General features: G+C 47.2%; 43 protein-coding genes, 2 tRNA genes, 2 pseudogenes and 1 other annotated feature (1 of these 48 running past the window's edge). Of the genes and pseudogenes, 4 read left to right on the top strand and 43 right to left on the bottom strand.

The window, feature by feature from the left end; genetic code table 11:
* Positions 1–105 precede the first annotated feature (105 nt).
* From DWZ76_RS10060 to DWZ76_RS10005, 12 genes are all read right to left on the bottom strand, one after another.
* Positions 106–194 (bottom strand) — tRNA-Ser (locus DWZ76_RS10060).
* Between the two features lie 44 nt (positions 195–238).
* Positions 239–324 (bottom strand) — tRNA-Ser (locus DWZ76_RS10055).
* 268 nt (positions 325–592) lie between these two features.
* A complete protein-coding gene (gene rplA, locus DWZ76_RS10050; RefSeq protein ID WP_022359097.1) occupies positions 593–1,288 on the bottom strand; it encodes a 50S ribosomal protein L1 in 696 nt (231 codons plus the stop codon).
* Positions 1,289–1,355: 67 nt separating this feature from the next.
* Positions 1,356–1,781, bottom strand: coding sequence for a 50S ribosomal protein L11 (rplK, locus tag DWZ76_RS10045; protein ID WP_022359098.1), 426 nt, complete (start codon positions 1,779–1,781; stop codon positions 1,356–1,358).
* A 69-nt stretch (positions 1,782–1,850) separates the two neighbouring features.
* Complete coding sequence (nusG, locus tag DWZ76_RS10040; RefSeq protein ID WP_022359099.1) at positions 1,851–2,369, bottom strand: transcription termination/antitermination protein NusG; 519 nt, start codon at positions 2,367–2,369, stop codon at positions 1,851–1,853.
* A 17-nt stretch (positions 2,370–2,386) separates the two neighbouring features.
* Entirely contained in the window at positions 2,387–2,590 is a 204-nt protein-coding gene (secE, locus tag DWZ76_RS10035; RefSeq protein WP_022359100.1) for a preprotein translocase subunit SecE, read from the bottom strand.
* Positions 2,591–2,648: 58 nt separating this feature from the next.
* Positions 2,649–2,813, bottom strand: coding sequence for a 50S ribosomal protein L33 (gene rpmG / locus DWZ76_RS10030; protein ID WP_207722866.1), 165 nt, complete (start codon positions 2,811–2,813; stop codon positions 2,649–2,651).
* A 261-nt stretch (positions 2,814–3,074) separates the two neighbouring features.
* Positions 3,075–3,830: a YcxB family protein gene (locus tag DWZ76_RS10025; RefSeq protein WP_118472563.1), complete on the bottom strand. Its 756-nt coding sequence runs from the start codon at positions 3,828–3,830 to the stop codon at positions 3,075–3,077.
* A gap of 187 nt (positions 3,831–4,017) precedes the next feature.
* Positions 4,018–4,767 (bottom strand): ComF family protein, encoded by a 750-nt coding sequence (locus DWZ76_RS10020; protein WP_243017807.1) that lies wholly within the window; start codon positions 4,765–4,767, stop codon positions 4,018–4,020.
* Complete coding sequence (locus DWZ76_RS10015) at positions 4,764–7,130, bottom strand: ATP-dependent RecD-like DNA helicase (RefSeq protein WP_118472562.1); 2,367 nt, start codon at positions 7,128–7,130, stop codon at positions 4,764–4,766. Before DWZ76_RS10015 ends, DWZ76_RS10020 begins: the two co-directional genes overlap by 4 nt.
* A gap of 33 nt (positions 7,131–7,163) precedes the next feature.
* Positions 7,164–8,165: a rod shape-determining protein gene (locus DWZ76_RS10010; protein ID WP_022359104.1), complete on the bottom strand. Its 1,002-nt coding sequence runs from the start codon at positions 8,163–8,165 to the stop codon at positions 7,164–7,166.
* A gap of 515 nt (positions 8,166–8,680) precedes the next feature.
* A complete protein-coding gene (locus DWZ76_RS10005; RefSeq protein ID WP_118472561.1) occupies positions 8,681–10,234 on the bottom strand; it encodes an ABC-F family ATP-binding cassette domain-containing protein in 1,554 nt (517 codons plus the stop codon).
* Between the two features lie 329 nt (positions 10,235–10,563).
* Here DWZ76_RS10005 and DWZ76_RS10000 point away from each other — a divergent pair, with 329 nt between their 5' ends.
* Positions 10,564–11,709: a putative ABC transporter permease gene (locus DWZ76_RS10000; protein ID WP_118472560.1), complete on the top strand. Its 1,146-nt coding sequence runs from the start codon at positions 10,564–10,566 to the stop codon at positions 11,707–11,709.
* 53 nt (positions 11,710–11,762) lie between these two features.
* On the opposite strand, the gene DWZ76_RS09995 is transcribed toward DWZ76_RS10000, so the two are convergent.
* Together DWZ76_RS09995 and DWZ76_RS09990 are read right to left on the bottom strand one after the other, a co-directional pair.
* Positions 11,763–13,499, bottom strand: coding sequence for a phospho-sugar mutase (locus tag DWZ76_RS09995; protein WP_118472559.1), 1,737 nt, complete (start codon positions 13,497–13,499; stop codon positions 11,763–11,765).
* Between the two features lie 189 nt (positions 13,500–13,688).
* Positions 13,689–14,669: a phosphotransferase gene (locus tag DWZ76_RS09990; RefSeq protein ID WP_118472558.1), complete on the bottom strand. Its 981-nt coding sequence runs from the start codon at positions 14,667–14,669 to the stop codon at positions 13,689–13,691.
* A gap of 504 nt (positions 14,670–15,173) precedes the next feature.
* On the opposite strand from DWZ76_RS09990, the gene DWZ76_RS09980 reads away from it, so the two are divergent.
* Positions 15,174–16,484 (top strand): MATE family efflux transporter, encoded by a 1,311-nt coding sequence (locus DWZ76_RS09980; RefSeq protein WP_333549126.1) that lies wholly within the window; start codon positions 15,174–15,176, stop codon positions 16,482–16,484.
* 135 nt (positions 16,485–16,619) lie between these two features.
* Here the strand turns inward: DWZ76_RS09980 and DWZ76_RS09975 are convergent, their stop codons facing one another.
* The 5 genes from DWZ76_RS09975 to DWZ76_RS09950 form a co-directional block, all read right to left on the bottom strand.
* Positions 16,620–18,014, bottom strand: coding sequence for a polynucleotide adenylyltransferase (locus DWZ76_RS09975; RefSeq protein WP_118472557.1), 1,395 nt, complete (start codon positions 18,012–18,014; stop codon positions 16,620–16,622).
* A 1-nt stretch (position 18,015) separates the two neighbouring features.
* The gene (gene proS / locus DWZ76_RS09970; RefSeq protein ID WP_118469492.1) at positions 18,016–19,449 is read right to left on the bottom strand and encodes a proline--tRNA ligase; all 1,434 of its coding nucleotides are present in this window, start codon (positions 19,447–19,449) and stop codon (positions 18,016–18,018) included.
* A gap of 88 nt (positions 19,450–19,537) precedes the next feature.
* Positions 19,538–19,757, bottom strand: a binding site (T-box leader).
* Positions 19,758–19,992: 235 nt separating this feature from the next.
* Positions 19,993–21,474 carry an alpha/beta fold hydrolase gene (locus DWZ76_RS09965; RefSeq protein ID WP_118469493.1) on the bottom strand — a complete coding sequence of 494 codons (1,482 nt, stop codon included), beginning with the start codon at positions 21,472–21,474 and terminating at the stop codon, positions 19,993–19,995.
* A gap of 258 nt (positions 21,475–21,732) precedes the next feature.
* Positions 21,733–22,815 (bottom strand): AI-2E family transporter, encoded by a 1,083-nt coding sequence (locus tag DWZ76_RS09960; protein WP_118472556.1) that lies wholly within the window; start codon positions 22,813–22,815, stop codon positions 21,733–21,735.
* Between the two features lie 357 nt (positions 22,816–23,172).
* The gene (locus tag DWZ76_RS09950) at positions 23,173–23,898 is read right to left on the bottom strand and encodes an RluA family pseudouridine synthase (RefSeq protein ID WP_118469495.1); all 726 of its coding nucleotides are present in this window, start codon (positions 23,896–23,898) and stop codon (positions 23,173–23,175) included.
* A 318-nt stretch (positions 23,899–24,216) separates the two neighbouring features.
* Between DWZ76_RS09950 and DWZ76_RS09945 the strand changes: the two genes are divergently transcribed.
* Positions 24,217–24,924 carry a hemolysin III family protein gene (locus DWZ76_RS09945; RefSeq protein ID WP_118469496.1) on the top strand — a complete coding sequence of 236 codons (708 nt, stop codon included), beginning with the start codon at positions 24,217–24,219 and terminating at the stop codon, positions 24,922–24,924.
* A 211-nt stretch (positions 24,925–25,135) separates the two neighbouring features.
* On the opposite strand, the gene DWZ76_RS09940 is transcribed toward DWZ76_RS09945, so the two are convergent.
* The 15 genes and pseudogenes from DWZ76_RS09940 to DWZ76_RS09870 all read right to left on the bottom strand — a co-directional run bounded on the left by DWZ76_RS09940 (position 25,136) and on the right by DWZ76_RS09870 (position 34,328).
* A complete protein-coding gene (locus DWZ76_RS09940; RefSeq protein ID WP_118472554.1) occupies positions 25,136–26,479 on the bottom strand; it encodes an MATE family efflux transporter in 1,344 nt (447 codons plus the stop codon).
* Positions 26,469–26,921, bottom strand: a complete 453-nt coding sequence (locus tag DWZ76_RS09935) for a MarR family winged helix-turn-helix transcriptional regulator (protein ID WP_107001883.1) — start codon at positions 26,919–26,921, stop codon at positions 26,469–26,471. The genes DWZ76_RS09940 and DWZ76_RS09935 overlap by 11 nt, the downstream gene beginning before the upstream one ends.
* Positions 26,922–27,264: 343 nt before the next feature.
* On the bottom strand, positions 27,265–27,717 hold the full coding sequence (locus tag DWZ76_RS09930) for a VOC family protein (protein ID WP_118469498.1): 453 nt from the start codon (positions 27,715–27,717) through the stop codon (positions 27,265–27,267).
* Positions 27,718–27,765: 48 nt separating this feature from the next.
* Positions 27,766–28,323, bottom strand: coding sequence for a cyclase family protein (locus tag DWZ76_RS09925; protein ID WP_118472553.1), 558 nt, complete (start codon positions 28,321–28,323; stop codon positions 27,766–27,768).
* Positions 28,317–28,781 (bottom strand): MarR family transcriptional regulator, encoded by a 465-nt coding sequence (locus tag DWZ76_RS09920; RefSeq protein WP_118469500.1) that lies wholly within the window; start codon positions 28,779–28,781, stop codon positions 28,317–28,319. The genes DWZ76_RS09925 and DWZ76_RS09920 overlap by 7 nt, the downstream gene beginning before the upstream one ends.
* Before the next feature lie 153 nt (positions 28,782–28,934).
* On the bottom strand, positions 28,935–29,480 hold the full coding sequence (locus DWZ76_RS09915) for a methylated-DNA--[protein]-cysteine S-methyltransferase (protein ID WP_118469501.1): 546 nt from the start codon (positions 29,478–29,480) through the stop codon (positions 28,935–28,937).
* A 33-nt stretch (positions 29,481–29,513) separates the two neighbouring features.
* Positions 29,514–29,732, bottom strand: coding sequence for a nucleotidyltransferase substrate binding protein (locus tag DWZ76_RS09910; protein ID WP_227589764.1), 219 nt, complete (start codon positions 29,730–29,732; stop codon positions 29,514–29,516).
* Positions 29,733–29,792: 60 nt separating this feature from the next.
* On the bottom strand, positions 29,793–30,701 hold the full coding sequence (locus tag DWZ76_RS09905; RefSeq protein WP_118472552.1) for a radical SAM mobile pair protein B: 909 nt from the start codon (positions 30,699–30,701) through the stop codon (positions 29,793–29,795).
* Positions 30,689–31,378, bottom strand: a complete 690-nt coding sequence (locus DWZ76_RS09900) for a radical SAM mobile pair protein A (protein WP_118469502.1) — start codon at positions 31,376–31,378, stop codon at positions 30,689–30,691. Before DWZ76_RS09900 ends, DWZ76_RS09905 begins: the two co-directional genes overlap by 13 nt.
* Positions 31,375–31,812: a radical SAM mobile pair system MarR family transcriptional regulator gene (locus DWZ76_RS09895; protein ID WP_117796695.1), complete on the bottom strand. Its 438-nt coding sequence runs from the start codon at positions 31,810–31,812 to the stop codon at positions 31,375–31,377. Before DWZ76_RS09895 ends, DWZ76_RS09900 begins: the two co-directional genes overlap by 4 nt.
* Before the next feature lie 94 nt (positions 31,813–31,906).
* Positions 31,907–32,149, bottom strand: a pseudogene (locus DWZ76_RS09890) (GNAT family N-acetyltransferase); the annotation flags it as partial.
* 62 nt (positions 32,150–32,211) lie between these two features.
* Positions 32,212–32,706, bottom strand: a complete 495-nt coding sequence (locus tag DWZ76_RS09885; RefSeq protein WP_118472551.1) for an HD domain-containing protein — start codon at positions 32,704–32,706, stop codon at positions 32,212–32,214.
* A gap of 37 nt (positions 32,707–32,743) precedes the next feature.
* Positions 32,744–33,433, bottom strand: a complete 690-nt coding sequence (locus DWZ76_RS09880; protein WP_118472569.1) for a class I SAM-dependent methyltransferase — start codon at positions 33,431–33,433, stop codon at positions 32,744–32,746.
* Positions 33,434–33,575: 142 nt separating this feature from the next.
* The gene (locus DWZ76_RS09875) at positions 33,576–33,899 is read right to left on the bottom strand and encodes a hypothetical protein (protein WP_004613237.1); all 324 of its coding nucleotides are present in this window, start codon (positions 33,897–33,899) and stop codon (positions 33,576–33,578) included.
* A 96-nt stretch (positions 33,900–33,995) separates the two neighbouring features.
* The gene (locus DWZ76_RS09870; RefSeq protein ID WP_008373705.1) at positions 33,996–34,328 is read right to left on the bottom strand and encodes a helix-turn-helix domain-containing protein; all 333 of its coding nucleotides are present in this window, start codon (positions 34,326–34,328) and stop codon (positions 33,996–33,998) included.
* A gap of 142 nt (positions 34,329–34,470) precedes the next feature.
* Between DWZ76_RS09870 and DWZ76_RS09865 the strand changes: the two genes are divergently transcribed.
* A complete protein-coding gene (locus tag DWZ76_RS09865) occupies positions 34,471–34,824 on the top strand; it encodes a cupin domain-containing protein (protein ID WP_004614173.1) in 354 nt (117 codons plus the stop codon).
* A 112-nt stretch (positions 34,825–34,936) separates the two neighbouring features.
* Here DWZ76_RS09865 and DWZ76_RS15320 read toward each other — a convergent pair.
* The 9 genes and pseudogenes from DWZ76_RS15320 to DWZ76_RS09815 all read right to left on the bottom strand — a co-directional run.
* Positions 34,937–35,143 (bottom strand): annotated as a pseudogene (locus DWZ76_RS15320) (VOC family protein); the annotation flags it as partial.
* A 362-nt stretch (positions 35,144–35,505) separates the two neighbouring features.
* Positions 35,506–35,949: a GNAT family N-acetyltransferase gene (locus DWZ76_RS09850; RefSeq protein ID WP_118469267.1), complete on the bottom strand. Its 444-nt coding sequence runs from the start codon at positions 35,947–35,949 to the stop codon at positions 35,506–35,508.
* Between the two features lie 166 nt (positions 35,950–36,115).
* The gene (locus DWZ76_RS09845) at positions 36,116–36,952 is read right to left on the bottom strand and encodes a sialate O-acetylesterase (RefSeq protein ID WP_087155189.1); all 837 of its coding nucleotides are present in this window, start codon (positions 36,950–36,952) and stop codon (positions 36,116–36,118) included.
* Positions 36,953–37,147: 195 nt separating this feature from the next.
* Positions 37,148–37,846, bottom strand: a complete 699-nt coding sequence (locus DWZ76_RS09840; protein WP_118472549.1) for a DUF5714 domain-containing protein — start codon at positions 37,844–37,846, stop codon at positions 37,148–37,150.
* 22 nt (positions 37,847–37,868) lie between these two features.
* Positions 37,869–38,723, bottom strand: coding sequence for an ATP-dependent sacrificial sulfur transferase LarE (gene larE, locus DWZ76_RS09835; RefSeq protein WP_207663648.1), 855 nt, complete (start codon positions 38,721–38,723; stop codon positions 37,869–37,871).
* 67 nt (positions 38,724–38,790) lie between these two features.
* Complete coding sequence (larC, locus tag DWZ76_RS09830; protein WP_118472548.1) at positions 38,791–40,209, bottom strand: nickel pincer cofactor biosynthesis protein LarC; 1,419 nt, start codon at positions 40,207–40,209, stop codon at positions 38,791–38,793.
* 103 nt (positions 40,210–40,312) lie between these two features.
* A complete protein-coding gene (gene larB / locus DWZ76_RS09825) occupies positions 40,313–41,086 on the bottom strand; it encodes a nickel pincer cofactor biosynthesis protein LarB (RefSeq protein ID WP_118469270.1) in 774 nt (257 codons plus the stop codon).
* Positions 41,087–41,220: 134 nt separating this feature from the next.
* Positions 41,221–41,850, bottom strand: coding sequence for an ATP-binding cassette domain-containing protein (locus DWZ76_RS09820; protein ID WP_118469272.1), 630 nt, complete (start codon positions 41,848–41,850; stop codon positions 41,221–41,223).
* Position 41,851: 1 nt separating this feature from the next.
* Positions 41,852–42,433, bottom strand: the 3' portion of a protein-coding gene (locus tag DWZ76_RS09815) for an ABC transporter ATP-binding protein (protein WP_243015259.1). The gene runs 189 nt beyond the window's last position; 582 of the gene's 771 nt are visible here — the last part of the coding sequence; its start codon lies beyond the right edge, outside the window; it ends in the stop codon at positions 41,852–41,854.

Raw genomic sequence — 42,433 nt, 5'->3', positions numbered from 1 at the left:
ATGTTCTCTTGAACTTCAAGGCTTAACCAAAAGCCTTTGTTCTTAGAATTTTCAGGGTTTTACATACTGTTCAGTTTTCAAGGTTCCTGATGCTTTCGCACCGAACGCAGAAGGAGGGATTTGAACCCTCGCGCCGCTACTAACGACCTACTCCCTTTCCAGGGGAGCCCCTTCAACCTCTTGGGTACTTCTGCAGGTTGATTTTCATATCTTATGAAATTAATAACCGTTTTTGAAACGGAGAGAGTGGGATTCGAACCCACGCGCCCTTTCGGACAAACGGTTTTCAAGACCGCCTCGTTATGACCGCTTCGATATCTCTCCAAAAATGTGCTTAGCCATTATATAATGGGTATTCATTTTTGTCAAGGACTTTTTCACTCTCTTTTTGAAAGTTTTCACAATCATCTGTGCGTCTTGACTCTTTAATTTTCGTTTCCGCTTTCTCAGCGGCAACAGAACATATTTTATCACTACTAAAGTATAAAGTCAACTGTTTTTTTGACTTTATTTATATTTTTTCGACAATCGAAAAAACGAGGACGAAAGACCCAAAAGTCCCTCATCCTCTTGATTCTATAACGTCTTCTGATTAGCCAATCAGCTTACCTACGTTCAGCTTAACGCCCGGGCCCATGGTAGAAGTCATGGTTACGCTCTTTAAGTAAGCGCCCTTTAAGGTAGCTGGTTTTGCCTTCAGGATAGCGTCAATAAGCGTCTGGAAGTTGTCCGCTAACTGCTCCTCTGTGAAGGAAGCTTTACCTACTGGCACGTGGATAATGTTAGTCTTATCAAGTCTGTACTCGATCTTACCGGCTTTGATATCATTGATAGCTTTGGTTACATCCATAGTAACAGTACCAGCCTTCGGGTTCGGCATTAAGCCCTTCGGTCCAAGTACACGACCAAGACGTCCTACAACGCCCATCATGTCCGGAGTAGCTACTACTACGTCGAAGTCTAACCATCCCTCGTTCTGGATCTTCGGGATCAGCTCCTCAGCGCCTACGAAATCTGCGCCTGCAGCCTGAGCCTCTTCTGCCTTCGGTCCCTTAGCAAATACAAGGATACGAACGGTCTTACCAGTTCCGTGCGGCAGTACAACTGCACCACGGATCTGCTGATCAGCATGACGGCCGTCACAACCAGTTCTGATATGAAGTTCTACGGTTTCATCGAATTTAGCACCTGCAGCCTTCTTCACGATGGAGATGGCATCTGCAGCTTCATAAAGGCTTGCGCGATCTACTAATTTAGCAGCCTCTACGTATCTTTTTCCTCTTTTCATTATAAAAAACCTCCTAGTGGTATTGTCGGGGAATTCCCTCCCACGTTACTGATAAACATCCCGAAAATTACTCGGCAACTGTGATACCCATACTTCTTGCTGTACCAGCGATCATGCTCATAGCAGCTTCAAGGCTTGCTGCATTTAAGTCAGGCATCTTTAATTCTGCGATCTTCTGCAGATCCTCTTTCGAGATGCTAGCTACCTTAGTCTTGTTCGGTGTAGCGGAACCGGATTTAATCTTGCAAGCTTTCTTTAACAAAACGGCAGCCGGCGGAGTCTTTGTGATGAAGCTGAAGCTTCTGTCAGCATATACAGTAATAACAACCGGGATGATCATATCGCCCTGGTCTGCTGTCTTAGCGTTGAACTCTTTCGTGAACTGTACGATGTTTACACCGTGCTGTCCAAGAGCCGGACCTACTGGCGGAGCTGGTGTAGCCTTTCCAGCAGGAATCTGTAATTTAATATATCCTGTAACTTTCTTTGCCATTGTTGGCACCTCCTATAAATTGTGGTAATTGCGGGGATTTCCCTCCCACAGGCTCATAAATGAACCTCTTTACATCATCTTCTTGATCTCTGTGAAGTTCAGTTCAACCGGTGTCTCACGGCCAAACAGTTCTACACGAATCGTCAGGGTCTGTCTTTCCTCGTTGATGGACTCGATAACACCAACGGTATCTTTCCATGCCCCTGTCGTTACAACAACCGTGTCGCCGACCTCAAAGTCAACAACAACGCCGGTTTCCTTAAATCCGAGACCGGCCATCTCCTCTTCCGTCAAAGGAACCGGTTTGGAGCCCGGACCAACAAACCCGGTCACTCCGCGGGTGTTGCGTACTACGTACCAGGTATCATCATTCATAACCATGTTGATCAGTACGTATCCGGGAAACATCTTCTTGGCAACCTGTTTATTGGCTCCATTCTTGACTTCGATAACTTCCTGCATCGGCACGGAAACCTCTAAGATCTGATCCTGAAGGTTCCGGTTCTCGATCGTCTTTTCGATGTCAACCTTTACTTTGTTTTCATAGCCGGAATAAGTATGCACTACATACCAATTTGCTTCTGCCATATTTCTCACCTTTGCCTTTACATAACGAAGTGCAGTCCAAACACGATTGCCGTGTCAAGAGCCGCAATGATAAGTCCCAGCGCAACGGAAACGGCGATGACCGCTCCAGTCTGCTTCGTAACTGTCTCTTTGTCAGGCCAGATGATCCTTTTGTACTCAGCTTTTAGACCTTTCCAGAAACTCTTTTTAGGAGCTTTTTTGGTATTTTCTGTATCACCCATTTTTGTCCTCCAAAGCGCTCAGGCAGATGCCCGATCGCGCAGAACCAACCAGTTACTCTTACTTCGTCTCTTTGTGTAACGTGTGTGTCTTACAGAATCTGCAGTACTTTTTGGTTTCCATTCTGTCCGGATGAGTTTTCTTATCCTTGGTCATGTTGTAATTGCGCTGCTTGCATTCTGTGCATGCCAGTGTAATTCTTGTACGCACAACTTCCACCTCCATTTTTCTTAGTATGCGATCTTTCCACTCTCCAACCGGAAATCTGGTTTTTGAGCATAAAAAAAAGACCTATGTTCTTCCATTCGCCCGTCTACTATATCATAAAAGAAGCGGCGCGTCAAGCAATAACTTGCCGACATTCGCCGCCTCTTTTATATTATAGATATCGTTTTCACTTAGTGCAGGCTGGAACCAGATTCTGCCCGCGCCTCGTATTTCACATTATCAGGACTTACAATGATGCTATAAAACAATCAGAAACGTTTACTCATCGGTTTCTTCCTCATCTGCCGCCTGGCTTCCGATAAAATGCGCCATTTTTCCAATCTTACCCATATGGCTTGTATCCACGCGGGTGATCTCCGGCTCATCAGCTTCCACAACATCATCCTCAAGCGCGGCGTTCTGATGCAGGGCGCCGCCCTCCTGGTTCTCCGCATTTTCCGGATTTTTTGTCACGGATGGATATTCTTCCGGGTTTTCCTTGGCATCCGCAAGCTTTTCATTCATGAATGTCTCAAACTGCTTTTGCTCTTCCTCGCTGGAAAATGCCGACTTGGCGATAAACTGCCAGGTTTTCTCGTTCGTCTCAAGCAGATACATCCGCTCAATCTCAACCATCTGCTCAATGTCGCTGTAGCTGTAAGTCTTGGTCATCTCCTGTGCCGCAACCGTCATGGTCAGTGTCTTCTCATCCAGCGTCAGATGTACGACTGGGAAATTGCCCGTCTTTTCCAAATTTTTAAGTCCGCTCCGTTTCCAGATCATACGCTCCTGGTTCTGGTTTGAAATCATGTAAAACATGCCGATGCCGACCAGCACCGCTATCACGATGGACGGTACAAGAAGAACCAGATTGCCCTTTGCCTGCATCACATTTTTTCCCAGAAAGAGAGCTAAAAATGCGACATATAAGAGTGCCGACACCATCTTCATTTTCTTGGACTCATGCTTAAGCACGTTCCAGTGAATCCAGTTTTTATAATCTTCCTTTTCCAGGCGATATTCAAATTCCTGCATTCTTTTTACTCCTTTTCTTTCTTACTTGAAATCTCCCCCCGCATTCCTTCCGTCTCCTGAACCTCCTTTTGCCTCTCCCGCAAACTTTTAGATTCAAATGCTTTCTACTATTCTTTTCATCCAGAAATGCCGGAGTATTTCCACTTATAAGGCTTCCCTCTGCCTATCTTCTCTATCATATCCCACTTTAGCGTCCTTGTCCAATACAAACAGCAAAAAAACAGACTTTTTCGATCCCCGCAGACAGAAGCGCCCGGGTACACGCTTCCGCCGTGCTGCCGGTCGTATAAATATCATCCACGAGAAGCACGTTTTGCACACCACTTGCCCGGATTGCCTCCGCATCTGCCTGAAACGCCTGCTGTAAATTCCGGAGCCGTTCATCTGGATTCAGCTCTTTCAGGGGTTCTGTATTTCGTATCCGATATAAAAATTCCGGGCACACCGGCATTTCCAGCCGCTCGCCCATCCGCTTTGCCAGAACCTCCGCCTGATTGAAACCACGTTTCCGTTTCCGCGCCGGGTGGACCGGAACGGGAACCAGACCGTCAAACTGCCACTCCTCCCGATTTTCATGCTGCCTCAGCTTTTCCGCTGCAGCTTCGGCATAAAAATCGAGATATTCCCTCTTATTTTTATATTTAACCGCTGCCATCGAGCGCGCAGCTTCCTCCGTATAGTTAAAGAGTGCCATCCCACGCGCAAATGACCGGCGGTGTTTCACACAGTCTGGACAATATTCGATTTCTTCACTCCAAACTTCTTTTCCACATTTCTGACAAACCGGCGATTTGACAGGCGAAAGCCTCAAAAGACACGAAGGACAGATAAGCCCGCCCTTCGGCGTCACGATCTCCCCGCAGACCGGGCAGCGCCTTGGATATAGCGCATCCAGAGCGGCGCGGGGGAATTGATTCCATTTTATATTTTTTATCACAATGTCTCCATAATTTCTTCAATGCGGTCGCGCAGTCCCGAATAGCGCTTCTGTTCCATCGCATTGTCCACCATCTGCTGAAACACATACGGGACACCGACCAGGCAGACACAGGCTCTTGCCCTTGTAACCGCCGTGTAAATCAGATTCCGCGTCATCAGCATCTGCGGTCCGCTCCAGACCGGAATCACGACCGCCGGATACTCGCTTCCCTGCGACTTGTGGATCGTGATCGCATATGCCAATTCCAGCTCCTCCAGCTGCTTGAAGCTGTACTCGACACGTTTTCCCTCATCATACTCCACGGTTACCAGCTCCGCAAAGGTATTGATCTCGCGGATGCGCCCAGGATCCCCGTTGAACACGCCGGCTCCCTTGTCCACCGGGATGCCGCTGCGGTTGTAGGAGGTCCACTCAATCTGGTAATTGTTCTTGATCTGCATGACCTTGTCGCCCACACGAAACGTCGTCTCGCCATACTCTTTTTCCGCCTTTTCTGCCGATGGCGGATTTAAAAATTCCTGCAAAATGGAATTTAACCGTATCGATCCCAGCACTCCCTTCCGCATCGGCGTCATGACCTGTACCTCAAACAAATCGGCATGGACGTAATTCGGCAGTTTTTCACGTACCAGCGTGATCATTGCATTGATGATCGCATTCGGATCATCACGCTTTATAAAGAGGAAATCCCTGCTTGACTTTCCAATCGGAATGCGCTCTCCGGCATTGATGCGGTGGGCGTTGACGATAATATCGCTCTGCGCCGCCTGCCGGAAAATCCGGGTTAGCTTTACCACATGGAAACACTCTGACTCGATGATATCACGCAGGACATTGCCCGGTCCGACGCTCGGAAGCTGATCCACATCACCTACCAGAATCAGACGTGTGCCGACATTGACCGCCCGGAGCAGCGAATGCATCAGATTGATATCCACCATCGACATTTCATCGATAATGATGACATCAGCTTCCAGCGGATTGTCCTCGTTCCGCTCAAAATGCATCGAAGTCGTCCGGCTCTTCTCATCCTCCTCTGGCATTCCCGTCAGCTCTAACAGGCGGTGAATCGTCTTCGCCTCATAGCCTGTCGCCTCGGTCATCCTTTTTGCTGCGCGTCCGGTCGGGGCTGCCAGCAGGATATCCATGTCTCCCTTTTCAAAATACCGAATGATCGTGTTGATCGTCGTCGTTTTTCCGGTACCCGGACCGCCCGTGATTACCAAAAGTCCGCAGTTGACCGCCTCAATCACCGCGCGGATCTGCAGTTCATCCAGCTCGATCTGTTCCTCTTTCTGGATGACTGCCAGACTTTTCCGAATCTGTTCTTCCGATTCGGAACCAGTGATGTTTAAGTCGTGCAGCATGCGGGCGGTGTTTAGCTCGGTATAATAGTAGTGTGATGCATAAACGGCGCGTTCCGGGGCGTTTGCTATATTTGATACATTTGATGCATTCGGTTCACCCAAAACATCTGGCTGCGGCTGCATCTGCCCCGACACTGCCGATTCCGCCTGAACAAAAACATCCATTTCTGCTGTTTTCTGCTTTTTCCTCTCCCGGATCACCAGCCGTTTATCCATCTGCATATCCATCAGATGCTTGTCAATCTCGGAAATCTCAACCTGTAGAAGCTTTGCCGCCCGATCCGCCAGCTCGTCCTCCGGCAGGTATGTGTGCCCGTTCGCCGTCGCCTGATAGAGTGTATACAGGATGCCGCTCTTGATGCGGAAATCCGAATCTGCCACGATTCCTATCTTCGCCGCGATCTCGTCTGCCATCTTAAAACCGACGCCCGGAATATCGTCCGCCAGCTTATACGGATTGTTCTGGAGAATCGTGTACATTGCCGGACCGTATTCCTGGTAGATTTTAACCGCCAGATTGATGGAAATGCCATAATTTTGCAGAAACATCATCGCCTGGCGCATATCACGCTTTTCCTCGACCTGTTCACCGATGGACATCGCCATTTTTTCACTGATTCCCTTGACCTCCGCGAGGCGTTCCGGCTCTTCTTCCATGATGCGGAATGTGTCCGCCTTAAATTTTTTAACAATCCTGGAAGCTAAAGCAGCCCCGACGCCTTTGATGGCGCCGGAGCCTAAATATCGTTCCATGGAAACAGTATCCTCAGGCGCTTTCAGCTCATAGCTTTCCACCGCCATCTGTTCCCCGTAAATCGGATGCTCGGTCATACGCCCGCTCGCCTCGATCATCTCGCCCTCTGCGATGTAGGAAAAAGTGCCAACCAGCACATATTCCTCCCCGTCGTCCAAGCCGCTGATAGAGAGAACCGTATAGCCATTGTCCTCATTGCGGTATTTTATTTTTTCAATATATCCTTTAACTGCTGCCATATTTTTATGCTATCCGCCTTCCGGCGGTTCTCTTTAATCGTAGTTTTTCTTCTCACCGTGTGCGAACTCGATAAACTTACCCGTTCCGATCGCAACTGCGGTCAGCGGATCCTCTGCGATCATCGTGGAAATGCCAGTTTTCTCCTCGATCAGGGCATCCAGACCGCTTAACAGTGCGCCGCCGCCTGTCAGTACGATACCACGGTCAAAAATGTCGGCTGCCAATTCCGGCGGCGTCCGCTCGAGTACGTTGTGAACGGCATCTACAATCTGGAGTGCCGGCTCGCGCAGCGCTTCCAGCGTCTCATCGGATGTGACAACGATCGTCTTCGGAAGTCCGGTAACCAGATTTCGTCCGCGCACTTCCATCGTGATTACCTCCGGACGGCGGTATGCCGCACCGATATTTATCTTGATCTCCTCAGCGGTTCTCTCACCGATCAAAAGATTGTGTTTCTTTCTCATGTAACGGACCAGTGCCTCGTCGAAGTCATCACCAGCCACTTTAATAGAAGTGCTGACTACGGTACCGCCCAGAGAAATAACGGCGATATCTGCCGTACCACCACCAATATCTACGATCATGTTGCCGCACGCCTTGGAAATATCGATACCAGCGCCGATCGCAGCTGCTACCGGCTCCTCGATGATCGAAACCTCGCGTGCGCCAGCCTGGTAAGTCGCATCCTCAACCGCCTTGCGCTCTACCTCGGTCGCACCGCTCGGGATGCAGACGCTGATACGCGGCTTGCGGAGTGTCTTCTTGCCGACTGCCTTGTTGATGAAATATTTCATCATCTTCTCTGTCACTGTATAATCTGAAATAACCCCCTGGCGCAACGGACGGACCGCTACGATATTGCCAGGGGTTCTGCCGATCATCAGGCGGGCTTCCTCGCCGATCGCCATGATCTTATTCGTATCCCGATCGATCGCCACTACGGACGGCTCTTTCAGTACGACACCTTTTCCCTTGATATATACAAGGATGCTGGCTGTACCCAGATCGATACCAATATCATTGGACATCAACATAGTTGTTTTCCTCCTGCTCTGAATATGCACTCTTGAGTACATAAATCTATGAGTTTCATTGTATTTTATCTTCTTTATTTCAGCTTTTTTCGCTGTCATCCAGCCCGCGCATTGTTTTAGAGCGGACTATACCACTTACTATTATATACAACTTTCGATTCTTTTGAAAGAGGTTTTTATTTTTTTATGGACTTTATATTTTTTTTATGAAAGGGACATATTTTAGTCACAAGTTTCTCCTATAATACAAGTATGTTATCCGAAAGGGTAACAGGCCTTTGTTTCAAGTGTTACTTGAAATAAAAAAGCTTTTTCATACTCATACCGGACGATACAAATCGTCCGGCCCCCCTAAGCCAATTTCTTTTTTATATATACCTACCATTCCCAATTTAAGAAAAACAGGAACGCCATCGGACTCTCAGCCGATGGCGTTCCTGTTTTTTGTCAGTGCCAGACACCTAAAAAAAGAGCTCTATACTGAATGTTGGGGTACGCTCAAAAACATTTTTTTCTTATATTTTCAGACTCCACTCACTGCAGTCCCAGACCTTCGTTGCGAATCCCTCATAGAAATCCGGTTCATGGCAGATCAGAAGGATATTTCCTTTGTACGCCGCCAGCGCACGCTTTAACTCCTCCTTCGCCTCAACGTCCAGATGGTTCGTCGGCTCGTCGAGAAGCAGAAGGTTCGTCTCGCGGTTGATCAGCTTACACAGGCGCACTTTTGCCTGCTCGCCACCGCTGAGCACGCGCACCTGGCTCTCGATGTGCTGGGTCGTCAGACCGCATTTTGCCAGTGCGGAACGCACCTGGTACTGGGTGTAGGACGGAAATTCTTTCCAGATCTCATCGATGCAGGTCGTCGTATTGCCCGGCGCCATCTCCTGTTCGAAATAGCCGATGGAGAGATAATCGCCCAGCGTCACCTTGCCGGACACTGCTGGAATCAAACCTAAAATACTCTTTAAAAGCGTCGTCTTTCCAATTCCGTTGGCACCGACCATCGCAATCTTCTCGCCGCGCTCCATATAGAGGTTCAGCGGACGGGACAGTGGCTCGTCGTAACCGATTACCAGATCCTCCGTCTCAAAAATACATTTTCCGGAGGCTCTCGCCTCCAGGAAGTTGAACTCTGGCTTCGGTTTTTCCTTCGCCAGTTCGATCACATCCATTTTATCCAGCTTTTTCTGGCGGGACATCGCCATATTTCGCGTGGAAACACGCGCTTTATTACGTGCCACAAAATCCTGCAGCTGCGCGATCTCCTGCTGCTGACGCTTATACGCTGCCTCGAGCTGCGCTTTCTTCGCCTCGTGCACCTCGAGAAACTTGTCGTAATCGCCCACATAGCGGTCAAGCCGCTGATTTTCCATATGATAAATGATATTTACTACGCTATTTAAGAACGGAACATCGTGTGAAATCAGGATGAACGCATTTTCATATTCCTGCAAATACCGTTTCAGCCACTCGATGTGCTGCACATCCAGATAGTTCGTCGGCTCGTCCAGCAACAAGATATCTGGCTTTTCCAGAAGCAATTTCCCGAGCAGTACCTTCGTTCTCTGTCCGCCGCTCAAATCCGTTACATCGCGGTCCAGACCGATATCGGTCAGCCCCAGCGCACGTCCGACTTCCTCTACCTTCGCATCGATGGAATAAAAATCGTGGTTCATCAGAAGATCCTGGATCGTTCCCAGCTCTTCCATCATCACGTTCATCTCATCCTCCGATGCCTCGCCCAGATGGTCGCAGATTTCATTCATCTGCACTTCCAGCTCAAACAGGAAGGAAAATGCGCTCTTCAAAACCTCGCGGATCGTCATGCCTTTTTCCAGCACCGTGTGCTGATCCAGATAGCCGACGCGCACCCGCTTTGACCACTCTACTTTTCCCTCGTCCGGCTGCATATGCCCGGTAATAATATTCATAAACGTCGATTTACCCTCGCCGTTCGCACCGATCAGACCGATGTGCTCACCCTTTAACAGGCGGAACGAAACATCCTGAAAAATCGCCCGGTCACTAAAACCGTGGCTTAAATGTTCTACATTCAGTATACTCACGTGTGTACCTCTCCTATTTTTCTTTTTATTGTAAATTGTTTGTATTTGTTGAATTGTTCTTTGTTTTTCTGCAAATTTTATCCTGGAAAACAACTCCACTTCATATAAGATTTGCTTTCTGTACGTCTGCCTGCTGTCTGTGGCAAAGCCGACTTCGATTTATTGTACACGAAGCGTGCTTTTGTGGCAAGCGGAGATTTTGGAATTATCTTTTTTTACCCAGATGCCTTGAACTTTTCTAGATTTATATAGTAAGATAAGAAACAACTTCATTTTAGATACGTTTTTCAACCAATGAGAAAATGACTTGATTTTCTAAAGGAGGTTTTATGTATACCTATACCTGGTACCAATGGCTAGCTTTTTTCTATGTATACTGCTTTTTAGGGTGGATTTTCGAATCGACTTATGTTTCCCTGAAACAGAAACGGCTCGTCAACCGCGGATTTCTGCGGCTTCCGATGCTGCCGCTCTACGGTTCCGGCGCGGTGATGATGCTCTGGGTGTCCCTGCCGGTGCGGGACAGCCTGCCGCTCGTCTATATTTCCGGTTTTATCGCCGCCACGGCGCTTGAATATGTCACCGGCGCCGTCATGGAACGCCTATTCAAGGTCCGCTACTGGGATTACAGCAGCCAGCCGTTCCAGCTGCACGGCTATATCTGCCTGAGTTCCTCGATCGCGTGGGGATTTTTAACCATCTTTATGACCGATGTCATCCATGATCCGATCGCCCGCACTGTGCTTGCGGTTCCTCCGGTTATCCTGCTCATCTGCGATTTCGTCATCAGCGTTCTTTTCACCGCCGATGCTTACGAATCCATCAAGGCAGCCCTGGCTCTGGGTCATACGCTGGAAGCTATGACGAAGCTCAAAGCCGATATCGAAGAGCTCCAGTCCAAGATCGAGCTGCTGCGTGAGGAAGCCATTGAGCGCGGCGCCCTGACCCGTGAAGAAACAGCCGAAAAACTGGCAGCCGCCCAGGCAGAAGCCGCCCGCAGACTTGCCGCCGTCCGCAGTGACGCCGAAGAACGCCTGGCAACCGCACGCGCCGAGACTGCCAGACAGCTGCAGGCGGCTGCCACCGAACACAAAGAGCGCCTGGCTGAGACCAAGGCACTCGCCGAAAAACGCCTGTCCGATGTTCGAGAAGAAACCACCTCCCGCATCGAAGCTGCCAAAGCAGAAAACGCAGAACGCATCGAAGCTGCCAAACAGCGCGTCAACGAGCGCATTGCCGAAGTCCGCACCGAAGTCGATGCCCGCATCGCCTTCGACAACCGCCTCACCCGCCTGAGCACCCGGTTAGAAGAACTCAAACACCGCCGCCAGTCCCTGCGCCCGGCTAAAAAGCTCCATGCCTTCTACCGCCGCGGGCTGCTGAGAGGAAATCCTACTGCGGTTTCGTCGAAATTTGCAGCGGCGTTGAAAGAATTAAAAGAACAAAATAGCACAAAAATAGGACCTTTCGCATGAACGAATGGTCCTATTTCTTTTAGGAACTTATTTCATATCTTCTTTTTATTTTTCTACAGCAGTCCATTGACAATCGTCATCACAGACTCGCCTACCTTCTCTGATTTCGCTGCCGCGTCTTCCAGGGAGGTACCTTTCACGCCGTAGTAGAACTTGATCTTCGGCTCGGTTCCAGACGGGCGGACGCAGAGCCATGCGTTGTCTTCCAGTTCGTAGTAGAGAACATTGGAGGATGGAAGTCCGGTCGGTTTTACCTCGCCGGTTGCCAGATCCTTGACGGTATCTGCCTTGTAATCGCGGACAGCCAGCACTTTATGTCCGGCAAAATCGGACGGTGTGTGGGCGCGGAAATATTCCATGATCTCCTGAATTTTTGCCAGTCCCTCGATGCCCTTTAAGCCGATGGACTTCACTTCATCTTTATAATAGCCGTATTTCTCGTACATCTCGACCATCGCATCCCACAGCGTCATGCCTTTTTCCTTGTAATAAGCAGCCGCCTCGCAGAGTGCTGAGGTTGCGGAAATGGCATCTTTATCGCGTGCGTATGTACCGATCAGGCAGCCATAGCTCTCTTCCATGCCAAACAGATAGGTTCCTTTGCCTTCCTGCTCATTTTTGAGAACCTGTTTGCCGATCCACTTAAATCCGGTCAGAACCTCGATGAGCTCTGCGCCGTAATTCTTCGCAACTGCATCTACCAGATTCGTCGTAACGATGGATTTAACAACCTGTCCATCTGCCGGAATCTTGCCGTTTGCCTGTTTCTGGCTGAGCACATACTCGCAGAGCAGGGAGCCGGACATATTGCCGGTCAGCGGAATGTATTCGCCGGACTTGGTATCTTTGACATACACGCCCAGACGATCGGCATCCGGATCGGTTGCCAGAACGAGGTCTGCATTTTTCTCTTTTGCCAGGGCCAGTCCCAATTCAAATGCTTCCTTTGCCTCCGGGTTCGGATAGCTGACGGTCGGGAAATCGCCGTCTGGAAGCTCCTGCTGCGGAACCACATACACATGGGTAAATCCAAGCTCTTTCATCACACGGCGTGCCGGGATATTGCCCGTGCCGTGAAGCGGTGTATACACGATCGTGATCTGATCCTGCATGCGGTCAATCGCGCCCTGATTGACTACCTGTGCCTTGACCTGTGCAATATATTTGTCGTCGATCGCTGCACCGATGATCTCGTAGAGTCCTTTTGCCTTTGCCTCTTGTGCTCCCATCGTCTTAACGGTGGAAAGATCGGTGATCGCCATAACTTCCTCAGTCACACCCTTGTCATGCGGCGGTGTAAACTGTGCGCCGTCCTCCCAGTAAACCTTGTAGCCGTTGTACTCCGGCGGGTTGTGGCTGGCAGTGATGTTGATGCCGGCGATGCAGCCAAGCTCGCGGACTGCAAAGGAAAGCTCCGGCGTCGGGCGCAGCGTCTCGAACCGGTACGCCTTGATGCCATTTGCCGCCAGTGTCAGCGCTGCTTCCTCGGCAAATTCCGGGGACATATGACGGGAGTCAAATGCGATCGCCACGCCTTTTGCCGCGCCGCCCTGCTTGATGATGTAATTTGCCAGTCCCTGGGTCGCACGGCGGACGGTGTAGATATTCATCCGGTTAATACCTGCACCGATGATGCCGCGCAGTCCTGCCGTACCAAACTCCAAATCCATATAGAAACGCTCTTTAATCTCATTTTCATCGCCCTCAATGGCGCGTAATTCCTCTTTCGTTGCCTCGTCAAAGTATGGATTTTCCAGCCATTCTTTGTAAATCGTCATGTAATCCTTCATGATTCACTTACCCCCTGCTTTCTTCTAGGATGACTTTCTTTTTCTCCATTATAGTATAATTATTCTGAAAAATAAAGAGAATTTCGGTTACTATTCTTTGTCTTTATTTTTTCTCTTTTCAAAGTTTCTCCATGATGTATCGAATACGCTTAACCAAAGAATTTATATGCATATGTAAATCAACATTTCTTATCGGATTGCCTCAAGAAAGAGGTTCCGCGCCGTCTGCTGTTCTTCCAGCTTCTGCAGTTTTTCAATGCTGCGGACTGGAATCCACGCCTTGCCTGCATTATAATAAAAATTTAACTGTTTCCAGTATTTTTCCGGATATAAAAACAGGTAATAGAGGTATGTCCGCTCCTGTGCATTCAACGGCAGAATACGATCATACGTCTCCAGCAGCCGCATCCCCAGACGCAAATCCCAGCCATGCTTTTCCAATATTTTGCGCGTAAAATGATACAGGTCTTCGACCTGGACGCCCCGGTGCATCCGGTTAAATTCAATCACCGCCATCTCATTTTCTTCTGCCAATAAAATATGGTGCTGGTTCAGATCCCCGTGACACAGGTAGTTTTCCGGCTCGCCGTTCCGCTCGATCTGCGCTTTCAGCCCGCCTGCTGCTTCCTGCGCCTGCTCATAAAAGATGGCAAAGCTTCCGCTGACTGCCCTCTCAAAATCCGATTTACGCCGTTTTTTCCGGATATAATTCCGCGTACGGACAAGTTCCCGGTTGTGGCGCTCCATCTCCGCCACCGCCGGACGCGTGAGAATTGACCCCAGATTCCACGACTCATCGATCGCAATGCCGCGCAATGTCCGGTGCAGCTTCGCGATCTGCCCGACCGCCCGGACTACCTCCGCCTCGCTCTGCACACTGCACTCGCGCCCGGAAAACCATTCCTTCACAACACACCGCGTTCCATCCTCCGCCACCGACAAAAGCTCGCCCTCCCGGTTCCGCATATACTGATCGGTCCGGCATGTTTTCTGATTTTGCAGAACATTCATGATTTGTTCTTCAAATTCAAGACGTTTGACGGTCCCCTTATATTCCCGGAGGAGTTTTAACCCCTGACTCGTCTCGCAGATCCACGCGCCTCTTCCACGGCGCTTCGACTGCACTTCCAGTTCATACTGTTCCAGCACCTCGGTTGTTCTCTCGTTCACAACTTCCCCCTCCTGCCTCTATCCGGCTGCCCGCCTTTCCATTTCCCAAAAGAATGTGGACAGCACATTTTCACGCCGGACCACAGCTGCTGACAGCTATGTTAATTGCAACATTCACACGATTATGCAAATATGCACATCAGACACCCAGCCTGCTACTCCTAACCTATGAGAGGGGGCTTACAAATATGCTTATGCATAAATATCGCAGATTTGAAACACAATGCACAAACTATCACACACAATCGCCAATGTGGAGTGATTACGAAATTCTGTTCATTGCCATCATTTTAACGGTATGTTACAATGATTCACGTTGGGATAAAAAAGCGGTCTGGCTATTTGTCCCAACAATCAGGCAAAAAATCAAATAATATATTTTACTATAAATGAAAAGGAGGGCTCTCTTTGTCCATACAATCCGCTCATCGTTCCAACGATGAAAATACGCGCCCGCATTCAGGCGCAGCATCATCCCGTGAAGCTGATCTCGGCAGTGCGCCGATCGGGGCACTTCTTTTTAAACTGGCGCTCCCAGCAATTGCCGCACAGATCATCAACGTTCTCTATAACATGGTTGACCGCATGTACATCGGCCATATTCCGGACATCGGTCCCAGCGCCCTGACCGGCGTCGGCGTCACAATGCCAATTATCATGTGCATTTCCGCTTTTGCCGCGCTCGCCGCCATGGGCGGTGCCCCGCAGGCGTCGATCCTGATGGGAAAAGGCGACAAGGATTCCGCAGAAAAGGTACTCGGCAACTGTACCTTCATGCTGACCGTCATTTCGCTCGTCCTGACCGCCCTGTTTCTTGGCTTTGGGCGCCCGATCCTCCTGATGTTCGGCGCCAGTGAGAAGACGATTCTCTACGCCTGGAACTACATGAAAATCTACGTCTGCGGCACTTTCTTCGTCCAGATGGCGCTCGGACTCAATGCCTTTATCAACGCACAGGGTTATGCCAAAACCGGCATGATTACCGTTGCCATCGGCGCTCTCTGCAACATCATCCTCGATCCGATCTTTATCTTCGGACTGCATCTGGATGTGCGAGGTGCGGCACTTGCAACCATCCTTTCACAGGGTATTTCCTGTATCTGGATTCTGCGTTTTCTGACCGGAACGCATAGTACCCTGCGGATACGGCTCCGCAACCTGCGCCCGCAGAAGAAATTTATCCTGCCATGCCTGGCGCTCGGACTGGCGCCATTTATCATGCAATTTACAGAAAGTGCACTGTCCATCAGCTTTAACACCAGCCTGTTGAAATATGGCGGCGATACCGCGGTCGGCGCGATGACGATTCTTTCCAGCGTCATGCAGTTTTCCATGCTGCCGCTGCAGGGGCTCTCACAGGGCGCGCAGCCGATCATCAGCTTTAACTATGGAGCAAAAAATATCGACCGTGTGAAAAAAGCGTTTCACCTGCTTCTGCGCTCGGCAGCCTGCTATTCCACCTTGCTCTGGCTCTTATGTATGCTGGTTCCACAGATTTTTATTTCCATCTTTACCAGCGACGCAGACCTTGCCAGCTATACCATCTGGGCGCTCCGGATCTATATGGCAGCTTCCCTGCTCTTTGCCGTCCAGCTCGCCTGCCAGCAGACTTTTATTGCCCTTGGAAATGCGAAAACATCCGTCTTTCTGGCATTGCTCCGGAAAGTGCTGCTTTTGATTCCGCTGATCTTTATCCTGCCGCATTTCGTTTCAAATCCGGTATTCGGCGTGTTCGTGGCAGAACCGGTGGCAGATACGATTGCGGTGGCGACGACGGCAGCGCTGTTTTTCAGGGAGTATAAGAAATTGGGATAACTCTTTTAATCATCCTCTGATTGAAACTATTGTTGTTAAAAAAGCAAAAGAGAAAAGAGACAAAATCGTTTGTCCGGCTTGTCCTGCCGGTTCCAAACGATTTTGCCTCTTTTCTCTTTTTATTTATTAATCTTCTTATGCTTTACTGGTTTTGGCATTCTGCGATTGTTTCAACACTTCCACCTCAGCCAGAAGCCGCTCTTTCTCATTCCAAGCCGGATTCTCCAGCACCTTTTCAAAGAGAAGATGCAGCGTTTTTCCAAGCGCCGGTCCCGGCTGGATGCCTGCCTGAATCAGGTCTTTTCCGGTTACCGCCAGAGTTTTAAAACGGGTACAGTCACCGCGCTCCCGGATCTGCCTTGCAAGTGAGCGAACCATTTTCACCGCATCCATGCGCTCCGGCATCAGAACTTCCTGAAGGAGAAGCAGCCAGTCAAAGACCGTATCTTCCATCGCACTCATCGCGTGGCGGACAGCGCTTTCCTCCGGTTCCATCTGCATGAATGCAAAACGGCTCAGAATCTTCGCCTTATCGATCGTGTCGTTGTCCATCTTGAGTTCTCTCAGAACCCGGACACAAGTTTCCTCGCCCGACGGGGCAAGAAAATACGACCAGCGCAAGGCTTTTTCTGCTGGCAGATGTGCAGCAGCAGCAGAAATTTCCCCCGCCATGTCTGTCTCACATTCATGTTTCACGAACATGTGCCCCTGCTGCGCTACCGTTTCCGTTTTGATCGCATCCTTGTCAGCAGCCGGCACATCCTTCGAACATACTTTCTCTTCCAAACTCTGCTTTGCACAGCTTTTCCGCTTTTTCCACGCCGCAAATACCTCCGGAAATGTCTTTGAAATGTAAGGTGCCAGTCCTGCCGCCTCCGTTTTCCAGATAAATTCCGGGCGGTCGGACAGGAGTGTTTTTGTCAACTCCACCTGCACCCGTTCCTTGCTCACATGGACAAGGGAGGGCGCCAGCTCACAGAGCGCCTGCCAGGTCTTTTTCTCTATCGAAAATCCCAGCTGGGCCGAAAAGCGGACGGCACGCAGGATCCGGAGCGCATCTTCCGTAAACCGTTCTCCCGCATCCCCGACGCAGCGGATCCGGCGCGCTGCCAGATCCTCCGCCCCGCCGAAAATATCGACAATTCCCGTTTCGTGGCTGTATGCCATCGCATTGATCGTGAAATCACGCCGTCTCAAGTCCTCACGCAGTTCGGCAGTAAATACGACTTCCTTCGGGTGGCGTCCATCCTCATATTCACCGTCAATCCGGTAGGTGGTTATTTCATATCCGATATGATCACGCATGACCGTGACCGTACCGTGCTGAAGCCCGGTGTCGATCGTGTGACCGAACACCTGCTTCACCTCCTCCGGGTGCGCCGAGGTCGTGATATCCCAGTCACCGGGAATCCGCCCCAGGATCGCATCGCGGACACAGCCGCCGACTGCAAATGCCTCGTAACCATGTTCTCGCAGCTTTCCCAGGATTTCCTCGACCTGGACCGGCATTTCTATCCGTTTTGGAATCATATTAATATGCCTTACCCCAATAAACCATCTTCGTTGCCGGCTTGCCGCAGCATACGCAGGTGTCAGCCAGATGTTCCTGATTGAACGGGATGCAGCGGGAGGTTACGCCGACTACTTCTTTCAGTTTATCCTCGCACTCCTGATTGCCGCACCACATTGCCTTGATGAAGCCTGGCTTATTTTCTGCGATCTCCTTCATCTCATCCAGTGTTGTCGCTACATAAGTATGGGAATCTCTGTGTGCTTTTGCACGCTCAAACATATCGTGGTGAATCGTCTCCAGAAGCTCGCCAACCTTTGCTACGATCTCATCCAGAGATACCGTAATCTTCTCATGCGTATCACGGCGAACCAGAACTGCCTGATTTTCAGCAATATCTCTCGGTCCGATCTCGACACGTACCGGAATACCGCGCATCTCGGACTCGCTGAACTTCCATCCCGGAGATTTGTCGGAATCATCCACTTTGACACGGAAGTTGGACAGAACCTCTTTTACCTCAAATGCCTTGTCCAGAACACCCTCTTTTGCCTGCTGAATCGGAACGATCATAACCTGGGTCGGAGCTACCTTCGGCGGCAGAACCAGACCATTATTGTCACCATGAACCATGATGATCGCGCCTACCATACGGGTTGTCATACCCCAGGAAGTCTGATGAACGTATTTTAATTTATTATCCTTATCCAGATACTGGATGTTAAATGCCTTTGCAAATCCATCGCCGAAGTTGTGGCTGGTGCCGGACTGCAGTGCCTTGCCATCGTGCATCAGGGACTCGATCGTGTAGGTTGCCTCTGCACCGGCAAATTTCTCCTTGTCAGTCTTGCGTCCGCGGATAACCGGAATTGCCAGGAAGTCCTCGCACAGATCCGCGTATACATTTAACATCATCTCGGTACGCTCCTGTGCTTCCTCAGCGGTTGCATGAGCGGTATGACCTTCCTGCCATAAGAACTCTCTGGAACGCAGGAACGGACGGGTGGTCTTTTCCCAACGTACAACCGAAGCCCACTGGTTGTAGTTTCTCGGCAGATCGCGGTAAGAATGTACGTCATGTGCATAAAAATCGCAGAACAGAGTCTCGGAAGTCGGACGTACACACATTCTCTCCTGTAACGGCTCTAAACCGCCCTGTGTCACCCACGCTACTTCCGGTGCGAAACCTTCTACGTGATCTTTCTCTTTTTCCAGAAGACTTTCCGGAATAAACATAGGCAGATATACGTTCTCTACGCCGGTTGCCTTAAAGCGCTTGTCCAGTTCATTGCGGATATTCTCCCAGATCGCATATCCGGCCGGTTTGATAATCATGCAGCCCTTTACACTGGAGTAATCAGAAAGCTCTGCTTTCTTTACGATGTCCGTATACCACTGGGCGAAATCTTCATCCATCGATGTGATGGCTTCTACCATCTTCTTTTCCTTTGCCATGTCATTTCTCCTTGTTAAAAACATTTTATTGTTGTTTTGTATTTCATAGAAATAAAAAAGCCCTCCGATCCCTGCTGATCGCTGCGATCAAAGGGACCGAATGGCTTAACTTCGGCGGTACCACCCTGCTTAACCAGAATTTCGTTCCGATTCTGGCTCACTTAACTTCCGTTAACGCCGGAAATACGTTGCATTTTCATGCACAGCTCCAGGGCCGGTTCAACTTTCAGGGACACAAAAGCCTCTCACCATACGGCTTTCTCTCTGGACGTGTGTCAAAGTTTACTGATTCCTCTCTTCGCCTGTTTTGTTTCTTATTGTTTGATGTTCTAAAATCAAACGCTGGATTTCTTCCACGGCATCCACAAACTCAGCCGCGCAAATCCTGACAGTATTATGATTTTACGCCAATCGGTCGGGTTTGTCAAGGCTGGAACTCGCCCTTGTACAAGTCTTGACGATACCTCGCATTTTTTACTCGGTCGTCACTGACTCGGTTGCGTCCGAACAAAAAATAATGTTTTTATCCCTATCTTACGAATCCTATTTTAATAAAATGTCCTCCCGGTACATCTCCGCCAGTGACCGCAGAATCTTCGCCGTCATCCCCCAGATGATTCCTTCCTCGCGGCGGTAGAAGTAGACATCGTAATGTCCGCGCCGCCAGCGGTAATCGCGTCCGCCCGGAACATCTTCAAACGGGAATGTCTCTTCCGGCACGGTCACAAGTTCTGTTTCATATCGCTCCGGTTCATGTTCCGCGAACCAGCGGAGCGGGACAGAAAAGGTATGATCGACCTCCGCCTCGGAATATGACCAGCGGTAGCCCTGCAGCGCACCTAAAAATGGAGAAATCTCCATCGCTCCGGGTGCTTCCAGCACATCCAACGGCGCGATAACGCGAATCTGGCGGCGACTGATTAAGAGTTCTTCCATCGCCTCACGGATCGCCGCCTGCTTCGGTGTCTCGTCCCGCTCAACGGCACCGCCCGGAAAACAGATTTCGCCCGGCTGAGTTTTTAAGCTTCCCGCGCGCACCTCAAACACCACGTGGTACTCCCCGCCTTTCTGAATCAAAGGTACCAGCACCGCCGCCCGACGGATCTTCTCCTTCTCCAGCCTTCCGGCTCTCCGGCTGCCCCAGACTCGGCTCATCTGCGCCAGCTCGCCGCCCTGTGTCTGTTCCAGGAATGATGCAACACATTGGTTAAATGCGTCCGGGTTCTCTGCTGCAATAAAATGGGTGCCCTCTAAAAGCCGAATCCTTGCGTTTGGCAGAGAACGTGCGATTTGGCGCGTGTGGCATTCGCGGATCATGTCGTCGCTCCCTGCTACCACAAGGACGGGCATTTTCAGGCGGTGGAGAAGTTCAGGGCGGATCCAGGGTTCATACAACATTAAGGATAGAAGCTCTTTTTTGTGTATATTTGCCTTCCGATCATTTTCCTTATTTTCAGGAATTTTTTCTTTCTGACAGCTTCTTCTCTGTTGTTTATTCAGTCCTTCCTGTCCATTCTGTTTTTCGTTTTCTTTTGAAAATTGCTTTTCTGTCCGCATTTTTCCTGCTGCCATCTGCATTTTTCCCCGTATCTGCCCGATGCCGCTTTTCTGCAGCCAGAGCTTCCCCACAACTCCCACATACTCCCGCGCCACATCCGCCAGCACGGACGGCTTCATGCCAAACGGGTTTAAGTTCGCTCCATTTAAAATCAGCCGATCGACATATCCCGGATATTTCAGTGCAAAAATCAGCGCAATATTGCCGCCGTCGCTGAACCCCAGCAAAATGATCCGCCTAAGTCCCCGGCGGTCAAGAAATCCTTTCAAATCATCAGCAAACCGTTCCAAGGTAAATGTCCCACAACCACGCGGAGATCTGCCATGTCCACGGGTGTCCACCGCAATCACGAGATATTTTGATTCAAAAAAGGATATCTGGTTCACAAAGTAGGAGCTGTCCTCTCCATTTCCGTGAAGCAGCACCATCGGCTGTCCGGAGCCTGACTCTTTTGTATATAAATTCACGTTTGTTCCTCCATATTAAATGATATGCATATTTATTTCAGCTTAACATCCAGCTATCTTCCAGCAACTCTTTCTCTGCTGTTTTCCAGAACTTTTATGCGTTTTTAATTCCTTATCTATTATATATGATCCTTTTGTCTCGCGGCAATTCTAAAAAATCCTTTCATCTCCTTAAATTTCCACATTCAAAAGCAATTTCAGATCGCCCATCCACCAATACTCCACTTTTTTCCTCTTTTTTCCTCTAAAAGCGCCTACTTAATGAGCATCCGCTCCTTCGTCCGCTTCCCCATACTCCTCCACAAAATCCTTAATAATCAACAGCCCAATCGGACCCAGCAGAAATCCAAACAGACTAAACAGCTGCAAGCCCACATAGATCGCCGCCAGCGTTTCAAGCGGCGACAGCCCCATTTTCTTCCCCATCAGGTGCGCCTCCGTGAACTCACGCAAAAAATAACAGAGCAGATACAGCCCGAAGAGAATCAGCGCGTGTCCCCACTCCCGCTTAAACAGGAGAAAAAGACTCCACGGCACCAGCGCCGTCCCTGCGCCGAAGATCGGCAGGGCATCCAGAACCCCGATTCCGATTCCACCCAGAATATAATATGGATTTCCAATCAGCAAAAGCCCCGCCATCGAAAATGCCGAAGTCATCAGGAAAATGACCGACTGGGTTTTCAGCCATGCGCTTCCTGTCACCGCAAGGCGCCTGCCGAGCAGGAAAAATTCGCGGTGAAACATCGAATCAAACCGCCTCCGGCGCAGTTCGTCCATCTCCTGTAAACTCAAAATCGAGGCAATGAAAAATAAAACAACCACAATAACCGCGCGCACAATCCCCGCCGCAGCAGGAACTGATTTCTGAAGGAGCTGCGGCAGCAGGATCTCCTTGACCTGTCCACCGCCCTGCAAGCCTGTTCCGCGAAAGAGCTGCCCGATTTTACCGGCAGGCAGATGAAGGACTCGCTCGATCGACTGTTCAAATTGCTGTCCGAGCAGTGACAATTCCTCCATCCGTCCTGGAAGCTCTTCTAAAAAGTGTTCCAGCTCCTCCGTGAAACGCCGTCCCCCTGCTGCCAGCAGACCGACCAGAAAAATGCTCAGCAAAATCAGCTCCACGCCCCCGATCATACCGATGGGAACGCCGATCATGCGCCCGCGGAAGGAGATTCGCAGCCGTTTTTCGAGAAATGCTGCCGATGGCTGGAGAAGCAGCGCCATCAGATACGCTGCCAGAAATGGGAATATAAGCGGCAGCAGGTAACGGAAACTCAAATACACGCCCGCCGTGACTGCTGCTGTGAGAAATGCTTTTTTCTGTTTTCTGCTGAGTGCCATCTGTCTGCTCCACCTTCCCGATTTTTTCTTTATGCCATACACCGTTATGGTTCTATGATTTCTACAGCCATCCATTCAAACAAACGTCTTTTCCTTAAACCTACACGCCCTTTTTTCCGGATGTATGACAACGAAAAACCACAGGAAACCGGTGTCAGCTCCCGCTTCTCCCGGCTCCTGCGGTCTCTTTTGTAAGCCCTCTTTAGTCGCTCCGGGGCTTACCCATGGACTTTGCCCATTTATGATTCGTACTTCCTTTGTACACACTCTAGTATGGGCAGGCTGGATAAAAATATACACATCTTACCTTCTATTCACCCTTGATCTTTTATTTTCTTGACTTATAGAAAAGTTCGCTCACAGAACAAATTGCGGTTTGGTGGAAAACTCCATTCTTTTTCCCGTCACCGGGTGAAGGAACGATAAACGGACCGCGCACAGCGCCAGCGGTTCCCGACGGGCACGTCCCACGGAAGCAGCCGCTGGTGCGCCATACTTGGTATCTCCCATGAGCGGTGTCCCATGCGCGGCAAACTGTACGCGTATCTGATGGTGGCGTCCTGTGTGAAGATGGATTTCCACCAGTGAACGCACGGTACCGTCTTCCTGTTCTTTTTTTTCTAATATCTGATATTCCAGCTCTGCCCGTTTCGCACCGGCGACCGACTTATCCACAATCCGGCTGGTATTCGTTTTCCCGTCTTTCAACAGATAATCCACGTACTTACCCACATTATCCACAGGTTTTCCACATACGAGCGCCTGATAGATTTTCTCCAGTTTTCCCTCCTGTACCTGACGGCTTAAGTGCGCTGCCGCTTTCAGGTTCTTGGCATATACCATCACACCGCGCACCGGCTTGTCCAGTCGGTGGATAACTCCAACATACGGATCCACCGGGGCTGTGGACGCTTTTGGGGATAATCCTGTGGATAACTTTTTCGTCTCCTGCACCTTCCGGTGGAGATAATTTTTTATCTCGCTGACCATATCCGGCTCCAGGCGTCTCGATGTCTGCGACTCAACTCCAGCTGGTTTGACCACAACTAAAATATCTTTATCTTCGTATAATATATCTAACATAACCGATTTCCTCTCTACTTCATCCATGAATTCCCGAGCATTTTAACTTCTCAAATCATCTATGATCCATTTTATCTTCCACTTGTTAAAAACGCTTCGTTAATTTCTCATATTATAACATATCCCATTCCCCTCTTGCATATTTTTCGAAAAAGATGTATAGTATATAAAAACGTTCTATGTGGTTTTAAATACTACATATTGCATTTATAATTACTCTGTAACTGTTCAGTACCTTCACAGTCACGCGCAGTACATGTGCAGACCTACTGAACCGTTACATTACTCTCTCAATATTACAGCAAAGGAGGTTATCCTATGATTTCCAATCAAACACATACATCTGACACAACAAAACTCGCTGAGACAAAGCATCATAAATTCCACGTAAAGGATCCCGGAAGCGCGCTGACGCATTTTATCGCGATGATCGGCGCGGTGATCGCGGCAGTTCCGCTGCTTCACAAAGCGGCTGGAGAAGCAGATTCGCGCCATCTTGCGGCGTTGGCTGTGTTTATCGTCAGCATGATTCTGCTCTATGCCGCCAGCACGACCTACCACACCTTTAATATTTCCGAGCACGTTAATAAAATCCTGCGTAAGATCGACCACATGATGATTTTCATCCTGATTGCCGGAACTTACACACCGGTTTGCCTGATCGTCCTTGGAAATAACGCCGGTTACCGGCTTCTGGCGCTCGTCTGGGGTATCGCGATTGCCGGGATTCTCGTCAACGCGCTCTGGATCAACTGCCCGAAGTGGTTCTCCTCGCTAGTTTACATCGCGATGGGCTGGATCTGCGTGCTGGCGTTCCGTCAGATCGTACTGGCACTTCCGAAAAGCGCATTTCTCTGGCTGCTGACCGGCGGACTCATCTATACGGCTGGAGGCATTATCTACGCATTAAAACTGCCGATTTTCAATGCAACGCATAAAAATTTCGGTTCGCATGAGATTTTCCATCTGTTTGTCATGGGCGGAAGCCTGTGCCATTATGTGATGATGTACGCATTTGTAGCATAAGCGTGAAATACCCATTTCGTCTGACAGGCATTATGCCTCATACGTACACGAAATGCATACATTCAATTTTTTATGTCACATTCATTCTCCTTTCAAAAAAGGAACCGTCCTGATGCCAGCTGATAAGCTGACCCAGGCGGTTCCTTTTCAATTCATTAAAAGCGTTTAAAAATTTTCTACGAAACTATTTTCTGTGTTTTTACGTGCTTTCTCATGTTGCTCCTTTATCAAAGTCTCTTTTGATTTCCTTGTAATAAAGCACGATTCCCGTGACACCGACCAGCACTTCCGAGATCGGAAATGCAAACCAGGTAAAGCGCAGGTCAATCAGCGACAGCAGCCAGAAAATCGGAATCAGGCAGCAGATCTGGCGCATCACGGACAAAAAGAGGCTGATCTTTCCATTTCCGATCGCCTGGAAGAAGACCGGGGTCATCAGTGAAAATACCGCCGGAATAAAACTTGCCCCGATGATAGGGAATGCATTTTTTCCGATCGCGATGACCTCACTGCTCTTTGAAAAAACCTGGATCAGCTGCACCGGAAAGAAAACGAAGCAGATCACACCGACCAGCATAAACACACAGGAAAATCCATAGCTGTCCCGCATAATTTCCCGGCATCTCGCATAGCTCTTGGTTGCATAGTTAAAGCTGAGCACCGGAACGATACACGTCTGCAAGCCCATCAGCGGGATAAAGAAAAACGTCTGCATTTTATAATAAAGCCCCAGCACCGTCACTGCCGAATCTGAAAATCCGGCAAGGATCGCATTTAAGATCACGATATAAACTGTAAATAATGCCTGCATAATAATCGACGCGTAGCCAAACCAGTAGATCTGCTTGATATAGAGCGGCATTTTTGTGCGCTCTGGCAATCTGCCAACCCCGCCAAACGATGTGATGACCGCAGCTGCCACCTGTCCGCAGACAGTCGCATAGGCAGCACCCGCGACTCCCAGCTCCGGCACCGGACCGAGTCCGAAAATCAGGATCGGGTCAAGCACGATATTCGTCAGCGCCCCCACGGTCTGGGCGACCATCGGACGGTGCATATTGCCCCGCGACTGATGGACCTTCGTCCAGTTTCCTTCCAGAAATGCCCCGATGCTGCCGATACAGACGATCTGTCCGTAGATAACAGCACTCTCGATCGCTTCCGGGGTATTCGCACTTGTCAGGACATACGGACGCATACAGAAGATCGAGAAAATGGCAAATATAAGCCAGGTTCCAAGCGCCAGAAGCGTGCCTGTTCCCGCTGTTTCTTCCGCCTGTCCCGGCATTTTCTGTGCATACAGGCGCGCCATGTAGGTATTCACGCCCACGCCGGTTCCCACCGCCAGCGCAATGATGATGAGCTGCAACGGATAAATGACCGAAAGCGCCGTCAGCGCCGATTCGGAATATTTTCCCACAAAAAAACTGTCCACAATGTTATACATCGCCTGAATCAGCTGCGCCAGCATAACCGGAGGTGCGATTTGCAGCAATATCTTCGGAATTTTCTCCGTCCGGAAAAATTCTGTATCCGTTCCCGCCTTACTCTTCATCGTCCGTCTCCTCCAGTGCCTCTTCCAGAATCTGGTCATACTCCATAAACAGTTCCGTCATTCTGCGGATCTTGTCCTCTCCCAGACGTTTCGCCGCCCGTTCTTCCATCCGGCTTAACGAATATAATAATTTTTCCGAATACCGTTCGCCCTCCGGCGTCAAAACAAGCGCCTTTTCCTTCCCGGTGCTCTTTTCCAGATCCGCTACAAGAATCCCGTCCTTTTTCATCTCTGAAATCACATGGTTCACCGTCTGCCGCGGAAGCAGATACGAATCACAGATCTGCTTTTGCGTACAGAATCCGAATTCGCGGATGGTGTAAAGCACCAGCATCCGGTTATAGCTCACATTGTTATTCTTTGCCCACATCGAGTATACACCACGGCAGCGGATGATCGCCTGGTTGACCTGATCGTAAAGTTTTTGTATTTTATATTCCATAACCTTCCCCATTCAATCCCATTTGGGACTGAAAGAAGTATACGACAGGATTTTGAAATTGTCAATCTTTATATATTCTTCATTCTTGATATGCAGAGATGACGTAACTGTTCACAGGTAGGCATTTTCTGAACTGAAAATTCCGTATGACACAGTTCTGATTCTCATAAAAAAGACTATATTGTAAAACGAAAAAACACCGCCGGAAAAGCTATATAGAATAAGCCTTCCTGCGGTGTTTTTCCAAATATCACTGTCAAAGACGGGATTATATTTAATATTACCCAAAAGTACAAGATCCGTCTGATTTTTCTGTTATATAAACTGGAAGTTGTTTATTATTTTACAAAGGTTGCATCATCTCAAGAATGATTCCATCCGGGTCTCTGAAATAAAACGCTCTGCTTTCCCCAAACCCATCTGCCCTGAAATCGAAATACTGCGGTTCAGACAAGCACTCCACATGATTTTCAATAAGGGTTTTGTAGACAGAATCAATGTCATCCGTGTAAAAGCATACTTCTGAGATAGATGTCGTAAACAAGTCTGATTGTTCCTTATGGATTTTGCTGTCTACAAACTGAATCAATTCAATCGGTGGTGCTTCAAGAGCCTTCGAACCATTCAAATATGCAACCCTTGCTTTACAATTTTCCTTGCGAAACATTTTATCTGTCTCTTCGCCCTCCATAAAGATTTCGCCCTGAAATTCAAGCCCAAGAATGTCTCTGTAGAAAGCAATGGAGCGATCTATATCAGAAACGGTTAATCCTACGTGATAAATTCTTCCAACCATATTTTTTCCTCTCCAATAATTTCTATATTTCATCAAACCGGAAGTTGTCTAAACCTCTGCAACAACCCTACAAGGCAATCCGGTCATGTCAGCATAGTTCATAGGATAGGTATTGATAAGGCAAGTCCCTCCTGATTCAATAACTTTTTGCAGATTACACAGGTTTTCAATGATAAAAACGCCTTGATCCGCACAATACTGATCCTTTGGTGTATGTTCTTTTCCACGTCGTACACCTGCACAATCTACTCCAATGATAGATACTCCTTTGTCAAGCAGAGCATCTATCAATTTGTCTGAAAGCTGTGGGTGCCCTGTAAAATATTCTTTTCCACCATAGCCTTCTTTTTCAATAAATCCGGTATAAAATGCCACGAACATATTCTGTTCTACTTTACTAATAACGATATCATCAATATCTATATCCCTGTCACCAACATCAGAAACATCAAAGACTATCGCCCTTCTCTTTGTATATTCTAAAGGGAACTCTTTGTTCATAACATCAAAATGTGTTCCAAGATGACCTACCAGTGCTTTCTTTTCATTTCCCTGTGCATCCGTTACCATTTTGGGTGTGATTTTTAAAGTAATATCAATTAACATTCGTTATGTCCTCCTATTTCTGCTATTTTATCTTCCAGATAATTATTAAAATCCATCATAAACTGCTGTATTTCATCCAGTTCTTTTTTGCTGTACTTTTGTAAAAATGCGTTATCACGTTCCAGCCACAGATTATGCCTTTTCTCATGTTCTTCGTATAGCTGCTGTCCTTTATCAGTCAGTTTAAAGAAAATCTTCTGATTATTTCCTTCTGCCATATAAGACTCAATCATTCCATTCTGCATAAGTCTTCTTGTGATCTTGCTGATTGCTCCTCTGGTCATATGCATAGCCTGTGAAATTCCTGTGACATTTGGAAACTCCATATCTCCTATTGCAGCAATCGTATGTATTTCTGAATAATTATAGCCATGAAGCTCTTCTGATTCCGTCAGTTTCGATAGGACTTCCTGCTTTTCCATGTACTTTGCAAACAAACCTAATAATTCTGAATTCATTTTATTCTCCTTTCTTGTTTCTCTGGAAACAAATGTATTATACCGCTCACTTGTTTCCATATCAACAAGTCAATAAGAATATATAGGCAAAAAGCTGCTGCCAACTTATAAAATGGCAACAGCTTTAAAAATTCCAATTTTTCCACTTAATAACTAAAGCGCCGTTCCTTTCTTCGGCACAAAGAAACGACTCATATCGGTATGTTCCAGCATAAGCAGCGCCACCTTCTTCTCAATTCCGCCCGCATACCCAATCAGGCTTCCACTCGTTCCCACCACACGGTGGCATGGGATGATAATGGAAATCTCGTTATGCCCCACTGCACCGCCTACCGCCTGCGCGGACATATGGGACGCATTCTGCATCTTCGCCAGCTTTTTTGCAATCTCCCCATAGGTAGTCGTCTGTCCATACGGAATTTGCAATAAAATCTGCCACACCGCCTGTCGAAATGCGGAGCCAGTCGGATGCAGCGGCGGAATAAAGTCCGGTTCTTTGCCAGAAAAATAAATATCCAGCCATCTCTTTGCCTCGGTTAAAATCAGGGATTCCTGTGAAATAGCTCCGTCTGGAAGTGTATTTGCAAAATACTTCTGCCCCTCAAACCACAGACCCGTGAGTCCGATCGCGTCTGCCGCCAGCAGAATATCGCCTAACTTTGATTTATATGTACATGTATATACTGTTTTATCCTTCACCGTGGACTCCTCCCAGGGTTATCGACTGTTTTTTTACATCCAATCGCTTTCTGCTTCCTCCAGCTTCTTCACAAGTGTATCTTTAAGAACCGTAAAAGCCAGAATAAAGCTATCGCGTATCAGCAGAATCAACTCGTCTATTTCATCCTCATTATATATATGAACAGAGGTATTGCGTTTTTTTAACATGAGTAACCATATCTCAGCATCATTGATAAATCCGATCTTATAACCAAGCTGGAAGTTCTCAATCTGTGAAAATATTTAATCTAATCGCTTTCACTCTGTAAGCACTCCTTTTCAAATTTCTGCTTAACGATTTCTTTTTCCTGTATTTTCTGTCCCTCGGATTTCCTCATGATAGAAATAATCTACGATCACCGGATGTCCCTGCGGGACTCTTCCATAAGGCATTTCATTATCCACAAAGGCACAATCATACTTCTTAGCCATTTTCTCAGCTTTTACTTCAAGTGCTTCAAAGTAGCTGCGGTTATGCTTGTTATAGATCTCGTCGTAAAGTGGTACAAGATCAGGATATTTTCCGGCGATATAATCCATAATTGTCTTTTTGAAACCGCCTCGAAGATTGAGATTTTCGAGCCAGAACAGATCGCACTGATCCTTTACCCGCTCAAAGATTGCTTCAAAATCCGTGATACCGGGGAATACCGGGGATACGAAACAGACTGTACGGATACCGGCTTCATATACCTGCTTCATAGCAGAGATACGGCGCTCAATGCTCGAAGCAGAGTCCATATCGTTCTTGAAATTTTCATCTAGTGTGTTGATCGACCATGAAACGGTTACACGTCCAAGCTTCTTCAGCAGATCAATATCCCGTACCACAAGATCCGACTTTGTGCAGATCAGAATATCTGCGTCACTGCCGATTAACTGCTCCAGAAGTTTTCTGGTATTCCCGAATTGCTCCTCCTGTGGATTGTAGCCATCCGTCACAGAACCGATGACCACACGCTGCCCGGCATATTTCTTCGGATTTTTAATTTCCGGCCAATGCTTCACATCAAGGAAAGTGCCCCATTCCTCCTTGTGCCCGGTAAAGCGCTTCATAAAAGAAGCATAGCAATACTTGCAGGCATGTGTACAGCCCACATAGGGATTGACCGAGTAACCGCCTACCGGCAGACTAGACTTAGTCATGATGTTCTTTGTTTCCACCTCACGAATGAGGATTCCATTTATTACTTCTTCCATGATTTCTGTACCTCTAACACTTTATTAAATTCTTCCGGCATTTCCTGAATCATATTTTCATTCCCTATGATAGGGACAAGGTCTTCCTTCATAAACACCGGAATGCCGAGCTTATGTGCCTGGTCCGCCAGAGACCATGCCCATTCCGGCTCCGTATGAATCTTCCTGCTCTGAGCCCCGGTCATAGTGCCGACAACGATCCAATTGATTCCGAAAAGGTCAACTGTGCCGGGATCGTCGAATAACGGCTCAAAGGTAACATGGTAATGTTTTGCTCTGACGTTTTTCCGAAGGGCGTCGATACGCCACAGTTCTGCTTTCCTCGTCACCGTAACGCCAAACCATGCGTTTTCCAGATCGGTATCAAAATCCAGCAAATCAGGTCGCTTGGTAAGGAACAGGAACTGATGCTGTGGATTTTCACGGATCTTTGCAAATACCTCGTCTCTCCATTCCGGCTTCCATCCGGAGAGATCGCTCATCCCGGTAAGAAGAAAGTTCTGCGGACGTTTCTTTTCCATCATCTTGAGCTTACTCGGAAAGAATTCAGGGTCAGCGAAGTCATCAATCATATGCCAGCGTTTCACGTTGTTGCGGGCATAGCAATATGTACACCCCACTGTGCAGCCGATGACGATATTCATGTTCTGAATCTGATCTTTGATACAAATACTCATGACTTCTGCCACTCCTCAAGATTCTTTCTGATGCGGTCGAGGCATTCCTCAAACCGGGTAATTTCTTCCTCTGAAAAACCTTTGTAGTAAATACTGCCCATCTCATCAGATACAGAATCGTACTCGCCCTTTAAGGCATGTGCTTTCTCAGTCAGAAACAGGAGTGTTTTCCTTTTGTCCGTTTCAGACTGAACACGGCTTATCAGCCCTTGATTTTCCATTCTTTCCAGCATCGTAGTAAGAGATGTTATCGCTAATCCGCATTTAATCGAGAGTGACCTGATTGAGATACCATCCTCCTGCCACAGCACATAAAGAATACGTCCCTGGGCTCCATTAAACGCATCGATATTTTTTTCGCTGAGAATCTTCTCAAAAATCCGGTCACCAAGCTGTTTTATTTTGGTGACAAGAAATCCGCCATTTGTTTTCATGCAAAAGCTCCTATATAGTAGTTTATAAAATCATACTATATAGGAGCTTTATTGTCAAGAGCTTGTATGTTTGAATAGAGGTAAACTGGAATTTCTATTTGTGTTGCCATGTCATTACATAATCTTTTTCTCCGGTAGCCTCATCTAAGCCACTATGCTGAATCTCAAATCCTTCTCTCTTATAAAAAGATATTGCCCGTGCATTCTTTTGGTATACGTTCAAGTACAACTTACTCCTTTTGTCCTTTGCATAATTCAGCAGAATTTTACCTATACCCTGCGATTGCATTTCACCAGAAACAAAAATGCCCTCAACATATTCATCATTTAACCCTAGGGTTAAACTTAACTACTATTTTTTCTTTGCGATATAAAATACATAACTGTAATAATCTACTACTAATCTAAAATAAAGCGATTATAAGCTATCCTTTTTCCTGTGTTTGTTTTAAAGTTTTCATCTATACACTTTTTTATCTTTTCCTGTTCTTTTTCTTTATCCATAATCGTTAAATTTTCAAGCAAATCAGCTTCCCATTGTATTTGAAAATCAAGTCCATCAATTTTAGATGGAGTATGATGGTTGCCTATTATAAAGCATATTCTATCAATATTTTTGTTATAGCCTACCTTTTTTAATATTTCTTTCGCTACTTCTGGTCCTTCCTTTTCTTGATAGACACCATCAATAGAACCGTATTTTTTTTGTGCTTCAACCGCACCAATATCATGTAGTATAGCAATAATACTGATGAATTCTTTTTCTTCCTCTCCGATATTTTCTCCTTTCATTATATCTTCTGCATTTTTCAAAACTTTGAGAGTATGCTCTATGCCAAAAGGAATTTCTTTGAATACTTCTTTCATCTCTATAATAATTTTTTCTTTAAACATAAATTACCTCCATTTATACCTTATAGGTGTTTTAGTTCTATCTATCCACTTTTTTGTTCGCCGATACAATCAGCATCATGGGACGGCGCATTTCATCCTGCATCCCCGGAATATCCATCATGTATTCCGGCGGCTGCGGCTCCACAATATGATTTATTATAAAACCATTTGAAAGCAGTGTATTTAGATATGTGGTCAGTGTTCTATGATATTTTGTAACCTTTTCTCCCAAAAAGACAGCTGTCCGTTTGCCCTCATAATAATAATTATCCACCGGAAAATGCAGTATTTCTCCTTTTTCGTTATAATGCCAGTCTTGTGTTCCATAGGCAGTAAAAACAGGATGTTCAACCGTAAAAACTAGCTTACCACCAGACTTCAGTATTCTATATATATTTTTTACTAAAATCTCATAATCTGCTACATAGTGAAACGCAAGTGAACTTAATATTACATCAAAACTCTCCTCTGGGAATTCCACATCTTCTATAGCACAGCATTTATATTCAACCTGTGGAAAATGTGTTTTTTCTTTGGCTACCTCGAGCATTTTATGAGAAATATCAACACCCACAACAGAAGACGCTCCGTGTTCCATCGCATAAATACAGTGCCATCCATAGCCGCATCCTAAATCAAGCACACGCTTATCTTTAAAATCCGGCAGCAGCTTTCTCAATGTTTCCCATTCTCCTGCACCGGCTAGTCCCTGCTGTGAGCGACTCATTTGACTGTATTTTTGAAAAAATATATTATCATCATATTTGTTTTCTTTTCCATATTCTACATAATTCAACCTCTTTCACCTCGCTGTAAACTTCCGATTTTTCGTTCTCTGCGACTTCCCAATAAACGGGAATTTGACTTGCCTATTTTCTTAAAATCTCATGTGGAGCTTCTATTTCATTTGCCAAGGTATGCTCTGTTAATTCTGACATCAATTTCAATTTTTTATTAATCAATGGTCGCATACAATTAGGAACATGTTCCTGATGCGCTCTGTGGATTGCTACACATTCCTTACAGTTTCCGTGATAACGACAGGCTTTCAGGCAAGGACAGTGATCTTTGTCTTTATACTCCTTACGAAATTCCGCTGCAAATTCTTCTTGCAGTCTCAGTCCCTCGACACGGTTTCCCTTATGAAATTCTACCATTGCATCCAGTTCTTTCTGGTTCCCTTCAATCTTCATGTTATTATAGCGCCTCCATTTCAACTATTCCTCATTTTCTGATAAATTCCTGTTATACAAACTGGAATTGTTCGATCTTTTCAAATACTAACGTCCCTAATTCTGTTCAATAATTGATTTATAGTAGTTACCAAAGTCAGCAAGTGAATTAACAATTGGAAGCATTTTTGTTCCGAGTTCAGTTAAGCCGTATTCAACTCTCGGTGGCTGCTCATGGTAATCGTGGCGATATGCCAGCCCATCACTCATCATTTGTCTTAAACTATCTGTCAAAACCTTTTGTGAAATACCATCTATACTTCGTTGTAGCTCATTGAATCTCCATGGACGCTCTTTCAAGTTACGCAAAATCAGCAGTTTCCATTTTCCTCCGATAAGAGATACTGCTGTTGCAACTGGGCATTCCGGTAATTCTTCTTTTGCTCGCATAATTCTCACCTCCGAGTCTATTGTAACACATTCATTTTTGAGTGTACAGTTACAAAAAGGTGCGTACTTGTTTTTGTATGTGTCTCACACTATACTAATACCAAGCAACCAGAAACTACAAATTAACTATGGAGGTATTATTATGGCAAATTACACAAAAACAACTATTGGAAAGGAAAACCGAATTGAGCTACATGAAAAGTTGTCTTTAACAGGTGCAGAAATCAGTTTAAACGAACTACCTGCAGGAGCAAATGTCCCATTTGTTCATTCTCATAAAGAAAATGAAGAAATCTATGGAATTCTTTCAGGTAACGGCAAAGCCATAATTGATGGAGAAGAAATTAGCCTTTCAACTGGAGACTGGCTAAAAATCGCACCTGCTGCAAAGCGTCAGTTTTTTGCATCCGATATTTCCGGAATTACTTATATCTGCATTCAGGTAAAAGAAAATTCTCTGGAACATTTTACAGCAGAAGATGCCGTAATCGGCTAATTAAAAGTATTTATTTACAGAAATGCACAGTTCCCGATATGCTAAGAACTGTGCATTCCTTTTTTCTTCAATTTTACGATTTCTCAATTTTTCGAACTTGAAATTGTCGGGTTCAAACTGTAACCTCAATTTGATTCCCTTCAATTGCAACAATACAGCTTTCGTAATAGCCATCTCCTGTTGTCCGGGGACCACTGATTACTTCATAACCAGCAGTTTTCAACTCTACGGTCAAGGCATCAACCTTTTCTTTACTTCCTACACTAAATGCGATATGTGCATATCCCGTGCGAGCAAGTTCTTTAGGTAAATCAGGCATTTTGCAAGATGGTAATTTTTTAGTGTACAAAGGTGGTTTTTAAGCCAATTACCTATCTTGTACGAAAGATGTACAAAGGTGGTTTTTTACTGTACAAAGGTGGTTTTTCTGGATTCCTTTATCTTTTATCTAAGAAACTGTACAAAGGTGGTCTTTTAATAATAAAAGTTATTTTTGGTGATTATTCACATTTCATAGAACTGTATAAAGGTGGTTTTTTGAGCTTTTTCCCAATTTTACAAGAATGTATAAAGGTGGTTTTTAAGAAGTTATCCACATTTTAAAAAAGTGTACAAAGGTGGTTTTTTCATTATCCACTCTCCAATTCCTCAGGCGCAAACATACATTCGAAAAGCTTGAAGTTATATATGTCTTTGCAAATATACCATATCTATTAGTTGTACACCGCCCTCATAAATTGGGTGGTCATAATTGTCAGTAAAGAAATTGGGAATCTTGTGAGAACGAACAAACCCACATTTTTCATAAAATGGTATCGTCAATGGACTGTCACCTGTTCCAACTTGCAAAACAGAATATTCATCTGCATATTTACTGGCAAGAAAATCAATTAGTGCTTTGCCATAGCCCTTTCCCTGATTTTCCGGATCGACTGCGATATTCTTGATTTCAAGTATTTCGTTACCTTCATCGGTGACAACACATTCAGCTTTTACATCATTGTCTTCAAGCACATACATAGTTCCTTTTTCAAGATAGCGATCAACCATGCTCTCCTGTTCATCAGCTAATAACAATAATGATATAAACTGCTTTTTATTCTCATTCACTTCTCGGATTTTCATATATATTACTCCGTCAAATTGGAATTTGCCAGTCAATTACTTATCTTTTTCCAAAGAAGTAAGAATAGCAATCCTCATTACAACAATCGCTTTATTCATACAATTACACTTCTTTGTAAAATTCTAATTCTTTTCTTTATTTTATTTCCATTAGTCAGATTGAAAGTTAGAGATTTTTCATTTTTGTTATGAACTCTTCATAACTACATTTTCCCATTGTCAAATCCATCATGGCTAAATATTTCATTTCATTCTGAGTATATGGAATATTAATACATGACTCTAATAATTTTTCTTCGTTTTTCAAAGGTGTTATCACATTCTTTTTGTTTTTGTAGGCATAGTAATAACGAACCCCAAATTTTCTTTGAGAGACAGCATTTAAATGTATGCCATCTGGATTTGCTGACAACCCCTGGGCAGTTACAAAATATACATGATTATGATCATTGGCATATCGTAATAATTCTTTATTCACCAAGTCATACTCTGTACAATTAAAACCAAAGCCTATCTTTCCTAAATAGTCACCAAGTCCTCCAATAATAAACGGTACATCGTCTAAATTAAGTTCATTTTTTAAAGCCTCAAAAATTGTATGTAATTTTTCATAATACGTTTTGTAGTTACCATTATAGCTATCATTTTCTCCTTGATGCCACAGAATAGCAATCAAATTACTATTTTGCATTGCAAATTTTGCCTGAATAATTGCATTTTTAAATAATATTTTCTCTATAGACCAGTCATCAATGGAACTGCCACCTTCCGCACATGGAATCAAGCCGATTTGTTCTTCTTTGTTTTCCATGCACCACATTGCAGCAAATGAACCCGCAAGACTTACTCCTGATATAGGACGATCGTAGTTAATTGGTTCTGTCATCATTTGCCATTTTCCATTTCTTAACATCTGGATTCTCTCATTACAAATCATCGGTACTTCGTTTATGAATCCACGTCCAGCCATGTTGGACTGTCCAATCATTAATACACTTTTCATTCAACACCTCCACAACTTCCGATTTTTCCACGTAAAAAAGGATGTGCCTTTTTGTGTAATAGGGAATTCCAGGAAATTTCCTATTACACGAGAAATTGCTCTCTCATCACAGTTCACACATTATGCAAACTGCAATCCCATCTCGCACAATCTAATTATATCGCAGCTTTATTATCTCCGTTTATCCATTTATAGTCAAATATTATCATCAAATCGCCAAAATGGACAGCGCTTGCCAATACACTGATTGTTCTGAGCATAATGCGTACAATGGACTTCTGTGCATTCCATTTCGATTCCAAAATGCGTTTTTACAAAATCAACCGCCGCCAGAATCGCCAGATAAGAATCTCTTTTACAACACCTCGGACCGCCGGTGTGCGAAATCGCTTCCAGTGCTTTTGATGTCATCTGATTCGAAAGTCCCCAGGATTCCTCCGTCAGTGGCGTCGCCCCAGACAAGATAGATACAAACATACCTGCGCTGATTCCCGCTCCGCAGGCACCCCAGAATCCGCAGGTTCCTCCTGGAACGGCTTTTCCACGGTTCAGCATTTCCATCACAGATTCCCGCAGATTAATAGCACCTCCCGCATTTTTATATGCAGTAAGCAGCGCCGCTCCCACCATGACATGATGCTCCGGTCCATGCATATGGCAAAACGGTGCATCCATCATCTTCCGGACAATCTCGATCGGATTTCTGGATGTTTCGTCTATACACAGGGAAAGAATGGTGTCCAGTCCCTTCGTATGACAATCATTACAAACATAATGCCCGTTCTGGCATCTGGTCTTGCTCAATTCTTTTTTATGACATAATTCGCACTCCATCCATTCATCCTGTTCCAGATAAATAAGAGGTGCTTTACAGACAATACATTCTTCTTGCATGGGATTTCCATCTCCTTCACATTCATTTCCCGGCCAGCGCGTTGAGTTTCTGCACTATATCCATACTTCCCGACCGGAAACCTTCCAGATCGAGTGTAATGTACAGAAAACCCATTTCTTTTAATGTCCTGCAGATCGTCTCCCGCTCGGCAATCGCTTTTTCAAATTTATCCGCATTCACCTCGATCCGGACAATATCGCCATGCAGGCGCAGGCGCACATTTCCGCCAAACACGCTTCGAAGATAATCTTCGCCTTTCTCAATCCGCTTCAAAACTTCCATGTCAAAGGAAGTTCCATATGGAAGGCGGGTCGCCATACATGGCATGGACGGACGGGATGCAACGGAAATTCCTAAGTCAGCTGCAAATGCCTTGACATCCTTTTTCTCCAGTCCGCACTGTGCAAGTGGACTGACGACACCCAGCTCACGGAGTGCCTGGATACCTGGGCGGTACACATGCAGGTCGCTCTCATTGGTTCCGTCCATCACGCACGGAATCCCCTCTTCTTTTGCAAAATCCAGAAGTGTCGCGAACAGGTGGTGTTTGCAGATATAACAGCGGTTGACCGGATTCGTCCGGATGGCTTCCAGCTCCATCTCATTGACCTGGATAATTTTATGGATCGCGCCCAGCTCCTTTGCCACCCGCTCCGCGATCTCCAGATCACAGGCTGGGTGCAGCATGGTGTGAAATGTCACGGCATAAACCGGCATTCCCGTCTTCTTCGCCGTATCACACGCCAGCTTGAGAATCAGGCTGCTGTCCACACCGCCCGAAAAGGCGACACAGACCGGTGCTTTCGCTTTTTCTGCCATGAACTGTTTTAAAGCTTCTCTTTTTTCTGTCTCTGATATCATTGGTTTATTTTCCATGGTTCTTGATTCTCCTCTTAATTATCTAACGAGAATGCACTGTGCCGTTTTTCAATCTCAAAAGTGCCTACTGTAAACTAATACTTCCGTCTTCCATTACTCCGTGGAATACTTCCATGAAGCGCTTCCCTGTCTCCCGGCAGATCGCGCGCACGCTCTCATACTCCGGATAGCACGTATCCACGCCGCCGCGCTTGCAGATTTTTACCTTTGCTGCCCCGTAACGGGTCTGGATCTCCTTTACTTCCCGTGGCAGTATCGTCCTCTCTACTGGATAACGGCGCACACCAATCGTGGTCGTACAGGAGAATACAAGCTGTTCTAATTCTTCTCGTTTTTCTGCCGTTGTCAGTACATGAAGCACATACGCCGGACGGTTTTTCTTCATATATGCCGGTGTGTACCACACATCTCTGGCGCCCGCTTCCAGAAGCACCTCCATCGCATATCCCAGCGCCTCGCCGGTGCAGTCGTCCAGGTTTGCCTCCATGACCCACATGGAGCTCTCGTCGTGACCGTCTTTTCCGGTTTCTACTTCCACCGTTTTATCCGTCAGAAGCATCGCCCGCAGGATATTCGCGTGCGCGAAATCCTTATTTCCGGCGCCGATACCGATCTTTTCGATCTGGTACTTCTTCGGAAGCGCCGCTTCTGTCCGGAATGCCGCCGCGATCGCCGCGCCGGTCGGCGTTACCATCTCTCCTTCGACATCCCGAAGCGTCAGTTCCAAGCTCTGTGCTGCTGCGATATTTGCCGTCGCCGGAACCGGAACCGGCATTAAACCGTGCTGGCAGCGTGCGAATCCATGACCTTCGGAAAGCGGCGATATCACCACGCGGTGGATTCCCAGATCCTCCAGGCAGAATGCCGCACTGATAACATCCACAATCGAGTCAATTGCACCAACTTCATGGAAATGAACCTCGCTGACCGGGATTCCGTGTGCTTTCGACTCTGCCCCCGCTACAATCTCGAACATCCGGCGCGCCAGGTTTTTAACGCGGTCAGATGCATCCAGACGATCGATGATCTCGAAAATGTCATGGATGTTGCGGTGGATGTGAGGATGCATATGATCGTGGGTGTGAGCGTGATCATGGCTGTGCTCATGGTCGTGAGTGTGTTCATGATCGTGATGATGCTCATGGTCGTGCTCATCATGGCTATGTTCGTGCTCATGACCATGTTCGTGGTCGTGATGATGCTCGTGGTCGTGATGATGCTCGTGGTCGTGATGATGCTCGTGGTCGTGATGATGCTCGTGGTCGTGATGATGCTCTTCTTCCTCTAAATGTACATCGAAATCATACGCATCGATTCCACATTTCTTCGTCCGCCCAAAATGCAGATGATACCCGGATACGCCCAGACTGTCCAGTGCCTGTACCAGTTTTTCCCGGCTTGCTCCAAGATCCAACAGTGCGCCAACCGTCATATCTCCACTGATTCCAGACGCACAATCCAGATATAAGATTTTCTCATCCATTTTTTACTTCTCCTTCCAGTCTTCTCTCTTTTGATACATTCCCGCTTTTCCGCTCTCATGCATCTATTGTCCTGTTTATTTCCACAATAACACAAACTTTCTATCACTCTGCCGTCTTCTTCGGCTCCCGCACCGCCAGGCGGTTGATCTGCGCCGCCAGATATGCTGCGCCGTAGCCGTTATCTATATTTACAACCGAAATGCCGTTCGCACAGGAATTAATCATCGTGATCAATGCCGACAGTCCATGAAAACTTGCACCATAGCCGACCGAGGTCGGAACCGCAATGACCGGATTTTCCACCAGCCCGGCGACAACTGTGCCAAGCGCGCCTTCCATTCCCGCCACCGCAATCACGCAGTTTGCCCGCGCAATCGCCTCGCGTTTGGATAAAAGGCGATGGATGCCCGCCACCCCTATATCATAGTAGCGCTCCACGCGGCAGCCGAAAAATTCTACCGTTTTGGCAGCTTCCTCCGCAACCGGGATATCCGCGGTTCCGCCTGTGCAGACTGCCACCAGCCCTTCCAGCTTCCACGGTGTCTCCGATGATTTTCTCGCCTGCAAAATTTTTGAAACCGGATCGTATTCTATCTCCGGGATGCGCGCCCGCACTAGATTCCACTGCTCTGGCGTCGCCCGCGTTCCGAGTACTTCCCCATTTTCCCGGTACAGCGTCTCGAAAATATCCGCCAGATAGGCATCCGGCTTTCCTTGGCAGAACACCGTCTCTGGGAATCCCGAACGCAATTTCCGGTGCAGATCCAGCTTCGCATACCCTAAATCTTCGTAAGGAAGATTCTTGAACGCATTCTCCGCTTCCTCAATACTCGTATCCCCCCGTTTTACCTCTTCCAACAGCTTCCGAACATCCATTTTTCCTCCTCCTTACCAAATCCCGAATTATTAATCTCTTACTATCGCCCATCTTCTTGTCCTTTGGACAAGAAGCATCCCTCGCTCTTATGAGCTCGGTCAATCCCGATTTTCTCTGTCAATATGTGAACTGGCTAAACTGCTGCCATCTTTTCCTGCAATGCCTTTAAATCAATCCGCCGCGTGCAAATCCGCTTCAAAAGAGATTCCGAATGGCTCACAATCACCATTCCCAGCTCCCGCTCCTTTGCCTCCTGCAAAAGCGCCTGCCAGATCTGGCTCTGGGTCACTGCGTCAAACATCGCGGTAATCTCATCCGCCAGCAAATACCTCGGATTTGCCGCCAGCGCTCTGGCAATACAAAACCGCTGCAGTTCGCCTCCGGAAAGCTCCGATGGGAACCGATCCAGCCATTCTTCCCGGATGCCAAGCCGTCCCCGGCTCTCCTCATCCACCTGACCGCCTTCACTGAGAACCTGGCGCATCCGCCAGCGCGGGTTGACCGCCTGCTCCGGGTGCTGCCAGATTAACTGCACCGGCATACAGCCCCGGATATTCTCAATCGGTATGCCGTCAATCTCTACCATTCCCGCCTCCGGTCTCTCATATCCCGCCAGCAGGCGACACAGCGTCGTTTTTCCATATCCGCTCGGCGCCACCAGCCCCACGCGCTCTCCCGGCTCAATTTTCAGGGAAATACGCGTCAGCACGTGGCGCCCGCCATTTTCATATGAAAAAGATAGGTTTTCTGCCTTTAGTGACATCTCATTCTCCTCCAAAAAATTCATGTTCCGGCAGCGCCCGGTAGAGCGCCTGCGTGTATGGCTCTTTCAGATTCCGTCCCTCCCGGAAGTTCTCCGGCTTTACTTCCTCCAGAATCGTCCCGTCATAAAACACCAGAATCCGGTCCGCCATCTCAATCGCCAGTTCCAGATCATGAGTAATCAAAAGCACCGCTGCCCCGTCCTGTGCCATCTCTTTTAAATGACGGATCACATGGCGCGCGGTCATCGCCTCCAGCCCCGGTGTCGGTTCATCCGCCACAATCAGCCTCGGCTCCTGCATCAGTGTCGCTGCCATCAGGACGCGCCGCGCCATGCCGCCCGACAGCTCAAATGGATAACATTTTTCCACTGATTCATCCAGCCCGTACCGCTTCAAAAGCTGGCGGCATTTTGCCCGCGTCGCTTCATCTTTTCTGCCGCCGCAGATCTGATCCCCGACCCGCATCAACGGATCGAGGTAGGAAACCCCCTGCGGAATCAGGGAAATCCCATTGCCCCGCAGCCCGGCAAGCCGCGTCTCATCCAGAACCTCTCCCTGATAGGAAATTTTTCCTTCCATCCG

The organism is Clostridium sp. AF35-15, from assembly GCF_003477745.1.
GTDB classification, from domain to species: domain Bacteria; phylum Bacillota; class Clostridia; order Lachnospirales; family Lachnospiraceae; genus Otoolea; species Otoolea fessa.
This window is presented reverse-complemented; position numbering and strand designations above follow the sequence as displayed.

Excerpts from the sequence above, each read along its gene's own strand:
- DWZ76_RS10000 (WP_118472560.1), top strand. The coding sequence starts at position 10,564 with ATGTATACCTATACCTGGTACCAATGGCTAGCTTTTTTCTATGTATAC.
- rpmG (WP_207722866.1), bottom strand. The coding sequence starts at position 2,813 with ATGGAGGTGGAAGTTGTGCGTACAAGAATTACACTGGCATGCACAGAA.
- DWZ76_RS09995 (WP_118472559.1), bottom strand. The coding sequence starts at position 13,499 with ATGAAGGATTACATGACGATTTACAAAGAATGGCTGGAAAATCCATAC.
- DWZ76_RS09875 (WP_004613237.1), bottom strand. The coding sequence starts at position 33,899 with ATGAAGATTGAAGGGAACCAGAAAGAACTGGATGCAATGGTAGAATTT.
- DWZ76_RS09905 (WP_118472552.1), bottom strand. The coding sequence starts at position 30,701 with ATGGAAGAAGTAATAAATGGAATCCTCATTCGTGAGGTGGAAACAAAG.
- DWZ76_RS09900 (WP_118469502.1), bottom strand. The coding sequence starts at position 31,378 with ATGAGTATTTGTATCAAAGATCAGATTCAGAACATGAATATCGTCATC.
- DWZ76_RS09845 (WP_087155189.1), bottom strand. The coding sequence starts at position 36,952 with ATGAAAAGTGTATTAATGATTGGACAGTCCAACATGGCTGGACGTGGA.
- larC (WP_118472548.1), bottom strand. The coding sequence starts at position 40,209 with ATGGATGAGAAAATCTTATATCTGGATTGTGCGTCTGGAATCAGTGGA.
- DWZ76_RS09820 (WP_118469272.1), bottom strand. The coding sequence starts at position 41,850 with ATGTCACTAAAGGCAGAAAACCTATCTTTTTCATATGAAAATGGCGGG.
- DWZ76_RS09960 (WP_118472556.1), bottom strand. The coding sequence starts at position 22,815 with ATGGCACTCAGCAGAAAACAGAAAAAAGCATTTCTCACAGCAGCAGTC.
- DWZ76_RS09935 (WP_107001883.1), bottom strand. The coding sequence starts at position 26,921 with ATGGAATATAAAATACAAAAACTTTACGATCAGGTCAACCAGGCGATC.
- DWZ76_RS09850 (WP_118469267.1), bottom strand. The coding sequence starts at position 35,949 with ATGAAAATCCGAGAAGTGAATGAGAATAAAAAGCAGTTTATATCATTA.
- DWZ76_RS09840 (WP_118472549.1), bottom strand. The coding sequence starts at position 37,846 with ATGCAAGAAGAATGTATTGTCTGTAAAGCACCTCTTATTTATCTGGAA.
- DWZ76_RS09895 (WP_117796695.1), bottom strand. The coding sequence starts at position 31,812 with ATGAAAACAAATGGCGGATTTCTTGTCACCAAAATAAAACAGCTTGGT.
- DWZ76_RS09950 (WP_118469495.1), bottom strand. The coding sequence starts at position 23,898 with ATGTTAGATATATTATACGAAGATAAAGATATTTTAGTTGTGGTCAAA.
- DWZ76_RS09945 (WP_118469496.1), top strand. The coding sequence starts at position 24,217 with ATGATTTCCAATCAAACACATACATCTGACACAACAAAACTCGCTGAG.
- proS (WP_118469492.1), bottom strand. The coding sequence starts at position 19,449 with ATGGCAAAGGAAAAGAAGATGGTAGAAGCCATCACATCGATGGATGAA.
- larE (WP_207663648.1), bottom strand. The coding sequence starts at position 38,723 with ATGGAAAATAAACCAATGATATCAGAGACAGAAAAAAGAGAAGCTTTA.
- DWZ76_RS10010 (WP_022359104.1), bottom strand. The coding sequence starts at position 8,165 with ATGTTGATGTCCAATGATATTGGTATCGATCTGGGTACAGCCAGCATC.
- DWZ76_RS09920 (WP_118469500.1), bottom strand. The coding sequence starts at position 28,781 with ATGAATTCAGAATTATTAGGTTTGTTTGCAAAGTACATGGAAAAGCAG.
- larB (WP_118469270.1), bottom strand. The coding sequence starts at position 41,086 with ATGGATGTTCGGAAGCTGTTGGAAGAGGTAAAACGGGGGGATACGAGT.
- DWZ76_RS09870 (WP_008373705.1), bottom strand. The coding sequence starts at position 34,328 with ATGCGAGCAAAAGAAGAATTACCGGAATGCCCAGTTGCAACAGCAGTA.
- rplK (WP_022359098.1), bottom strand. The coding sequence starts at position 1,781 with ATGGCAAAGAAAGTTACAGGATATATTAAATTACAGATTCCTGCTGGA.
- DWZ76_RS09930 (WP_118469498.1), bottom strand. The coding sequence starts at position 27,717 with ATGGTTGGAAGAATTTATCACGTAGGATTAACCGTTTCTGATATAGAT.
- DWZ76_RS10015 (WP_118472562.1), bottom strand. The coding sequence starts at position 7,130 with ATGGCAGCAGTTAAAGGATATATTGAAAAAATAAAATACCGCAATGAG.
- secE (WP_022359100.1), bottom strand. The coding sequence starts at position 2,590 with ATGGGTGATACAGAAAATACCAAAAAAGCTCCTAAAAAGAGTTTCTGG.
- DWZ76_RS09885 (WP_118472551.1), bottom strand. The coding sequence starts at position 32,706 with ATGTTTAAAGAAAAAATTATTATAGAGATGAAAGAAGTATTCAAAGAA.
- DWZ76_RS10025 (WP_118472563.1), bottom strand. The coding sequence starts at position 3,830 with ATGCAGGAATTTGAATATCGCCTGGAAAAGGAAGATTATAAAAACTGG.
- DWZ76_RS09975 (WP_118472557.1), bottom strand. The coding sequence starts at position 18,014 with ATGATTCCAAAACGGATAGAAATGCCGGTCCAGGTCGAGGAAATCCTG.
- DWZ76_RS09940 (WP_118472554.1), bottom strand. The coding sequence starts at position 26,479 with ATGAAGAGTAAGGCGGGAACGGATACAGAATTTTTCCGGACGGAGAAA.
- nusG (WP_022359099.1), bottom strand. The coding sequence starts at position 2,369 with ATGGCAGAAGCAAATTGGTATGTAGTGCATACTTATTCCGGCTATGAA.
- rplA (WP_022359097.1), bottom strand. The coding sequence starts at position 1,288 with ATGAAAAGAGGAAAAAGATACGTAGAGGCTGCTAAATTAGTAGATCGC.
- DWZ76_RS09865 (WP_004614173.1), top strand. The coding sequence starts at position 34,471 with ATGGCAAATTACACAAAAACAACTATTGGAAAGGAAAACCGAATTGAG.
- DWZ76_RS09880 (WP_118472569.1), bottom strand. The coding sequence starts at position 33,433 with ATGAGTCGCTCACAGCAGGGACTAGCCGGTGCAGGAGAATGGGAAACA.
- DWZ76_RS09925 (WP_118472553.1), bottom strand. The coding sequence starts at position 28,323 with ATGTTAATTGATATTACTTTAAAAATCACACCCAAAATGGTAACGGAT.